The organism is Methylocella tundrae, from assembly GCF_038024855.1.
GTDB lineage: Bacteria > Pseudomonadota > Alphaproteobacteria > Rhizobiales > Beijerinckiaceae > Methylocapsa > Methylocapsa tundrae.
The window spans coordinates 1,076,627-1,134,297 of sequence record NZ_CP139089.1 but is presented as its reverse complement, the minus strand read 5'-3'; the positions used below and the strand labels follow the sequence as shown (position 1 = coordinate 1,134,297).

Annotated in this window: 39 protein-coding genes (2 of these 39 running past the window's edge); 20 read left to right on the top strand and 19 right to left on the bottom strand. The window is 63.0% G+C overall.

What is annotated here, in order from left to right; translation table 11 throughout:
* The 3 genes from SIN04_RS07760 to SIN04_RS07750 form a co-directional block, all read right to left on the bottom strand.
* Positions 1-1,326: the 5' portion of a glycogen/starch/alpha-glucan phosphorylase gene (locus SIN04_RS07760; RefSeq protein WP_134488057.1), read on the bottom strand. The gene continues 1,182 nt to the left of window position 1, outside the view; the window shows 1,326 of its 2,508 coding nt (coding positions 1-1,326); the start codon lies at positions 1,324-1,326; its stop codon lies beyond the left edge, outside the window.
* 367 nt (positions 1,327-1,693) lie between these two features.
* Positions 1,694-1,969 (bottom strand): hypothetical protein, encoded by a 276-nt coding sequence (locus tag SIN04_RS07755; RefSeq protein ID WP_197731952.1) that lies wholly within the window; start codon positions 1,967-1,969, stop codon positions 1,694-1,696.
* Between the two features lie 76 nt (positions 1,970-2,045).
* Positions 2,046-5,069 carry a PAS domain S-box protein gene (locus tag SIN04_RS07750; protein WP_134488055.1) on the bottom strand — a complete coding sequence of 1,008 codons (3,024 nt, stop codon included), beginning with the start codon at positions 5,067-5,069 and terminating at the stop codon, positions 2,046-2,048.
* Positions 5,070-5,578: 509 nt separating this feature from the next.
* Here SIN04_RS07750 and SIN04_RS07745 point away from each other — a divergent pair.
* Both SIN04_RS07745 and SIN04_RS07740 read left to right on the top strand, forming a co-directional pair.
* A complete protein-coding gene (locus SIN04_RS07745) occupies positions 5,579-6,349 on the top strand; it encodes a Crp/Fnr family transcriptional regulator (protein ID WP_134488053.1) in 771 nt (256 codons plus the stop codon).
* Positions 6,350-6,535: 186 nt separating this feature from the next.
* Entirely contained in the window at positions 6,536-7,183 is a 648-nt protein-coding gene (locus tag SIN04_RS07740; protein ID WP_134488051.1) for a phosphatase PAP2 family protein, read from the top strand.
* A 77-nt stretch (positions 7,184-7,260) separates the two neighbouring features.
* Here the strand turns inward: SIN04_RS07740 and SIN04_RS07735 are convergent, their stop codons facing one another.
* From SIN04_RS07735 to SIN04_RS07715, 5 genes are all read right to left on the bottom strand, one after another.
* Positions 7,261-7,782 (bottom strand): NUDIX hydrolase, encoded by a 522-nt coding sequence (locus SIN04_RS07735; protein WP_244605713.1) that lies wholly within the window; start codon positions 7,780-7,782, stop codon positions 7,261-7,263.
* Between the two features lie 158 nt (positions 7,783-7,940).
* Positions 7,941-8,390, bottom strand: coding sequence for a hypothetical protein (locus SIN04_RS07730; protein WP_341264347.1), 450 nt, complete (start codon positions 8,388-8,390; stop codon positions 7,941-7,943).
* Positions 8,391-8,520: 130 nt separating this feature from the next.
* On the bottom strand, positions 8,521-9,000 hold the full coding sequence (locus tag SIN04_RS07725; protein WP_341264457.1) for a YaiI/YqxD family protein: 480 nt from the start codon (positions 8,998-9,000) through the stop codon (positions 8,521-8,523).
* Between the two features lie 22 nt (positions 9,001-9,022).
* Entirely contained in the window at positions 9,023-10,732 is a 1,710-nt protein-coding gene (locus SIN04_RS07720) for a DEAD/DEAH box helicase (protein WP_134488047.1), read from the bottom strand.
* A gap of 208 nt (positions 10,733-10,940) precedes the next feature.
* Complete coding sequence (locus SIN04_RS07715; protein ID WP_134488045.1) at positions 10,941-11,498, bottom strand: DUF1269 domain-containing protein; 558 nt, start codon at positions 11,496-11,498, stop codon at positions 10,941-10,943.
* 307 nt (positions 11,499-11,805) lie between these two features.
* Between SIN04_RS07715 and SIN04_RS07710 the strand changes: the two genes are divergently transcribed.
* Positions 11,806-14,160, top strand: coding sequence for an Orn/Lys/Arg decarboxylase N-terminal domain-containing protein (locus SIN04_RS07710; RefSeq protein WP_341264346.1), 2,355 nt, complete (start codon positions 11,806-11,808; stop codon positions 14,158-14,160).
* Positions 14,161-14,183: 23 nt separating this feature from the next.
* Here SIN04_RS07710 and SIN04_RS07705 read toward each other — a convergent pair whose 3' ends face one another.
* Entirely contained in the window at positions 14,184-14,765 is a 582-nt protein-coding gene (locus tag SIN04_RS07705) for a GNAT family N-acetyltransferase (protein ID WP_134488041.1), read from the bottom strand.
* A gap of 58 nt (positions 14,766-14,823) precedes the next feature.
* On the opposite strand from SIN04_RS07705, the gene SIN04_RS07700 reads away from it, so the two are divergent.
* Complete coding sequence (locus tag SIN04_RS07700) at positions 14,824-16,458, top strand: alpha-amylase family glycosyl hydrolase (protein ID WP_134488039.1); 1,635 nt, start codon at positions 14,824-14,826, stop codon at positions 16,456-16,458.
* Between the two features lie 32 nt (positions 16,459-16,490).
* Here the strand turns inward: SIN04_RS07700 and SIN04_RS07695 are convergent, their stop codons facing one another.
* Positions 16,491-17,864 carry a DUF5666 domain-containing protein gene (locus SIN04_RS07695; RefSeq protein WP_341264345.1) on the bottom strand — a complete coding sequence of 458 codons (1,374 nt, stop codon included), beginning with the start codon at positions 17,862-17,864 and terminating at the stop codon, positions 16,491-16,493.
* Positions 17,861-18,733 (bottom strand): DUF6502 family protein, encoded by an 873-nt coding sequence (locus SIN04_RS07690; protein WP_134488033.1) that lies wholly within the window; start codon positions 18,731-18,733, stop codon positions 17,861-17,863. The genes SIN04_RS07695 and SIN04_RS07690 overlap by 4 nt, the downstream gene beginning before the upstream one ends.
* A gap of 114 nt (positions 18,734-18,847) precedes the next feature.
* Between SIN04_RS07690 and SIN04_RS07685 the strand changes: the two genes are divergently transcribed.
* The 7 genes from SIN04_RS07685 (at position 18,848) to SIN04_RS07655 (ending at position 26,009) form a co-directional block, all read left to right on the top strand.
* Entirely contained in the window at positions 18,848-19,132 is a 285-nt protein-coding gene (locus SIN04_RS07685) for a hypothetical protein (protein WP_134488031.1), read from the top strand.
* Positions 19,133-19,302: 170 nt separating this feature from the next.
* Positions 19,303-20,943 (top strand): glycosyltransferase, encoded by a 1,641-nt coding sequence (locus SIN04_RS07680; protein ID WP_134488029.1) that lies wholly within the window; start codon positions 19,303-19,305, stop codon positions 20,941-20,943.
* Positions 20,944-21,072: 129 nt separating this feature from the next.
* The gene (locus tag SIN04_RS07675) at positions 21,073-22,038 is read left to right on the top strand and encodes an HlyD family secretion protein (protein ID WP_341264344.1); all 966 of its coding nucleotides are present in this window, start codon (positions 21,073-21,075) and stop codon (positions 22,036-22,038) included.
* Positions 22,035-23,165 (top strand): FUSC family protein, encoded by a 1,131-nt coding sequence (locus SIN04_RS07670; protein ID WP_166795874.1) that lies wholly within the window; start codon positions 22,035-22,037, stop codon positions 23,163-23,165. Before SIN04_RS07675 ends, SIN04_RS07670 begins: the two co-directional genes overlap by 4 nt.
* Before the next feature lie 198 nt (positions 23,166-23,363).
* Positions 23,364-24,386: an XdhC family protein gene (locus tag SIN04_RS07665; protein WP_134488023.1), complete on the top strand. Its 1,023-nt coding sequence runs from the start codon at positions 23,364-23,366 to the stop codon at positions 24,384-24,386.
* 74 nt (positions 24,387-24,460) lie between these two features.
* Positions 24,461-25,396, top strand: a complete 936-nt coding sequence (locus SIN04_RS07660; RefSeq protein ID WP_341264343.1) for a molybdopterin-binding protein — start codon at positions 24,461-24,463, stop codon at positions 25,394-25,396.
* Complete coding sequence (locus SIN04_RS07655; RefSeq protein ID WP_341264342.1) at positions 25,389-26,009, top strand: nucleotidyltransferase family protein; 621 nt, start codon at positions 25,389-25,391, stop codon at positions 26,007-26,009. The genes SIN04_RS07660 and SIN04_RS07655 overlap by 8 nt, the downstream gene beginning before the upstream one ends.
* 64 nt (positions 26,010-26,073) lie before the next feature.
* Here SIN04_RS07655 and SIN04_RS07650 read toward each other — a convergent pair whose 3' ends face one another.
* The gene (locus SIN04_RS07650; protein ID WP_134488021.1) at positions 26,074-26,919 is read right to left on the bottom strand and encodes a PPK2 family polyphosphate kinase; all 846 of its coding nucleotides are present in this window, start codon (positions 26,917-26,919) and stop codon (positions 26,074-26,076) included.
* Positions 26,920-27,196: 277 nt separating this feature from the next.
* On the opposite strand from SIN04_RS07650, the gene SIN04_RS07645 reads away from it, so the two are divergent.
* The 6 genes from SIN04_RS07645 (at position 27,197) to SIN04_RS07620 (ending at position 43,945) form a co-directional block, all read left to right on the top strand.
* Positions 27,197-32,725, top strand: a complete 5,529-nt coding sequence (locus tag SIN04_RS07645) for a hypothetical protein (protein ID WP_341264341.1) — start codon at positions 27,197-27,199, stop codon at positions 32,723-32,725.
* Between the two features lie 8 nt (positions 32,726-32,733).
* Positions 32,734-38,535 carry an alpha-2-macroglobulin gene (locus SIN04_RS07640; protein WP_341264340.1) on the top strand — a complete coding sequence of 1,934 codons (5,802 nt, stop codon included), beginning with the start codon at positions 32,734-32,736 and terminating at the stop codon, positions 38,533-38,535.
* Positions 38,495-40,846: a transglycosylase domain-containing protein gene (locus SIN04_RS07635; RefSeq protein WP_341264339.1), complete on the top strand. Its 2,352-nt coding sequence runs from the start codon at positions 38,495-38,497 to the stop codon at positions 40,844-40,846. Before SIN04_RS07640 ends, SIN04_RS07635 begins: the two co-directional genes overlap by 41 nt.
* 30 nt (positions 40,847-40,876) lie before the next feature.
* A complete protein-coding gene (locus tag SIN04_RS07630; protein ID WP_134488013.1) occupies positions 40,877-42,316 on the top strand; it encodes a short-chain fatty acid transporter in 1,440 nt (479 codons plus the stop codon).
* 131 nt (positions 42,317-42,447) lie between these two features.
* The gene (locus SIN04_RS07625) at positions 42,448-43,362 is read left to right on the top strand and encodes a quinoprotein relay system zinc metallohydrolase 2 (RefSeq protein WP_134492344.1); all 915 of its coding nucleotides are present in this window, start codon (positions 42,448-42,450) and stop codon (positions 43,360-43,362) included.
* Between the two features lie 49 nt (positions 43,363-43,411).
* Positions 43,412-43,945, top strand: a complete 534-nt coding sequence (locus SIN04_RS07620; RefSeq protein ID WP_166795873.1) for a rhodanese-like domain-containing protein — start codon at positions 43,412-43,414, stop codon at positions 43,943-43,945.
* 88 nt (positions 43,946-44,033) lie between these two features.
* Here SIN04_RS07620 and minE read toward each other — a convergent pair whose 3' ends face one another.
* The 3 genes from minE to minC form a co-directional block, all read right to left on the bottom strand.
* Positions 44,034-44,369: a cell division topological specificity factor MinE gene (minE, locus tag SIN04_RS07615; protein WP_134488009.1), complete on the bottom strand. Its 336-nt coding sequence runs from the start codon at positions 44,367-44,369 to the stop codon at positions 44,034-44,036.
* Entirely contained in the window at positions 44,366-45,181 is an 816-nt protein-coding gene (gene minD, locus SIN04_RS07610) for a septum site-determining protein MinD (RefSeq protein ID WP_134488007.1), read from the bottom strand. Before minD ends, minE begins: the two co-directional genes overlap by 4 nt.
* Positions 45,182-45,288: 107 nt before the next feature.
* Positions 45,289-46,044 (bottom strand): septum site-determining protein MinC, encoded by a 756-nt coding sequence (gene minC, locus SIN04_RS07605; protein ID WP_134488005.1) that lies wholly within the window; start codon positions 46,042-46,044, stop codon positions 45,289-45,291.
* A gap of 240 nt (positions 46,045-46,284) precedes the next feature.
* Here minC and SIN04_RS07600 point away from each other — a divergent pair, with 240 nt between their 5' ends.
* Positions 46,285-46,650: a DUF6481 family protein gene (locus SIN04_RS07600; RefSeq protein WP_134488003.1), complete on the top strand. Its 366-nt coding sequence runs from the start codon at positions 46,285-46,287 to the stop codon at positions 46,648-46,650.
* 37 nt (positions 46,651-46,687) lie between these two features.
* On the opposite strand, the gene SIN04_RS07595 is transcribed toward SIN04_RS07600, so the two are convergent.
* Positions 46,688-47,641 (bottom strand): class I SAM-dependent methyltransferase, encoded by a 954-nt coding sequence (locus SIN04_RS07595; RefSeq protein WP_341264338.1) that lies wholly within the window; start codon positions 47,639-47,641, stop codon positions 46,688-46,690.
* Between the two features lie 124 nt (positions 47,642-47,765).
* On the opposite strand from SIN04_RS07595, the gene SIN04_RS07590 reads away from it, so the two are divergent.
* A complete protein-coding gene (locus SIN04_RS07590; protein WP_134488001.1) occupies positions 47,766-49,166 on the top strand; it encodes an aminotransferase class I/II-fold pyridoxal phosphate-dependent enzyme in 1,401 nt (466 codons plus the stop codon).
* A 21-nt stretch (positions 49,167-49,187) separates the two neighbouring features.
* Here the strand turns inward: SIN04_RS07590 and SIN04_RS07585 are convergent, their stop codons facing one another.
* Positions 49,188-50,375 (bottom strand): glycosyltransferase, encoded by a 1,188-nt coding sequence (locus SIN04_RS07585; RefSeq protein ID WP_134487999.1) that lies wholly within the window; start codon positions 50,373-50,375, stop codon positions 49,188-49,190.
* A 135-nt stretch (positions 50,376-50,510) separates the two neighbouring features.
* Between SIN04_RS07585 and SIN04_RS07580 the strand changes: the two genes are divergently transcribed.
* On the top strand, positions 50,511-51,323 hold the full coding sequence (locus SIN04_RS07580; protein WP_244605708.1) for a CDP-alcohol phosphatidyltransferase family protein: 813 nt from the start codon (positions 50,511-50,513) through the stop codon (positions 51,321-51,323).
* On the opposite strand, the gene SIN04_RS07575 is transcribed toward SIN04_RS07580, so the two are convergent.
* Positions 51,284-52,576: a glycosyltransferase family 4 protein gene (locus SIN04_RS07575; protein ID WP_134487997.1), complete on the bottom strand. Its 1,293-nt coding sequence runs from the start codon at positions 52,574-52,576 to the stop codon at positions 51,284-51,286. The genes SIN04_RS07580 and SIN04_RS07575 overlap by 40 nt on opposite strands.
* A gap of 84 nt (positions 52,577-52,660) precedes the next feature.
* Positions 52,661-57,671 carry the 3' portion of a type I polyketide synthase gene (locus tag SIN04_RS07570; protein ID WP_134487995.1) on the bottom strand. Its footprint extends 2,480 nt past the window's final position, so only the last 5,011 of its 7,491 coding nucleotides appear in the window; its start codon lies beyond the right edge, outside the window; it ends in the stop codon at positions 52,661-52,663.

Sequence of the window (57,671 nt, the reverse complement as noted above, 5' to 3'; positions counted from 1 at the left end):
GCCCATGCGGACCCGCCGCCCGTGCGATTCATCGATCAAGGATAGCGCCGCAAGGCGGTGGCCTGTTGCATCCGGCTCCCCGCTCACCTTGGCGAGATGCAGCGCGTTGATCAGATAAATGATCTGCATATGGCGCGGCAGCAACCGCTCCATCAGTGGCACAGGCCAGGTCTCGAGCGCCTCGGGGAGCAGCGTGTGATTGGTGTAGCTGAATGTCGCTTGTGTAATCGCCCAGGCCTCGTCCCACGGAATGTCGTGCAAATCGACAAGGATATGCATAAGTTCCGCGACTGCGATCGCGGGATGTGTGTCATTGAGTTGGATCGCCGCCTTGTCGGCGAGCGTGCGGACGTCCCCATACAGGCTGATGTGGCGCCGGACGAGATCCTGCAACGAGGCGGAAGCAAAGAAGAACTCCTGCCGCAGCCGCAGCTCCTGGCCGGCGGGGGTTGTGTCGCCTGGATAGAGCACCTTCGAGATCGATTCGGCGCGCACCCGATCCATCAGCGCGCCAATATGGTCGCCGCTGTTGAATTGGTCGAGACGCAAGGGATCGACCGCGCGCGCGGACCAGAGCCGAAGCGTGTTGATGTGGGCGCCGCGCCAGCCGGGGATTGGCGTGTCATAGGCCAGCGCCTCGACCGTCTCGCCCGGATGCCACACTTGTCTCAGTTCGCCGTCGGGTCGCGTTTCCGTGTCAATGTGACCGCCGAAACCGATGGGGCAGACGATCTCGGGGCGCTGAAACTCCCATGGATTGCCGAACGACAGCCAATCCTCGGGATATTCGAGTTGGCGGCCGTTCTTGATGCGCTGGCGGAACAGCCCATGATCGTACCGGATGCCATAGCCGTAGGCGGCGATCGAGAGGGTCGCCATGCTTTCCATGAAGCAGGCCGCAAGCCGGCCAAGGCCGCCATTGCCGAGCGCCGCGTCGTCTTCGACCTCGCGCAGGGTCTCAAGGTCGACGCCAAATTCGGCGAGCGCGGCGCGCGTTTCGTCGATCATTTCCATATTGGTCAAGGCATCGATGAGGAGCCGCCCGATCAGGAATTCCAGGCTGAGATAATAGACGCGCTTGCGGCCTGTCCGCTTGGAGCTTTCGATGGAGGATAGCCAGCTTTCGACGACCTTGTCGCGCACGCTCAGCGCCGTCGCGACGAACCAGTCGTGCGGACTTGCCGCGGTGACGCTCTTGCCGACCGAATATTTGAGCTTGGCGAGAATCAAATCGCGAATCGCTGCGACATCCTCGCCAATGGCTTGCGTCTCGACCGCGGGCGCTGCGGCGTCCGCGGCCGACGCGGCATGAGTTTCAAGATCCATCCGGGCGGGCTCCCTAATCTTCGGCCTCTTGGGCGCTGCTGGCGTCAGCTTCGAGCAAAGCGCGGGCCACACGCCCGAGGGCGCCAGCGCTTTGAGCCGCGATCCGTATCGAACCGCGCGACACTAGCCTATGGGAGAAAGCCGATAAAGGCGAGGATGAAGGAAATCGCGGACTCGCGCGTTCTCACAAGGCCGGCAGATCGATCGAAACCGGGCTGGCCGAGAAATCGAGGGAAATGCCTGCGCTTCAACCGCAAGCAGGTTGCCTATCTTTTGGCTCCAAAGCGCTCTCGGCGGCCTCGCCGGGACCTGCGCCGGCGCCGGGGCCGAGTCGAGGGCGCGCGCGGGACCCGGCGCGCGCCTGGCGTCAATACTGACTGGCCCCGTGTTGATCCGAACTCGATCGTCCTTCGCCAGTCTGCTGACGATCATATTTATGACGCTCATGAGCGCCATAGGCGCATCCGGCGGCGGCTCCCGCGATGCCGTGGCCGACAAGATGACCCGCGATGCCGCCAACGACGGCGCCCTTGACGCAGCCGCCCGGCCGGGCGTTCGCCGCGCCGGCGAAACCGGCGGCGCCGAGACCAATGAGGAGCGAAGCGAGAAGAGCGTCCTTTCTCAACAGTTGAGCAGCTTTCATCAAATGACCTCCTTTTTCCGGCGGGACAACCGTTGAGCCGCTGCTTGGTTCACCGTTGAGGAGCGATTTTATTTCTTCATCGAGCGGGCGCAGGCGCCGAGATGCGCGGCAAGACGGGCAATCCATCTTCGAAACTCGCCATGCCGACGATGTGGGTGATCCTGCGTCCGTCATCCGAAAGAGGCAAAAGCAGCCTTTCAAAAAAGAACGACCGGCCCTGACCCAGGTTGAAATAGGCATATTCGTAGGCTGGCTTTCCCGAGCGGATGCAGCGGCGATAGGGGCCGTCCTCAGCGCCGACAATCTCCGTTTCGGTCAGTTCCATCTCTGGCCCTTCAAGACGAAGTCCCATGCGTTCGGTCAAGGCTTTGCCGATCATGATAAAGCGCACGCCCGGAGGGGTCTTTTCATGGTCGACATGGGCGATGATGAGATTGTCCTGCGTTTCGCCGCAGCCAAAGGGCATATCGGCGAGCCGCGGAAGGTGTCCCTCCCGATGCAGGTCGATCCATGCGCTCTGCAGCTTTTCAAGCGCCTGAGACCGCATGCGCTCGCCGCGCGGGGCTTCCTGAAAGGCGGCGTCGACGACGGCGGAGCGCGGCGCGCGAAGCACCCACACGACGCCCTCGGGCAAATAATCAAGGCTTGCCGATCCATTCAAGGACTGGCCCGCGACTCGTTGGATCACCGTGGTGCCGAAACCCTTGCGCGCGGGAGGCGCGACCTGCGGACCGCCGCGCTCGACCCATTTCAACTGGAACACGGCTTCGCCCCCGCTCTCGACTTCGATGTTCCAGCTGATCGACACCTGGCCGGTCTGATTGGACAATGCGCCATATTTGGCGGCGTTGGTCGAGAGCTCATGCAAAGCCATGCCGATCATCTGCGCCGCGTCGGGTTTCAACCTCAGACCAAGCCCATTCATCGAGATGCGTCTTTGGCCGGGCTCCCAATGATGTCCGACCTGCGAAAAGATCAGATCGGTCATCGAGACGCACAGTGAATTATGCTTGGCGAGAAGATCGTGCGAATTGGCGAGAGCGTGCAGCCTTTCGCTGAATCGCGCGACGAACTCCTCTTTCGAACCGCTGCCTTTGGCGGACTGTCGCAGGATCGACTCGATGACCGTCAGGAGATTCTTGGAACGATGGGACAATTCGCGCAGAAGAATTGAGGTTTGTTCGTCCTTGCGCTTATGTTCGGTGATGTCATGCCAGACTGACACGGCCCCCGTGATCTCTCCGGCGACGACGAGCGGCAGTTCGGCCGCGTCGAAATAATGCCGCAGTCCGCTTGGCGAGGTGATCTGATATTCCTCGCCCGTGACGACGTCGCCGCCGAGCGCGCGCCGCGCCGATAGCACGCCGGGATCGACCGCCTCTCCCGCGGCGTTGCGCACGCTGAGCTGAGCGGCGATGTGGCGGAAATCGAGTGGGTGGGGCAGGTCCGGCGCAACGCCCCAGACGGCTCGAGCCGCCGCATTGGTTCGCACGATTGTGCCTTGACGGCTGTACACCGTGACCGGGACGTTCAGCGCCTCGAAAATAGCGTCGAGCTCCGCTGTCTGCTGCGCCATCTTGGCGTGTGCCTGCTCCAGTTCGGCAAGCACGCGCTTGTCGGCCGTGATGTCGCGGACCAGCACCGATACGGCGGTCACGTCTTCGTTCGAGCCGCGCATCGGCGCGATGCTGAGCAAGACGTCGATCGCCGCGCCGTCGTGGCGCAAACGCCTCGTCTGACGCCGCACGACCGCGCCCATTTTCGCCGCCTCCAGTAACGCTGTTCTTTCGGAACGAAGCTCTTGCGGCGCGAGGATCAAATCGCTGCGCCCGATGATGGCGTCCGCCGGCAGGCCGAAAACGCGTTCGGCGGCGGCGTTCCAGCTGAGAACCACGCCTTCAAGGGTGAGGCTGTAGATAGCGTCGTCGGTGGCTCCGATGATCGCCGCAAGATGGGCGTTGGCTTCTTCCGAGCGTTTGCGCTCAGTTACGTCAAGCGCCGCGGAGACGATGATTTCGGCGCCTTCGGGCGAGACGAAAGGCGTGCTGGAATAGACGAGCCAGAAGCGCTCTTCGCCGCTTCTGATCCACACGGAGATTTCTTCGGGCGCAAGCGGTTCGCGCGCGCCGGCGCGCCGGCGCATGATCTCCAGTCGTTCGTCGGCGGCCTCGCGCGACAGGCGGCGGCCAAGCGTAAACCAGTCGCGCGCGTCTGGAAAATCCTTCTGCGTGTAACCGCTCTGTTCGGTGAAGCATTGATTGACGCTGATGATGACGCCGCTCACCGTATGCAGCATGATCGGAATCGGCGCATCCCTCACGATCCAGCGCAGAAACTCCTCACGCCGCCGCAAATCCTGTTGCGCATTTTTCTGGTCGGTGACGTCGAGCATGACGCCGACGCGGCTCGTGGCCTGTCCATTCTCGAAGAATGTCCTCCCCTGCAGCGCAACCCAGCGCAACGCTGCGTCATTTTGGCGGCGAATGCGAAATTCGAGCGCATAAGCGCCGTCGCCGGCCGGATCGCTTGCGGCGGTGAAGGCGGCCTCCGCCGCTGGTCGATCCTCGTCGAGGACCTGCGCCGCGAGCGATGCGTAGCAGAGGGATTGAGAGGGGTCTTGGCCCCAGATAACGGCGGCGCGCGCATCGAGATGATATCGCCGCGTCAACAGGTCGATCTCATAAGTTCCGATGTCCGCCGCGCAGAGGGCAAGCCGCAGTCTTTCCTCATTCCGCCAGCTCGCGCGGTTCGCGCGGCGCTGTTGCGTAAGATCGCGGATGACGGCCCCGATTTCAGCAAGGTGGCGCATACCGTCCGCATTTGTGCCGGCGTCGATTTCGACGGCGACGAGCGCGCCATCCTTGCAGCGCAGAAGGGTTTCAAATTTGACCGCATCGCCGCCGCTCAAAGTCGCGATCGCAGCGCGGCTTGGCGCGAGCGCTGACTCAGCGATGATCTCATCAATTTTGTGGCCGATGATTTCTTCGCTCGCATAGCCCGTCAGCGACTGAGCCGCGGCGTCCCAGCTTAAGATCTCGCCGTTACGGGAGAGGGTGATTGCGGGATCGGTGCCTTGCGGGAGCGGCTTGGCGGCGAGCAAGTTCTTTCCTCTGCTGACCTGCGAAAGCGCCGGGCGGCGTCATCGCAGACGCGGCGCGGCTTGAGGCGTCATCCATATTTCTAACATTATAGCATGCAGTCGCCAGAGGCTTCTGCAATCATTGCGGTTGATCGACGGCTGCGATTTTTGCACAGCTTGAGGCTTTCCGCTATCCGGTCGCGGTCGATGAACCTTTGCCGCGGCAACACGTTGGGAGGGTGAACGTCGCCATTCCGAGGCGATAGCTGCGTCCAGGCCGGCTCCTATCCAGCCGTCATGGGTGGACCATGGTACGCTGTGGCGGAGGCTCTCTCTCGTGAAGCTCCGAGGATCAGCGCCCGGAGGCGAACTCAACCCCGTGTTGCTGATTTATACGGGCGGCCCGTATTTCTCAGAAAATGTTTGCCGGAGCGGAGGTCCGCGTTTTCGCCGCGACTTGCGCTTCTCTGCGTTTCGGGATTTCGAAACAATATTGAGCAGTTTGTCCAGCCGAGATTGTGGAATGTCAGATGAAAAATCATCATTTGCGGCGCATCGACGGAAACGAAGGGACATTCGAAGAGAACAATTCCCTTCTCGCGAGATTATCGGCAATTGATCTGGAGTTGATGGCTCCGCACCTCCAAAAAATCAGTCTCCTGAAAGGCCAAGTCCTGTTTGAACCGGGAGAAGATGTCGAGCATTGTTATTTTCCTGCGAAAGGTTGCATGCTTTCGCTGGTCATTCATCCTCCGGAAGGCAAATCGATCGAGGTTGCGAATATCGGCTTTGAAGGCGCTTTGGGCGGCGTCGTCAGCGCGGGCTACAAACCCGCGTTCGCCCGCGCGGTCGTGCAGATTGCCGGCGATGGGCGGCGCATCTCCCTCGATCGGCTGGATGCGCTGAAAGGACGGTCTCCTGCGATTCGAGACTTGTTCACGCGATACGCCGACGCTCTGCTGGCGCAGGTGCTTCAATCGGTTGCCTGCAACGCCCTCCATTCTCTTGAGGAACGTTGCTGTCGCTGGCTTTTGATGGCGCGCGAATCCATGGGCGGCAGCGATGTCGCGGTGACGCATGAGCTTCTGGCGGAGATGCTCGGCGTCCAGCGCACCTATGTCACCGCCATAGTGCGCGGTTTACAAAGCCGCGGAATCATCAAATTGCAGCGCGGACTGATCAGGATAGAAGAGCCCGCCGGCCTGAGGGGGTTGGCCTGTGGATGCTACGATGACGTGCAACGTCATTTCAGCTGCGTTCTGCCGCCCATCCGGGACTTAAGGGGCGGGCTATCCCCTTAGTAATTCCGCGAATTGGGGCCAATCGCTTGCCTTAGGCGGCCGGTCGGCGCTACGTTGAAAACGGCGTCGGCCTTCTGTCTCGGGGGTGAGCCGACGCGGCATCAAATTGTTATGTTTGGAGGGTAAGGTTCGTTTCCAGTTGGCCGGGTGGTTTGATCGCCCCAGTCACGAAAGGCATTGTCGCGCATGATTGAGGAAGCCTCGATCATCAATGGAACCAACGCAGAGCTTGAGCTTGGAGAGCTTATTCCGGGCAGCGGCGAGCCCTCGCAGCTGGACGCCGGACGATGCGCGACACTCTGGGCGTCGTCGAAGCAGCGGCTTTCGGCGGCGGACCTTGTGGCGGTCCATTTCTTTTCGCGCTCGGTCAAATGGAGAATCGGCCGCACCTCCGCAGTCGTCATCAGCAAGCTTGGCAATGGCTGGCTCTATCCGATTCTGGCGCTGATCATCTTCGGACACTTCGGCGAGAAGGCGATTCGCGTCATTTTGGCCGCAGGTCTCAACGCCGGGCTGCTGCACTGCCTCTATCCGGCCATCAAGCGCTACATCGGGCGGCCGCGCCCGTTCCGGACGGACGCCCGGCTATCGTCGCTGTTCGGCGTGCTCGACGAACATTCCTTCCCGAGCGGCCACGCTATGACCCTCTCCGGCGTCCTGGTGCCAATCGTCCTTGCGTGGCCCGACTGCCTCAGCGTCGCCGCGGCGCTGATGCTTCTGATGGGCTGGGCGCGGATTGCTTCAGGGCATCACTATCCGAGCGACATTTGCGCCGGCGCGGCGCTGGGCTTCATCCTGGCCTATCCTCTTTCGGCCTGGGCGCTCTCAATCTGATGGCCGCCGCCAGTTTGGACGCCATTCCCAAGGCAATTCCGCCCAAAGTCTCAAATCCCACTTTTCGGCATCATGCCCTAACCGCTGAGTTCCGAGCTTAACTCGGCCTTGACCATTGCCTTGCGACGCAAGCCGGCCTTCGACGACATTTTTTCGACGAAGCGGCCAATCAGCGTCTGTAAGCCTACGTCATTGACGGCGGCTTGCGCCTCCGCGGGCGCAAACCAGCGCACGGAGCGGTGCGAGGCCTCCGGCCAATCCTTCATCTGCTGCTTGACGTTTAACGGGTAGAGCTTGACGTCGCATAATTGGTTCGGCGCGCCTTCGAGGGTTTTCTGGAAACGAAACGAGCCGATCGATTTCTCGGCGATGGAGCCTCGGATCCCTGCTTCCTCAAAGGCCTCACGCGCCGCCGACTTCGGCGGCCTCAGGCCCTTGATCGGATCGCCCTTCGGGATGATCCAGCGCTTGCTTCGCTTTGTCGTAATCAGGAGAACTTCAAGGGTTCCCGCAGCGGTAAAGCGATAGGGCAATGCGCCATATTGAACGGCAGCCGGCGAAATCGCGGGTAGGCCTTCTTGCGCATTGAGTTTACCCAATTCGTTCACCTCCCAATTAAATAAATCTTGTTAATTAAAGGGCCAAGCCGGCTCCTGGATAAACGTCACTGCCTTTCCTTTTGCTAAGCTAGGACTGAGGCTATAGTGGCCGCCTCAAAGCTGGGCGGAAGAATTCATTTGCGACTTACAAGCTGATATTACAATGGAAACTTTTGTAGTTCATTCAACTCTTTGATCGATTTTCCCATTTTTCCCCTAGAAAATCCAGATGGCGACCCGGCGAAACGCTGAAAAAGGGCGCGGCAATGCAGACGCCGCCGCGAAATAGTCAGCAACCAAATCATGCGCTCATCGTTAGAGATGGACTTTAACAAGAAAAGGAGGAACGTGATGTCCTTACGTCTTTTAACGGGCATTTCCGCCGCCGCGCTGCTTTTTGGTGGTGTCGCGATCGCGCAGACAAGTGGAACGACGTCCGGAACGGCGGCGGGCAAGAATGTCGAGCCGAGCGCTGCGACCCAAAAACAAGAAGGCCGCTCCGCTGACGAGATGCAGACGCCATCCGGGGCAGGGGCGCCCGGCGTCGAGGCAAAGCCCGGCTCGCAATCCGGCGCGATGCCAAAAAGCAATATGGACTCGAACAGCAAGTAAGCTGCCCGCTATAGATCACGATGATTTTGGACTGCATAAGTCCAAAATCATGAGAGGCGATCGATGCCAAGGTTGGCGCATGATGGTCCGAAAAGCCCCCAACTTTTCGTAATCATGCTATGGCCCTCAGCTGAAGCCGCTTCGGCGCAAACGCACAATGGCGAGATCGAGCGCCGATAAAAACGCCGATCGGTCTCGCGAAGAAAATGGCTTTGGGCCGCCGGTGAGCTCGCCCTGCGAGCGCAATGCGTCGAGAAGATTACGGGTGGCGAGCGCCTCGCCGACCGAGGCCTGCGTGAAGGCCTTGCCGGTAGGCGCGATGACGTCCGCGTTTGCTTTGACGCATCGGCTTGCGAGCGGAATATCCGAGGTGATGACGATGGCGCCGCGCGCCGCACGGTCTGCGATCCAGTCGTCGGCGGCGTCCGGCGTCGCATCCACAAGGATGCGCTTGATCCAATCCTCGCGCGGCGTCGCGATATAGCTATTGGCGACGACGAAGACATTGAGCTTATGCCGTTCAGCGACCCGGTAAATCTCTGTTTTAACGGGACAGGCGTCAGCGTCGATATAGATCTCGATCGCATTTTGGGCGTCTTCCGCCACGTTTTGAGCGGCAGGCACCGGTCTATTCCTTCGGGCGCTTGCCGCGAGGCGCCCTGTCAGGCGCCGCGTTCCGGTCGAAGGCGCGCGCGCCGCGCGGTTTCTCGGGAGCCCTCTCCGCTCCTTCCGCAGCCAGTTCAATGCGAATCGGATCGCCGTCAGGACGACCGACATTTGCGAGAAACTGCTTGGCGACGCTCTCAGACACCTCGAATTTTGTCTCGCGCTCGAAGATTCTGATCGCGCCAATATCCTGTTTCGTAATTTTGCCGCGCCGGCACAGCATGGGCAAAAGCCATTTCGGGTCGGCGTTTTTTTTCGCTCCAATATCGAGCCTGAACCAGACGCCTTGTGAACGCGAGCGCGGGCCTGACGGGCGCTCGAATCCCTTGCCCTCGCGCGGCGCCCGTGGCTCACGGCCCTGGCCGGGGTCCTGGACCTCTTCGGGGGCCGGAAGGCGGGAGCGATAAACGCGAACGAGCGCCGCTGCTATATCTTCGGCGGATCGTTCGTCGAGCAACGCTCGCGCCATGACGCGATCTTCGTCACTGCTTGACTCTGTCAGCAGCGGATCGCGCAGCAGGCGTTCCTGGTCGAGCTTGCGAATTTCGTCGGCGGATGGCGGCCCGCTCCAGACCGGCTGAACGCCCGCGATCGCCATTAACTGTTCCGCGCGCCGCCGGCGTGAATTCGGAATGAGCAGAACGCTGACGCCCTTGCGCCCGGCGCGGCCCGTGCGTCCGCTGCGGTGCTGCAGGATTTCGGCGTCATGAGGAAGCTCGGCGTGAATGACGAGGGCAAGGCCCGGCAGGTCAATGCCGCGCGCAGCCACGTCGGTCGCGACGCAGACCCGCGCGCGTCCGTCGCGCAGAGCCTGAAGCGCGTGGTTGCGCTCGTTCTGACTCAGTTCTCCGGACAGCAGGACAGCCGAGAAGCCGCGTTCCAGCAGGATCGCCTGGAGGTGACGCACGGCTTCCCTCGTATTGCAGAACACAAGCGCGCTCGGCGCCTCGAGGAGGCGGAGCACATTGACGACGGCGTGTTCGATCTCGTTCGGCGCGACGCGGATGGCGCGATACTCGATATCGGCGTGTCCGCTCTCGCCGCTCGCGACTTCGATGCGCGTCGCAGCGTGCTGAAATCGATTGGCGAGGCTCGCGATTCCCTTCGGCAAGGTCGCGGAAAACAGGAGCGTGCGCCGCTCCTTCGGCGTCGTTTCAAGGATGAACTCAAGGTCCTCGCGAAAGCCGAGATCAAGCATTTCGTCGGCTTCGTCGAGGACGACGGTCTTCAGTTTCGAGACGTCGAGGGCCCCGCGTTCGATATGGTCGCGAAGGCGCCCCGGCGTTCCGACCACGATATGCGCCCCCGCGGCGAGATCGCGCCGCTCGCGCCTCGGCTCCATGCCGCCAACGCAGCAAATCACGCGCGCGCCGGCGTATTGGTAGAGCCAGGCAAGCTCGCGCTGAACCTGAAGCGCAAGCTCGCGCGTCGGCGCAATGATCAGAGCCAACGGCTCGGCCGCTTGACCGAGCCTTTCGGCCTCGGCGATGAGATTGGGGGCGATCGCCAGACCGTAGGCGACGGTCTTGCCTGATCCCGTCTGCGCAGAGACGAGAAGGTCGCGGTTCGCGGCGTTGGCCTCCAGCACCGCTGTCTGAACGGGCGTCGCAGACTCATAGTTTCGCTCCGCAAGCGCGCGCGCCAGCGACGGGATGGTTGATAGAAACGCCAAGTCGCCGATTACCCTTCAAAACAGAGAATGCGTCGCCACGGGCTCCTGAAGGCTGCTGCGCCCTGGCGATCCTGCGTCATACGTCGAATTTGCGCAAAGCGCCAATCTGTCCTCCGCGGGCGCGCAAATTCAATCTCGCCGCGGGGTGGCGCCGGCGTTGAGCCAGCGCTGATATGGTAAAGCTAACGATCGCTCGCAGGGGGCGGCGTCAGGCGGTCACCGGGGCGGTCGCCGAAGGAGGCTGATCGTCGCCGGGCGGCGTTTGAACCGGCGCCGGAGCCGGCCTCCCAGCCAGCGCCGCCCGGATGGCGTCTTCCTTTGACCTGTCGAAGGATGTGCGCAGAACCGTTCCGCCGACGCCCTGAAGGTCGGCCAGAACCTTGTCGGTCGTCATTTTCTTGACCAGAACGAACAAAGCGGCGCCGCCCGGGGGCACTGCTTCCGCGACTTCCCTCATGAAATCATCATTGATGCCGAAATCGGCCAGCGATCCGCCAAGCGCGCCCGAGGCGGCTCCGATCGCCGCGCCAACCAGCGGCAGGGCGAACAGCGTTCCGACCAGAAGCCCCCAAAATGTTCCCGAAAGGGCGCCGGCGGCGGTGGTGTTGATGATCTGGTTGAGCTTGATCTTGCCATCTTCATGCTTGACCGCGACGACGGCGTCGCCAAGCTCGATCAGATATTCTTTCTGCAACTCGAATAGTTTTTGACGCACTTCTTCCGCCTTCTGCTCCGAAGAGAAAGCGATCACGAGGAGATCATTCATTGGCGCGTGCTCCAGTGTTTATCAAAGAGTTTGGCTGTAAGTGCTGTTTCGCCAGAGGCGACGGCTGGCGAAATGAACCCCCGCTGCCCGCCAATTGGCCGATAGACTAACGCCAATCCCTTAATGTTCAACACGCTTATCGGCGCGAGGCTGGAATTTTGCCGCGATCGGCAGCATTGGGGTGATCAAGAATGACGTTTTCACGACGTTTTTCACCGCGTTTTTAACGGCGCGCGCCTGCGCGGCCTCTGCTATGAATGCGCGCCGCGTCCTATGATTCCGACGCGGCCGTTGCCGGAGCTTTGTCATGGATTTCTTCAGACGGTTCACCTTCCTTGTCTGCGCTCCCGCTTTCGACGAAAGAGACCTCGAAGGGCTGCGGCTGCAACAGATCATCACCGCGATTGAACAGCATGGCATCGAGGTCGTCCGCGCAAGGCGGATGGAGGACGCCGAAATAGCCGTGCAGACCGACGCCGCGATCGGCTGCATGGTGATCGACTGGGGCAAGAAAGGCGTCGAAGGCAAGACCGCCGCGCTGATCAATCTCATGCGCCGCCGGGGCCTTGAAATGCCGATCGTCATGCTTGTGCGCCGCAAACAGTTTGAAGACATACCAGTCGAGGTGCTGGATTATATCGACGGCTATGTGTTTCTTGCCGAGGAGACGCCTGAATTCATCGCCAAAAATCTTGTCAGCCGTCTCAAGCAATATGCGGACACGCTGAAGACGCCCTTCTTCGGCGCCCTCGTCGACTATTCCGAAGAAGGCAATCAACTGTGGACCTGTCCCGGCCACAATGGCGGGATTTTCTATAGCCGCAGCCCGATCGGGCGCATCTTTGTCGAACATCTTGGCGAGGCGATCTTTCGCGACGATCTCGACAATTCGGTCCTCGAACTTGGCGATCTCTTGACTCACGAAGGACCGGCTCTTCGCGCGCAGAAAGAAGCCGCCGCTATCTTCGGCGCGGAGAAAACCTATTTCGTTTTGAACGGCACGTCGTCGTCGAACAAGATTGCGCTATCGGCCCTCGTGACCGAGGGCGATCTCGTGCTTTTCGACCGCAACAATCATAAGGCCGCGCATCACGGCGCGCTGACCATTTCGGGCGGCGTTCCGATCTATCTTGAGACCGATCGCAACGCTTATGGCCTCATCGGGCCGATCTATCCAGAGGCCCTGGACGAGACCCGCATCCGAGAAAAAATCCGCAATAATCCGCTCGTCACGGATAGCGAGGCTTGGCGCAGGGACCGGCCGTTCCGCGTCGCCGTGATCGAGCAATGCACCTATGACGGCACGATCTACAACGCCAACACGATCTTCGAAAAAATAGGACATCTTTGCGACTATATCCTGTTCGACGAGGCATGGGCGGGATTCATGAAATTCCATCCTTTGTACGCCGGCCGCTTCGCGATGGATCTGCGCGGCCTCGGTCCCGACGCGCCGGGGCTCATCGCCACCCAGTCGACGCACAAACAGCTTGCGAGCTTCTCGCAGGCCTCGCAAATCCATGTGAAGGACAGCCATCTCAAGGGCCAGGACCGCTATGTCGGCCATCGCCGCTTCAATGAATCTTTTCTGCTCTACGCCTCGACCTCTCCGTTCTATCCTTTGTTCGCCTCGCTCGACGTCGGCGCGCAGATGATGAAGGGCCGCTCGGGCGAAGTCCTTTGGGACGACACCATCCGGCTTGGCGTCGAACTGCGCAAGAAGATCCGCGCGGTCCGGCGTGAGTTCGAGGAAAAAGAGAAGAATCCCGCGCGCAAATGGTTCTTCGACCCCTTTGTCCCCGATCGGGTCAGCCTGCCGGAAAGCGCAAGCGAGGGGCCGCGCGAGGTTGCGTGGGAAGACATACCCACGGACGAGCTGACCTCAAATGCGCGCTATTGGGAGTTCAGCCCCGGCGCGCGATGGCACGGGTTTACGCATGTCGCGGAAGGATTTGCGATCACCGACCCAAACAAGCTGACGCTTCTTACGCCGGGCTTCGATCGGGCGACGGGCGCTTACGAGGATCATGGCGTTCCGGCTCCCGTCGTCGCGCAATATCTGCGGGAAAATCGCATCGTCCCCGAAAAGAATGATCTCAACTCGCTGCTCTTTCTGCTGACGCCCGGCGTTGAATCCAGCAAGGCCTGGACACTCCTCAGCGCGCTTGTCGCTTTCAAGAAACTGCATGACGACAATGCGCGGCTCGTCGATGTCATCCCGGAATTCGTCAGGGCGCGGCCTTTACGCTACGCAGGCCTGCGGCTGCGCGACCTGTGCGGCGAGATGCATGCGTTCTATCGAAGCTGCGGCGTCAGCAAACTGCAGCGAGCCCAGTTCATGCCGGAGCACTTGCCGGAAATGGCGATGGCTCCGCACGATGCGGTGCGCCAGATGGTTCGCAACAAGGTGGATTATTTGCCGCTCGACCAGCTTGCGGGACGCATAGCGACGACGCTGTTTGTCGTCTATCCGCCCGGCATCGCGACGATCGTCCCCGGCGAGCGCATCGGAGATCGCGCGGCGCCCATGCTCGACTATCTCAAAATGTTCGAGCGAAGCGCCAATCTCTTTCCCGGATTTGAAGCCGAGATTCAAGGGCTCTATCGCGAGATCGAGCCGGACGGCTCGATCCGGTTTTATACCTATGTGGCGCGGGAATAGCTCTCGTTGGCGGCGCTCCGATTTCAATGCATCGTCTGCGCGCCGCCTTCGTCCGAGACGTTTTCGAGCTTGCCCGGAAGCGAGGTGTTTCCAGATCCGAGAGGTCGCTGCAGGAGGACCGTGTCGGTCCATCGTCCGAATTTGAAGCCGACCGATTTCAAAAGGCCGGCGCGCTCGAAGCCCGCCGCCTCGTGCAGACGCAGCGAGGGCGCGTTGGCGCTGTCGACGTAACAGATCATCTGGCGGTAGCCAGCGCCGGCGCAGGCCTCGATCAAAGCCGGCAGCAATTTGCGGCCGACGCCGGAATTAAGGTGATCTTTATGCACATAGATCGAGTGCTTGACGGCGTAGCGATAGGCCGGACGCTTCAGAAATGGAACGGCGTAAGCGTAGCCGATGACGACCCCGCCGAGTTCGGCGACGATGTGGGGAAGACGGCGTTTCAACATCGCCTTGCGCCGGCGCTTGATGTCGTCCGGATGCAAAGGCTCGGCATTGTAATCGCCGAGGCCGTTCTGGATATGATAGGCATAAATGTCGACCATGAAGGGAACGTCCTGCTCGGTCGATGGGCGCACGATGACAGGAAGCGGCTGGTCGAGCATGGGCAAAACGTCCGGCGTAAGATTGCCCGCCTATCGAACATTGAGAGATGAAGATTTTATGACGGCTGCTTCGACCTCGCCCCGGAATCCTTCGACGCCCGGAGCCTGGTGGCGCGACGGCGTGATCTATCAAATCTATCCACGTTCCTTTCAGGACTCGAATGGCGACGGCGTCGGCGATCTCGAAGGGATCAGACGGCGGCTCGATTATCTTGTCTGGCTTGGCGTCGACGCGATCTGGGTTTCGCCTTTCTATCCGTCTCCGATGTATGATTTCGGCTACGACGTCTCCGATTATTGCGGGGTCGACGCCATCTTCGGATCGCTCGAAAGCTTCGACGCTCTGGTCGCCGACGCCCATGCGCGCGGGCTGAAAGTCATCCTTGATTTCGTGCCGAACCATAGCTCGATCGAACATCCCTGGTTCAAGGAGAGCAGGTCAGGGCAGGGGCCCAAGACAGATTGGTACATCTGGCGCGACGGTGCGCCGGGGGGCGGTCCTCCCAACAACTGGATCAGCAATTTCGGCGGTTCCGCCTGGACCTTCGATGAAGCGCGCGGCCAGTATTATTACCACGCATTCCTGCCCGAACAGCCGGACCTTAATTGGCGCAATCCCGAAGTGCGCGCCGCCATGCAGGACGTGCTGCGGTTTTGGCTGCGGCGCGGAGTCGACGGCTTTCGCGTCGACGTGATCTGGCATCTCATCAAGGATGAGGCCTTGCGCGACAATCCGAAAAACCACGCATGGACGCCGAAGCAACCGGAAATCGAACGCTTTCTGCAAATTCATTCGGCGGATCAGCCCGAGGTCCATAGCGTGATCGCCGAGATGCGCGGAGTGCTGGAGGAGTTCGGCGATCGTCTCCTCATCGGCGAAATCTATCTGCCGATGCAGCGGGTGATCGCCTATTACGGCGAAGCGTCGGAGAACGGCCTTGGCGGTGCGCATCTGCCATTCAATTTTCAGCTCATCGAGGCGCCGTGGATCGCAACAACGCTTGGCGAGATGATCGAAGCCTATGAGGGCGCGTTGCCGCCCGGCGCCTGGCCGAACTGGGTGCTCAGCAATCACGATCGTCCGCGCATCGCGGCGCGCGTCGGGCCGCGGCAGGCGCGCGTGGCGGCGATGCTGCTTTTGACGTTGCGCGGCACGCCGACGCTCTATTATGGCGATGAACTCGGAATTGAAAATGTCGAGATTCCCGAGAGTCGAATCCGCGATCCCTGGGCCTTGCGCGAGCCGGGCCTCGGCGTCGGACGCGACCCTGAGCGCACGCCGATGCAATGGGACGCAGGCCCCTTCGCCGGTTTCTCGACGGATCAGCCCTGGCTGCCCCTGACGCCGGACTGGCCCCGGCGCAATGTCGCGGAATTTGGCGCCGACCCAACCTCTATCCTATCGCTCGTGCGCGCGCTTTTGCGTTATCGTCGCGCGAGGCGATCGTTGTCGCGCGGGAAGTGGCGCCGCCTTCCATGCGGCGGCGATCTGCTCGCCTATGAGCGGCGCGATGAAGGCGAGCGAACGATTGTCGTGCTGAATTTAGGCGCCGCCGCGCAGGTCTGGCCGATCCCGCCGGATTTGCCAGAATTGAGGATCGTGATTTCAACGAACTGCGATCGGGCTGGCGAAGCCTCGCGCGGTTCGTCGACCCTTCGCGCCGACGAAGGACTGATGTTTGACGCCTCTTAAATGACGCCCTTGGCTTGCGGGCGAACGATGCTCTAAGGCCGACCGCCCCCGGGACCGCCGCCGCCCCCGGGGCCAAAGCCCCCGCCGGGACCCGCGCCGCCGCTAGGGCCAAAGCCCCCGCCAGGACCGCCAAATCCTCCGGGGGCCGGGCCGCCCGTGGGGCCGCCGAAGCCGCCCGGAGCTCCGAAGCCCGCGGCGCCCGGCCCTCCGCCGGGGGGGCCAAATCCGCCTTGACCAGCAGGGTTCGCGATTCCCGCGCCTTCGCGCGTCCCAAAGCCGCCGAGGGCTCCGGGGCGTCCCGGCGCGGTTGACCCGCCGGGATTCTCAAAAGACCCGTGAGGGCCGAGCGGCGTTAGATGCCGCGATCCGGGCGAGCCGACGCCATTTGGCGCGCCAGCTTTGCCGCCGCTTGGGCCATTTGATCCGCCATTCGATCCGCCATTGCCTGGCGGCGGCCCTGAGTGGCCGGGCTCTCCGGCGCCGCCGCCAAAGCGCACAGAATTGACGCGCCATTCGCCGCCACGGCCGACCCCGGTTTCGAGTACGGCGAGTACGGTCCGGTTAAGAGGCAGCGCGGTGATGGCGCCGTCATCGACGGGCAATCCCGACCCGAGGCGCAATCCATTGCTTTGCCGTTCCACGTAGGCTTCGATCGAAAGCTTGGACACGCCGCTTCCGATCAGGGTGCGCTCGCTCTCGCCGTGGGCGACGTTGAAGGCGCCATCGGTCAAGCGCCCGCGCAACACCGCGCGTTGACCGATAAGGCCGGGATCGACGCGGGTGAGTTTGAGGCCTCCGACCATCGGCGAGCCGTCGGCGGCGATTGCAACGGGTCCGGCGACCTGTTCGAGGCTCGTCCCGCGTTTCTCGATGAGGCTCGCGACAATCGACCCGTCCGGCCGCCGCAGACCGCTGATCGCGACATGATCGCCGACGCTCCACCGCCGCTGCGCGGGGGGCAGGCTGGCGATCGACACGGTTTGGCTTAGTACCGTAAGGCTTTTGGCGCCGGTCTTTTCGACGCGGCCGACAACCTCGCTGGTGACGTTGATGCGACGCGTCGAGAAATGATCGTCGTCCGCGACCGCGACGACGCGCACCACCTGGCCGATCTTGAGGGCGGCCGCGGAGGCGTCTTCGCCGTCGATTTTGACGGTCACATCCTTCGGATAGGCGATGCGCAGATCATTGACGATAATGCTGCCAAAGCGCCGGATCGTCCCGATGACGCCGGTGCCGCCGATGCCGCGATCGCCGTCATCCTCGTTTCCGGAGGTCGCGCCGGTGCCGCCAATGCCCTGATCGCGCGGTCCTGCGATGCCGCGCGGCGCCCAGCCCGCGACGCCAGGCAGCGCCGCGAAAATGGCAAGAAAGCTTCTGCGGCTTAATGGAGGCGGGACGCTCAAGACGCCGTGTCTCCCCCCGCCTCGATCTGCGGCGCGTCCTCGGCGGAGGCGTCCTCGTCGCGATAAATATAAACCCCCATGATCCAGCGGTGACGGCCGCCGGGATCCTGCGCGCAAGCCGCATGGGCTTCGCGATTAGCCTCCTGCAAGGCCGCTACGGCGATTTCGCGGGAGCGTTTCTCGAGGCTCTCGGCCAAACCGTCCGACAATCCATCGTAATGCACCGCCCGCTCCAGGAAGCGTGGGCCTTCGCCGAGCACATTGGCGACCGCCGCCGCAACGTGATCATGCAGATTGCGTCCAAAATAATAGAGCTGCTGATCCGAGCCGCCCTGCGGCACGAAGGCCGACTCGGCGAGGACAATGCGGCCGTCGGCGTCGATCTCGACGAGCTTGCGGTCGAGCCATTCGTCGAGCACGGCGCGCGGGCGAACGTCGCGCGTGACGGATGCGACAAGAGCCTCGAACGAAGGCTCTGCGCAGCCTTGATCGGCGGCGCGCGCCAGGGCGAGCGGGCGGCCCTCGGCGTCGGTAAATTCGGGCGCGGCGAGCCAGCGCGCAATGATGCGGCTCGCGCGCGAAACGGCGGCGGGCGTGGCGCTGATCGGCGCGCCGGCGCCGCGCAGACGACGCACTTCCTTGCGGTGAATGCCCGTGAGCAGGCTGACGCGGCTGTCTGTCTGCTCCTTATCGGGCAGGACGAAATCATATTCCGCGACGTTCACGTAAAGCTCACGCAGAAGATCAACGAGGCCGGGAAAGGTCATTCCGCTCCGGATGAACAGCCGAACGAGCGGACGCAGCAGTCGCGCGATCGGTGCGTGCAGCCTGTCTGCGCTTGGCGGCGCGTTGTTTCGCGGATGATCCATTGATTGACCGTATGACGGAAATCGGTGTGGGACACAATCCCACAAATCGCATTGACGTGGGAAAATTACCCACGTAATGTTTGCGTGTGAAATATTCCCACGCAAGGAGCCGCCATGCTGCGCAGTTGTTCTTTTGTCCATGAGACGGTCGCGCGACGTTATCCACGCCCCCGCAGGGACGACACGCACGCCGCATTGCCGCAGTTCTCTCTCCACATCCGGGCGTTGTGGCGGGGCGTCTCTTTTGCCGTCGCGGCGATCGTGCTGATCGCGCCTATGGCGATTGCGGCGCGCCACGCCGAGGCCGAATTGACGCTGACGCGCGCCTGGCCGCTTGACCTCTCAGCCGCGCGGGTTGGCGGCGGCGCAACCTTCCCCATGTCGAGCGCGTCCGACTGAAACATACGTAAAAACAGATACATAACGGGACGAATAGGGCTTTTGGACGGCTGAAAGGATTTCGGACGCCCTAAGCGCCCTTCGATCAAACCGAGCAACGCCCTTGCGCGACCGCCCGCTATCACGCGGCGGCGAATGCGGGCGGTCGCCCATCTAAAAGGACATGTCAGATGCTTGTTCATCTCTCGCAGACCATCGACGCTCACAAAGCTGGACTCTCGGGCGCGGCGGACCTTCTAGGTTTTGCCTTGACGCGTGCTTTGCGTTTGCCGCTTGCGTTGCCCTATGCGGTTCGCACGTTCCTCCTTGCGTGGCTGACGAATGCCGCTCTCAAGTTTGCTCCGGCGATGGGCGGCCCGCGTTTGTCGGTTGGCGAGAACGAGCGGGACGCGCGCGAGGGCTTCGGAACTGGCCGGACCAACGCCCGCCGGCGCTGCGCCAGCAGCGTGCCGGCCGCTCTGGAAGCGTTGGCTCCGCGCATTTATGTCGATCTGACCGACGTTCTTTGCCACGCGATCTGGCACGATAGCTGCGCTGGCATTCCGCGCGTCCAGCTGGAGATCGCGACCCGCCTTTTTTCAATGAATCCGGCTGTTTGCGTCTTCGGTCTCCATCGCAAAAAATGGTGCGAACTCGGCGCCTTGCTGAAAGAGGCGGATGGCGACATCGACAAGGCCTTTGCGTTGCTCAAGGAAACCTTCTCGGATTTCAAATTCAGCCGCGAGGGCGTGCAACGCCTCATTACGAGGCGCCGGCGGCGGCTGCCCATCCCTCACCACGCCTCTATGCCGGACGTGAAGGCGCAGGACAGCCTGTTCATCGGCGGCGCGTTCTGGCTCAACAAGGGGATCGCCGATCTCTGCGAACGGACCGCCGCCAACAGCGCCAATCTGATTGTGTTGTTCCATGATTTGATCCCGCTTTCGATGCCGGCTTTCACCGGTCATGATTTCTCGCGGCAATATCGCGAGGCGCTGCGCCTGCCCGCGCATTTCGTCGTGACGACCGAATTGAACCGGAGCGAACTGAAACGGGCGAGGCGCGAGATCGATCAATCGCCCGCGCGCACCTGCTCTTCGGTCGTGCCGCTGGCCGACGAGTTTCCGGGTTCGGAACGCAACGAACGCGCGGGCTTGGCGTCGCCGCGGCTCGCAATTCTGGAAGGCCAGGATTTTGTCCTCTGCGTCGGGACGATCGAGATCCGCAAGAACCATCACGCTCTCCTTGGCGTCTGGAACGAACTCGCGGAGGAGCGTGGCGCCGCCCTGCCAAAACTCGTCGTCGCCGGACGGCGCGGCTGGAAAGCCGAGGCGACCTTGATGCAGCTTGAAGCACTGGCTCAAGGCGGCCCCGTCGTGTTCATCGAGGCGCCCACCGATGATGAACTGCGCTGGCTCTACGCTTCCTGCCTCTTTACCGTATTTCCGAGCTACTTCGAGGGATGGGGACTGCCGGTCGGCGAAAGTTTCTGGTTTGGCAAACCATGCGCGGCGTCGAATTCGAAGTCGATCGCGCCGGTGGCCCGCGATCTTTGCGTATCCTTTTCTCCGCATCATCGAGAGGACATGAAAGAGGCTCTTGAGCGGCTTCTGAACCCCTCGACGCGTCGATTGTTTCAGCGCCGCATCGAAGCGGCTCCCCTGCGCAGATGGTCGGAAGTCGCCACCGACATCGAGACCCTGATCGCCGAGCGCCGTCCGGTGAGCGATCCGCTCACCGCCCGCACGGAGGTTTCTCCTCTGGAAAGCTCCGCCGTAGCTCCTGTTTTGAAGCATGACGTTGATCCAGCGTCCTCCTCCAGGAGCGCTTAACCAACAGATCGTCAGGTGCGGCGAGATCGCCGACGCGCTCTTCGCTTAGCGATGAGAATGCCGTAAACTGCGCTGCAACGGCCACTCGACCCCGCGCGGGTTCGCAGCCGCAGGGAGTTTAGACGCAGCGTGACGCGAGCATACCGCATTGCCCTGATCGCCGCCGCGTTCATTGCGCTTTTCGCGCTCTATGAAGCCGTCACCAGCTTTGTCGCCTACACGGACGACGCTTACGTCCGTTCCGACCTCGTCGCCGTGGCCCCGCAAGTGACGGGCCGGATCATCGCCGTCCACGTGGCCGATAATCAATGGATCAAGGCGGGTGATCCGCTCATCGAAATCGACCCGGTTCCATTTCAACTCGCCGTCAATCAGTTCGCGGCCGAGATCGATGAAGCGAAGGCGCAGGTTCAGGTCGATCAAGACTCGATCGCAGCCGCGAACGATGCAGTCAAGGCGGCGGTATCGGCGCTCGGCCTCGCGCGAATCACCCAGCAGCGCGCGGCCAGCCTCAGCGCGGTCGATGACGTGTCTCAAGCGACCATCGACAGGGCCAATGACGCGCTGAGCCGGGCGCAGGCGGCGCTATCCTCGGCGCAATCCGCCGTCGCCGCAACGAGAGCGACCGCCGTCATGCATCAAGCCTCCCTGCGCAAGGCGGAGGCGGAAATGGCCACCGCCGAGTGGCGCCTGGCGCGCACGAAAGCGCCCGCGCCGATCGACGGCGCGATCAATAATCTGACCGTGCGGGTTGGAGACACGGGGACCGCGAATCAGCCGCTGATCGGCATTGTCGCCGCGACGGGCTGGCGCATCATCGCCAATTACAAGCAGGATTACATTCGTCATTTCAAGATCGGCGCAATCGCCTGGGTGTGGCTCGATTCAGAGCCTTGGCGGCTGCATCGCGCGCGCATCGCGGGCGTTGCGCGAGGCATCAGCCGCGATGAGGGCGCGGACAAGCTTTTGCCTTACGTCGCGCCGACGACGGACTGGATCCGCTTGCAGCGGAGGTTTCCGGTCACGCTGACCCTGATCGATCCTCCCGCCAATCTTTATATGGGCGCCGACGCCCGCGTGGCGATCTTTCCGTGAACGTCCTGACGAGGGCGGTGGCGCGCGAGGCGCGAGGCTTCTTCGACTTCCTCGATGCGCTGATCGCGGATCTGAAGGAGCTGAGCCTCACGGGACCGCGGGCGAGGTTTTCCGCCAGCGCCGCTCTATCCGTCGGTCTCGCGACGGTCATCGCGCTGGCGATGCATGTCGATAACGTCTGGTGGGCGGGAATCAGCGCTTTCATGTCCAGCCAGGCGACCCGCCCCGCCTCCGTCAAGAAAGGCGCCCTGCGCATCATCGGGACGGTGGCTGGAGCCTTGATCGGCGTGGCCATGGCGTCGTGGCTCGCCTATGATCAGGTCGCCTGTTGCGTTTTTCTCCTGCTCGCGACATCGCTCGGCATGCTTGGATTTCAGCTGAGCCCGCATGGCTATGCCTGGCTGCTTGGCTCGATCACGTTCAACTTGATCGTCCTGACATCGCTGACCGCGCCCGCGGGGACGTTCCATTTCGCTGCCTATCGGGTCATCGAGGTCGTTATCGGCGTCTGCGCGGCCGTTCTGCTCGCTTTCCTTCTCGAGCCGCGAGACGGTGGCCCGGAGCCGGCGAAGCCCCCTGGCTGGCGCGCGGTTTTCGGCGCGCATTGGCCGGCGGCGCTGCACGCCCTGAGAAGCGGCGTCACGGTGATGCTGATCCCGCCGGTCTGGGCCTGGTTCGAGTTGCCGAGTCTGTCGCAAATGGCGATCACGATCGCGGCCGTCATGGCGGTTCCGGCGCCGTCCGATACGGCGCGCGATCCAGGCCGCATCATGGTGGCCCGCGCCATCCACCGCTTGATCGGCTGCTCTTTTGGCGGGCTCATCGCGCTCGTTTGCCTCGCCCTGCCGCTGACGCAGTTTCTGCCTTGGCTTCTGACGCTGTGCGCGGGCGTCTGGGTCGGGTCGCATGTTCAGGCCAGTCCGCGCGCCATCGGCTATGTCGGCACGCAAGCGGCGATCGTGTTCATCATGACGCTCGTGCAGGGATTCGGGGCGCCGACGAGCATCTGGCCCGGTCTCGAGCGTCTCGGGGGCATCTTTTTCGGGCTTTTGCTGCTGCTTGCCGTTTCGCTCGTGATGGCGGTGCTTGAGCCAAATCCATCCGAGACGGCGGAAACTCTCGATTGAGCATCATTTCCGAAAACCGGGCGCCGATTTTCGGATAAATGGATGCCGGAGTAAAGCTTCCCAAGCGCAGTTTTCCGGCGCAGGCCTTGCTTGGCGCCGCTGTCGCGTTTTTGATATCAGCATGATAGCCAAAACCTGCACAATTCTCGGCCGACGCCCTATATTGTCCTTGAAATTTGTCCGAACAGAAGGTCCGCCATGCTGGCGTCGGATGACGATATTCTCCTCGAGGCGCAACGCTGGACGTCTGCCGGGCGCGCCCTCGCCATAGCCACCGTCGTGGAAACCTGGGGCTCCGCGCCTCGGCCGGTCGGCAGTCATCTCGTCGTCGACGCCGAAGGCAATTTCCTCGGCTCGGTCTCCGGCGGCTGCGTCGAAGGCGAGGTGGTGACGCAGGCGCTGGCGGCGATCGGGGCGAAGAGCCGGCATATGCTAGAGTTCGGCGTCGCGGACGAGACCGCCTGGAGGGCGGGCCTTTCCTGCGGCGGCCGCATAAAGGTTCATGTGCGCCAGCTTGATGCGGAAATCCTCGAACGGATCAATGCCGAACGCGCGGCGCGGCGCCCTTGCGCGATTGTGACCGATCTTGGCTCCGGCGCTGAGCGGCTGGTTCGGTCGGACAATCTGGCCACCGATGCTTTGGCGGAAAAAGTGGCGGTGCAGCTGCGCCGGCGCGAAAGCGGCCTCGCGCAAGAGGATGGGCGAGCCGTCTTCATCACCGTTTACGCGCCCCCCGCGCGCATCATAGCGGTTGGCGCCGTGCATATTTCGCAGGCTTTGGCGCCGATGGCGCGGCTTGCCGGCTTCGATCCCGTCATCATCGATCCGCGCACGGCTTTCGCGACGGCGGACCGTTTTCCGGGCGCCGAACTCGTCGCGGAATGGCCGCAGGACGCATTCGCCTCGGTCAGTCTCGATGCGGCGACGGCGATCGTGCTGCTCACGCATGAACCGCGCATCGATGACGAAGCCCTCATCCGGGCTTTACGCGCGGATTGTTTTTATATCGGCGCCCTCGGATCGCGAAAGACCCATGCGCGGCGGCTGGAGCGTATGCGCGCCGCCGGTTTCAGTGAGGCTTCGCTTGGCCGCATTCACGCGCCGATCGGGCTCGACATCGGCGCCCGTAGTCCGCCTGAGATTGCCGTCGCCATTCTCGGCGAAATCATCGAGGCCCTGCGCCGCGGTCCGCACATGGCGCAATCCGGACGCGCGGCATGAGATTTGGCCCGGTTCTGGTTGAAAAGGCCGAAGGCGCCTTGCTCGCTCATGCCATCAGACGTCCAGGATTGAACTTGAAGAAAGGCGAACGCATTGGCGCGGATCATATCGCCGCGCTGAATGCCGCGGGCGTCGCCGAGATTATCGTGGCTGAGATCGAAGCCGGCGACGTCGAGGAGAATGTGGCGGCCCGACGCATCGCGCGACGGCTTGCCGGAACTCATCTTCGCCTCGATAAAGCCTTCACCGGCCGCTGCAACCTTATCGCCGAACGCAGCGGGATTCTTGTCGTGGACGCGGCGGCTATCGATCGCGTCAATGTCGTTGACGAAAGCGTCACCGTCGCCACCTTGCCGGTGTTTCAAAAGATTATCGCGGGCGACATGGCGGCGACGGTGAAGATCATTCCTTTCGCCATTTCCGGCGCGATTCTCGACCGGGCGATCGCGAGCGCGGGCGAAGCGCCGCTCAGGATCGCCCCTTTCCAGCCACTGCGCGTCGGCGTCGTCTCGACCCTGCTGCCGGGATTGAAAGCGTCGATCGTCGAAAAGACGCTCGACGCGCTCAGGGCGCGGCTGCTTGGCGCGGGAGCGACCATCGCGCTCGAAGAGCGCGTCGGCCATGAGACCCGCGCCCTTGTCGGCGCTCTCGGCCGCATTGTGCCTTCAACTGATCTCATCATCGTCTTTGGAGCCAGCGCGATCACCGATCGCCGCGACGTTATCCCAAGCGCGATTGAGAAGTCGGGCGGCCGCATCGCGCATTTCGGCATGCCCGTCGATCCAGGTAATCTTCTTCTCATTGGACATTTGCCGGGCTTGCCGCCAAAGCCGATCATCGGCGCCCCGGGCTGCGCGCGCTCGCCGAAGGAAAATGGCTTCGACTTCGTTCTGAACCGGCTGCTGGCGGGCCTCGACGTCGGTAGGGAAGACATATGCCGCATGGGCGTCGGCGGCCTTCTGGGCGAGATCAAGTCGCGCCCGCAGCCGCGGCAGGCCGGCGATGGCTGAAATCGGCGCCATCATCCTCGCCGCGGGCCGCTCGACGCGCTTTTCAAAGGACGCCCAGGAAGCGACAAAGCTCGTCGCCGTCTTGCGCGGCAAGCCGCTCGTGCGCCATGTCGCCGAAGCGGCGTTGCGATCCGTGGCGCGTCCCATCGTCGTCGTCACCGGCCACCGCCGCGCCGAGGTCGAGGCGGCGCTGCAAGGGCTCGATCTGTCCTTCGCCATCAACCCCGATTACGCCGCCGGCCTTTCGAGTTCGCTGAAGCGCGGCGTCGCGGCCTTGCCGACGGCGAGCGCTGGCGCCTTGATCCTGCTCGGCGACATGCCTCTCGTGTCCAGCGCCTTGATCGACCGGCTCATCGCCGCCTTTGTGCATGCCGCCGACGTCGCGCCGCAAAATCCGCTGGCGGCGGCGCCGAGGCGGGGAGGGGTTCGCGGCAATCCGGTGCTGCTCAGCCGGGCGCTTTTCCCGGCCGTCGCAAAGCTCGATGGCGATCGCGGCGCGAGGGCCTTGATCGATTCCATTGGCAAGCGTCTCGTCGAATGCGACGTCGAGGATGAAGCGCCGCTGATCGATATCGACACGAAAGAAGCGTTGCGGGGATTGGAGCTGGATTGAGCTCGATCTTGCGCTCTTGATCCGGCGATCTTTCGCGGTGAGAGCACGGACGTCGTGGATGCGATCATTTCCCGGCTTTCTCTGCGAGCAGGGCGGCGTGATATTTTCGTCTGATGTCGTCGAGATCGACGGAGGGCTTTGGGAAGCGCATGCCGAGATCCTCCAGCGCATCAGCGACGATCGTCGAGATTGCGGCGTCACGAAACCATTTGTAGTTTGCGGGGATGACATACCACGGCGCCACGTGTGTGCTGGTCGCGTTCAGGGCCTCCTCGGTCGCTTTCACATAATCGTCCCAGAACGGCAGCTCGGCATAATCGGCTTCGCTGATCTTCCAATTGCGCTCGGGATCGACCAGCCGCTTCTCGAAGCGGGCGAGCTGTTCCTCCTTGCTGATATGCAGGAAAAATTTCAAAATCGTCGCGCCATTCTCAGCGAGCAAGGTTTCGAAGTCACGGATGCGCGCAATGCGCTCGATGACGGTCTTTTCGTCGATGAGCTTGTGCACGCGCGTAATCAGCACCTCCTCGTAATGCGAACGATTGAAGATCGCCACCCATCCCTTGGCTGGCGCATGCGGATGCACGCGCCAGAGAAAATCATGCGCCAGTTCGACGGACGTCGGCTCCTTGAAATTGGCGACGGCGACGCCTTGCGCATTGAAGGATGCGAATGCGCGGGCGATCACGCCATCCTTGCCGGCGGCGTCAGTGCCTTGCAGGACGATCAGAAGCGAATGCTTTTTCTCTGCATAGAGCAGGTTCTGCTGGTGCGCGAGCCTTTGCCGCGCGGCCTCGGTCGCGTCCGTCGCCTGCTCCTTTGTGTCTAATCCCGGCGTTGAAGCGGGATCGAGATCGTTCAGTTTGAGCTTTCGATCGGGTTCGACAAAGAATGTCTTGCGATAGTCCATCTATGCCTCCGGCGCGATTGATCTAGGTTCGCGCAGCCTGATTGTCGCCAGCGTATCCTTGTGAGATTGCGCCGAATCGGACGAGCTGGTCAGCTTATGCGCTCCATCGCCATTCCGCGATCGTCCGATTTGGCGTCAACACTCCATGGGAGCCGATTTGTTCCATAGCGTCCGCGAGAATTCACAAAAGATGCTCCAAACACGGCTAGCTTCGGACCATAGTCCGTGCGCACATTCGGCTTTGTCGCCGGAAAGAATTTACGCGAGGAGGGGGATGATGAGCCTGTTCGGTCAATTCCGCGCAGCTTGCGCTTTCCTCCGTCGTCGGCGAGGCGCCATTGCGCCAGTGCTGACGCTGGCGATCGGGTGGGCGCTTCCCCTGGCGGCTCTGGCTCAGGCGCCAGATTGTCAAAAGCCGGGCGCCGCTGACGCCGCGCTGTGCGCCAAGCTCGAAAGAGACAAGCTTCCGCCAGCTCCGGCCGATCCCGCCGCCCGGCTCGCGCGCGCCAGCGTCTCCGCAGCCACGGACGAGACGACGCTTCTCACCGTCGAAACGCCGGGGCGATTGTCCATCCGCGCTCAAAGCGGCGCCGGCGTCGCCTTGCAGCTTGTCGACATGATGACAGGCCCTGGCGAGATCGCGGGAGAACAGGGCGTCCGGGACGGGCGTCTCGACGTACTGCTTGATCGCGGCGTCTATCGGCTGCGCAGCCTTGGCGCCAAAGGCGCAATCGGCGAAGCAAAGCTCGCCGTCTTGCCGTTCCACAGCGCCGGCGTGGCGAAAGCCGACCTGTTGCGCGGCGGCGAGGACAGCGCTGAACTTGGCGATCTGGCGCAGCGTTCCTACTGGATCGTCGTCAGCCCGGGCGAGAAGGTCTCGGTCGAGGCGGTCGGACGGGCGCTGGGAGACCTGCGGCTGTGGCGCAATGGAACGGATCTGGTCGATCTGAAGCCAGCGATTGCGACGGTCGAGCCCGAGGCCGGACATCCGATGGCGCGCCTGCGCGTCGAGGGCGCCGCTGAGCCGGGACTTTATCTCGTCACGGCCTATGGCGGCGCGCCATCCGTCTGGGCCGATGGAAATCTCAAAAGCCCTTTGCACATTCGCGTCGGACAGCCGCAAAGCCTGGTTGGCGGCTGGTTCGAAGGCTCGATAGGCCCCATCGGCTCCCTGCGTTTCACGATTCCGCCACCCGCGACCTATGTCCGGCTTGAGCTTGACGAGCCGGCGCCAGCGCAGCTCAGCGTTGCGCGGGGCAATGCTTCGCCGGAAATCGCGGTCATCGCCAAGGCGAGCCGCCAGCCCGTCGCGGCGCTGACCGTCGCCGCCAAGGGCGACGAGCCCGCCACCGCCGAAGTCAGCGGGCTGCAAGGGCAGGCTTTTCGGTTGCGCGCCTTAAATCCCTCCGACACATTGCGGGTCGACGCGCCGGGACCTCATCTCGTCGCCGTTGACGTCACAGGCGAGGGCGGCGACGAACTGCCGGCGACCGTGCTGCTGGCGCGTTTCACCAAGGGCAAGGGCAGCGTCGTCGCGTCCAAGGCGCTGCGCATCGCGCGTGGGGAGGCGTGGCGCGCCAAATTCAATCTGCGAGGCCCCTCGAGCCTGATTTTCGAGATCGCCAATTCCGGTCCCGTCGCATTGAGCACGCAAGGAATCGGGGTTCGCGCCGTCCTCGAGCCCTTGCTCGGGACCAACGCGCCGCGCGCGGACGGAAAAATACCGCAGCAATGGGACGTCGAGGCCGGTTGGTACACGCTGAAGCTGGAGCCGGTTCGCGACGCGGTTGGCGTCATCGACTTGATCTTTGGCCAGCCGGGCCTGGCGCCAGCGCCCTCTCCTTTGCCGAGCCGCACGGTGATCGACTTCGGGCTGCGGAATTTTGACAAGGGCGCCTATTATCAGATCTTCGGCAACAGCGGCCCCAATCTCGCGCTTGGGCCGCGTGCGCGAAAACTACCGGCTGATCTTGGCGCGGGCCCTCTCATCATCGAACAGCAGGCGCAGATCGAAACGCCGCCGCCAGCGGTGAACGAGGAGGCTCCCGCGCCGCCGCCACTGCCGCCGAAAAGGCCGGCGGCCGGAACCGCGCCTGAAAGGCCGGCCTCAAAGGCGACCGGCCCGGGCGCTCAGAAGCCATCCAATCAATCGGCCGGCAAGCCAGCGGCGAAGGCGGCGCCCTTGAAGGCCGCGGCGGATGCTGTGCCGGGGGCTTTTCTTGTGCCGCTGCGAGCGCCGCCTGGAGGCGCCATCGCCGCCGCCGACGTCAATGGCCGGCCCATCGCCATTATCCTCACGAATGAGACCGCCGACAAAGACGGCCGTACGCTCACCGCGACGATTCCCGCGTCCCGACTTAATCGGCGGGTTATCCTCACATGGTCGAAAGTCGCGCCGCCGTCCGAACTCCCAGTTGTGGCGACGCCGGCCAGCCTTCCGCGCCTCGCGCCGGAGGAACCGCAGTTTTTTGATCTCGCCCGCGACGAAAGCCGCGCCTTTCGTCTCGATGTTGCAGAAGGCGGCCTTTATCGCATCGAAACGCTTGGCCGCCTCAAGACATCCGCCACCATCGGCACGACATTCATCCCGGCGATCGATCGGGCGAAAGACAATGGAGCCGGCCATAACGCGCTTCTGCAAAGCTATCTTCGGGCGGGATCATATCGCGTGACGGTCAAGGCCTCGGACTCCGAGGGCCATCTTGGACTTATCGCCCACCGTGCGAGCCTGAATGACGCCGGGGGCCTTGCTCCCGGGCAAAGCGCCCGCGCGGCGCTGATGCAAGGGAAGGGCGCGGTTTTCACGGTCGACGCGCCGAGGACGGCGACCTATCGCCTCGATCTCTACTCGCTTGGGAAGGATTTTCCCGCCCGGCTCGAAGACGCCGACGGTTGGCCGCTGACGCCGCCGGGCCCCTTGGCGACGTTGGAGCAAAAAATAGAGAAGGGCCGCTACCGGCTCGTCGTGCCTCCCGTCGAAATGGATGCGCGCGTTGTGGCGCGCTTCAGCGAAGTCGTCGACGAGGCCGCGCCGCAAGGTCATGGTCCGCACGCGCTCCGTTTTGATGTCGCGCAGAAATTTCAATGGCGCGAGCCGGTGGTCGCGGATGCGCCGCGCGAACCCGACCGCTGGACCTTTTCGCTCAAGGGACCTTCGCATGTCACGCTCGACGTCAGCGACGGCATGAGCGCGGAGCTTCTGGGATTTGGCGAACGATCCGGTTCAATCGCGAAAATCATATTCAAGCATGGCTTCGAAGGAGAGTTGCAACCGGGCGATTATGAGATTGACGCCCGCGGCATCGGCCGCAACGACCGGCTGGATTACGAACTCGCGCTGAAGTCGCTGGAGCTGCAGCCAGGCGCCGCACGCCTCATTGAGCTTCCCGCCAGCGTTCCGTTTGCCATTGGGGCCGATCGGATCGTCAGCGTGACGAGCTTCGGCGCCATTGAATTAGCAGGAGCCCTGAGAGATGGCGCCGGACAAATCATCGAACGATTGAACGGCCGCGTCGACGATTGGAATATCTCGCTTTCGCGCCAATTGCCGGCCGGTTCCTACCGCCTCGACCTTGCAGCAATGAAAACTGAGGCGGCGTCGAGCGAGGCCCGCGATGAGCCAAGCGACGATGACACGGCGGATGAGGCGCCATCGGATGGAGCGTCACCGGACGATCAGGTGGTTGGCGCAGAGGACTCTGACGCAACCGGGCCAGACGACTCCGTGCAAGATGACGCCGATCATCCTGAAGCGGATCAACGGCGGACGAAAGTCGAATTGCATCTCGATCTGCCGGAAACGCTGCAGGGCTCCGACCTCGACCTTACGGGTGCGGCGACGGTGGCAGGGTCGGGGGCGCATCAACTGGCTTTACCCGCGGTCGAGGAAGGCGCTTTGCTGGTCGTCGCGGCGCAATCCTTGACCGACGCCGTCCTTTCCCTGGAGCGGCGGGATGCAGACGGGCAATGGCGCTCCGTCGGCTTCGAGCGTGGACGAACGCCCGTGGTCGCGGCTCCCTCCGACGGCGATGGGAGCCGTCCGTGGCGCGTCACCGTCTGGCCAGCCAATGGCGACGCATCCATCCTTTTAGCCGCACGGGCGGTGAGCGGGACCATACAAGGTCCGGGTCAAGTCGGGCTTGAAAAGATCCCGATCGAAGGATTGGAGCCGCCGGTGGAGGTCGCGGCGGTCAGTGCGGAGGCCAAGAGTCTTCTCCTCCTGACGCAGGCGCCGGACGGCCTGCGCGCAGGATCGGCCTTCGGCCATATGCTCGCGCCGGTCAAAAGCGGCGTCATCGCCCCGCAGTCAGAGCGCTTGTGGCTCGTCAAAAGAGGCGGCGAAAGCAGCCCGGTCGAACTCGGCGCCATTCCCTCGACGACAAAAAATATCGCGCTCGACCTTGCGAGTGGCGACGTCGCGACCTTGTCGCAGCCGATAGCCGGGGCGGGAAGTCTGCGGGTCTGGCGCGCGCAATCAAGTTACGGCCAGCCGGGTCTTTCCGCAGGCAAAGGGATGGGGGTTGCGCCTGCCGGGCCGATCGCTGGCGCGCTGGCGTTGAACGGAGGCGAGCCTCTGCGCATCTGGAACGCTGGCCCGGGCGGCCCGTTGCGCCTCGATCTTGAGGCCTTCGACCTCACCGCCGAGCCGATGGCGCAAACGGATGCGCAATATGCCGCGACGCTTGCGCCGCGAACCGCCCAGCTTGTGCGTATTGCCGGCGCCCCCAAGGAGATCGAAGTCAATCTCGCGCCCGGCGCCGCTGCTTTCCTCAGCGGCGGCGATCGCGCGACGACGGTCTGGGGCGGCGCCCGCGCGGTCTCACGCCGGCTCTCGGGCGGCTGGGCGAATATCCTCTTTGTCAACATCGGCGCTGAGGCTTCGTCTGTTGCATTCGCAGTCACTCCGGCAACGGATGACAAACCGCTCGCTACGGGCGAGGCAAGAAAGCTCTTTTCAGGCGCCGCGGGCTCGATGTCGCTGAGGGTCGAGGCCGCGGCAGGCGATCGTCTCATCGCCGCGGGCGCGCGCGCCGCCTTCATCAGCGATGATGGCGCCGTTTTGAAGGGCGGCTCGCTGATCCTGCCGGGGCCTGGCGAACTCATTCTCGATCATGACGCCGGGCTCGTCGCCGCCTGGATCGAGAATGACGAAAAATCGCCATGGCCCGCGACGGAGCCGCAAAAGATCGAGCCGCCGCGAACAGTCTCGCTGGAGGGACAGGCGATGACGCTGGCGCTCGCGCCCGCGACGCCGATGCTGCTCAACGCGCGCTCCACCGCGCCGGTGATTCTGGCGCTGAGCCAGAAGGATGCGAAAGGCGATCCCGAATTGTTTCCGGCCGGCGCCGAGTTTCACGCCTATGTCGAAGCCGGAGAGGCGCGGCTGCGCGTCTATTCGCCCCACGACGGGGCGCTCTCGGGCTCCCTGGAGGTCACCTTGAGCCCGCTTATTCCCATAAACGAAGGCGTCGGCGAGGCGCGCGCGCTGGCGCCGGGCGGCGCCGCTCTCTTTGTCTTTGACGCGCCGCGCGCGCAAACGATCGGCGTCGGCGTGCGCTCTGATCCAGATAGCGCGAAAGTGCGCCTGCTCGACGCCAATGGCAGAAGTCTGGGGGAAGGCCCGGCGCAATTGCGCCAAGTTGAGCCGGGGCGCTATCTGATCGAAGCGCGCGCGCCGGCGGACGGCCCGGCGCTGGTCGTTCGTCCCGCCCTCGTCGGGCTGACGCCGCCCTCAAACGGACCTCCGCCCGACGTCGCGGAGCATTATCTCGAACTCGTCGGATTAAGGCCAACCCGCGCGCCATGAGGACCATCATGAAACGTTTGGCTCTCCTTTGCGGCCTCTTCCTAGCGGCGCTGGCGTCGGTTGCTTCAGCCGAGCCCGCGCCGCAGCTTGACGTGCTGCAACGCGCCGATGGCGCGCGCGTCGTGCCCGAGCATTTTTTGCGCAGCTGGGACCCCGTGACGTTCTTTTTCGAAGCCGATATCGGGCCGAAAGAAGGCGGCCCCGAGGATGCGCCGGAGCGTTTTGTTAAAATGACGCCCAACCTGCCCGGGGCGTGGCAATGGCTCGGGCCGCGCGCCCTGCAGTTTCGCCCGGCGGACGCGTGGCGTCCGCTCCAGCCTGTGGAAATCGAGGCGGCGCCCGACGCGGGGACGTTTCATGTGCGTCTGATCCCTTTGCTGCCGGAGCCGGTCTCGACGAGCCCCGATGAGCGCGCCGACCCGATCGCCGATCTCGATCATATCATCCTGACCTTCGCCGGTCCCCTTGATGTCGAGGCGCTGGCGAGATTGCTTGCGATCGAGATCCGCCCTTCGCCCGGCCTGTCTGGAGCTGGTGGTCAATTTCTGACGGCGCAGGATTTCACGATTTTGCCCCTGCAGCACAGCAAAGGTGAGGCTGGTCAATCCTATCTCGTCCAGCTGAAAAACAGCATTCCGGATGGCCGCGTCGCGATCTTGCGCCTCAAACTCTCCAACGAGCCGGGGCTCGACGAGCCGACCTTCGAGCTTCGCTTGGCGAGCGCCGTTCCATTCGTCGCGACAGGGGCGGATTGCGGGCGCGGCCTTGAACGCTCCAATCTCGAAGGCCTGCTGCGCTGTTCGCCTTCCGAGTCGAACGGCGACGAGACGCAGTCGAAAGCGGCGCAACGCAGCCTTGTGGTCGCATTCTCGCAGAAGCCGGAGGCGCTCGATATCACAAAGGCTCGCGACGCGCTGCGGATTTCGCCGCCCGTCGATCGTTTCAGCGTCGAAGCGGATGGACCGCATCTGCGCCTCTCCGGCCGGTTTCTGGCCGACACGATTTACGAGCTGCGTATAGCGCCCGGAAGGCTCAACGATGATCGCAAGCGTCCTCTCGAGGGACCGCCTTTCCTGCAGCGTTTCGCCTTTGCGGCGGAGCAGCCGAATCTCGGCTTCGACGCGCGGCAGGGAATCGTCGAGCGCTTCGGACCGCAGCTCATTCCGATGCGCGGCTCCGGCTTCGACAAGGTCGATCTGCGCATCTACGCGATCGATCCGCTTTCTCGCGATTTCTGGCCCTTTCCCGCCGATGGCGTCACCAGCGATGACGCGGCGGAGCCGCCGCTTCCGGGCAATGCGCCCGGCACATGGAGCGATGACAAGGACGCAGACGCCGCGGCCATTGCGGCGCGGATCGGCGCCCTTGGATCACCGGCCGTTTCGGAGCTCCGGGCTCTGCCGATCCAAAGAGGGGGCGGCAGAGCGAAGTTCGGCCTCGATCTCCAGCCGCTCTTCGCCAAAATCAAGGGCGTGGGCGAACCCGGCGCCTACCTTGTCGGCATGCGTCCGCTGACAGGCGGCAAGCGCAGCTGGATGCGCGTCGAGGTCACGGATTTGAGCCTTAGCGCCGTCGAGGAGCCAGATCGCGTGCGTTTCTTCGTCACTTCGCTCTCGACGGCGAAGCCCGTGGAAGGCGCCGAAATCCGTCTCGAAGGGCTGCGCGACGATAAATATGTCTCCCTTGTCGCGGGACGCACCGATAAGGACGGCGCCTTCACATGGGACCTCGCCAAAAGGGTCGAGGCGCGCATCAGGCGCATCTTCGTCGCCAAAGGGCTGGACGTGCTGGCGCTCGATCCTGAAAACGGTCCTGCGCAATATGCGCGGGAGAATTGGACGAGGCCCGAGGAGCCGTGGCTCGCCTGGACCGTCGATCCCGCCGTCGTCCGCGATGAGCCGCCGCGTATCCTTTGCCATCTGTTCACCGAGCGCCCGATCTACCGGCCCGAGGAGCCGGTCCATATCAAGGGCTATGTGCGCGGCTACAAGGGTGGAGCGCTCAGCCTTGCAAATGGCGGCGGGACGCTGGTCGTAACGGGACCTGGCGGCCAGGAATGGCGCCTGCCGGTCAAGATCGACGAGACCGGCAATGTCTATCAGAAATTCGATGCGCCAACGCCAGCGACTGGCGACTATTCCGTCAGATTTGAGCCGGACGCGGCCGAGCCGAAAGCCAAAGGCGCCGAGGCGGAGGATGATGGCGACGCCGCGGCTTCGAACGATGCTCAAACCTCCTGCGGCGATTTTCCGTTCAAGAAGGAAGCCTATCGGCTGCCGACCTTCGAGGTTCTGCTCAATGCGCCGCAAACGGTCGCGCTTGACGGCGAATTTTCGGTCGATGTCATAGCGCGCTATTTCGCTGGCGGCCTCGTCGCCGATCGGCCGATCAAATGGCGCGCGAGCCAGTTTCCTTATGCCTGGACTCCCCCCGGCCGCGAGGGCTGGTTCTTCTCGACCGATGCGCGCTTTTCGAGCGAGGGCAAGTTCAAATCGACGCCCGTGCTCGAACGCGACGGGACGCTCGATTCCGGGGGAGCGGCGAAAATCAGTTTCGATCCGTCCGCCGAGCCGACCGCGCAGCCGCGCCGCTATCAGATCGAGGCGACCGTTACCGGCGAAGACGACGTCGAGGTGCGCAATCTCGTGTCCGTCGTCGCGCTGCCGGCCTTCGTGCTCGGCGTCAAGACGCCCCGCTATCAGCCAAAACCCGGCCCGATCGATGCGCAGATTCTCGCGGTGGACGCCAAGGGAGCGCCGGTCGAAGGGCTGGAGATGACCGCTCGTCTTGTCAAACGCAACTGGACATCGACCCTGCAAGCGAGCGATTTCAGCCAGGGCGCCGCGAAATATGTGACGCAAATCATCGACGAGACGCTTGCCGAGCAAAAGGTCAGGAGCGCGAAGGACGCCCAAAAGCTCGCCTTTGAGGCAAAAGACGCCGGCGTCTATCTCGTCGAACTGGAAGCTGCCGACAAGACGGGAAGACGGCAGCAGGTCAGCGTCGATTTCTTCGTCGGGGGCGATACCCCCGTCACCTTCGCGCGCGCGCCGGCGCAAACAGCGGAAGTCACGACCGACAAAGAGGCCTATGCGCCCGGCGAGGCGGCGACGTTGATCGTGCAGAGCCCCTTCCAGAACGCCCGCGCGCTCGCCATCATCGAAGACCCGAGCGGACATTTCGGCGCCGACTGGGTCGAGATCAGCAATGGATTCGGGCGTTATCAAGTGCCGCTGGCGGTCCGGGACATGCCAAAGCTCGCCGTCCATTTCCTCATCATGCGCGGGCGCCTGCCAAACGCAGATAGCGATCCAAGCGCGCCCTTCGATCAGGGCAAGCCAATCACCATCGCGGCGACGAAATGGATCACGGTGACGCCGGTCAAAAACATCGTCACCGTTTCTCTCGATTATCCGCAAAAGGCGCGTCCGGCGCAGGAAGTCGAGGTGACATTGAAGCTGACCGATGATCTTGGCAAGCCGATCGCGGGGGAAGCGACGTTCTGGATGGTCGATCAGGCGGTGCTCTCGCTCGCCAAGGAGCGCCCGCTCGATCCGTTGCAGAACTTCATCGTCGACCGGGAAACTACAATGGCTGCGCGTGACACGCGCAACATGGCTTTCGGGATCATACCGCTGGAGGAAACGCCCGGCGGCGATGCGGGGCTCGACGAATGGGGGGCGGACAACAACGTCTCCGTGCGCAAGAATTTCACGCCTGTGCCGATCTATCTGCCGAAGGTGATCGTCGGCGCGGATGGGATTGCGAAGATCAAGGTCAAGCTGCCGGATTCCCTGACCATCTTCAAACTGCGCGCGAAAGCGGTCAGCGGAGCCGAGCGCTTCGGCTTTGCGACAGGTGAAATGCTGATCCGTCAGGATCTCGTCGCGCAGCCGGCGCTGCCGCGCTTCGTGCGCAATGGCGATTCCTTCGATGCTGAATTATTTGGCCGGATCGTTGAGGGTCCATCGGGAACAGGCCGCGCGAGCCTCAAAGCCGAAGGATTAAAGCTTGCAGGGCCGGCTGAACAAAGTTTCGCATGGGAGCCAAATCGCCCGGCGCGCATAGACTTTCCAGTGTCGGTGGCGGACGCCGCCCCCGGCAAAGACAGCGTGAAATTACGCTTCACGCTCCAACGCGACGCTGACCAGGCGCGCGACGCCGTCGAGATCGACCTGCCGCTGATGCCTGACCGCCAACGCGTGACCCGGCATGAGATTTTCGACGTCGCGGCAGGCGCCGTCGTCAGCCTGCCCAGCGTCACAGCGAGCCTTCGCGCCGGATCCTTGCAACGCGCCGTCACCATCGCCGCGGACCCGACCCTGGTGCGCCTCATCGCGGGACTGAACTATCTCGTCGAATATCCTTACGGCTGTACCGAGCAGCGCATTTCACTGGCCTCCGCAGCGCTCGCTTTGAAGCCTTTCGGCGCGGTGCTCGCGGCGTCGGATCTCGATAGGCGACTTTCCGATGACGTCCATAATACAATTATCGCGATTTCTCAAAGCGTCGACCCTGACGGCCTCGTCGCCTTCTGGCCTCGCGCGCGGGGAAACGTCTCGCTTACCGCTTGGGCCTATGGCTTTCTCATCGCCGCGCAAAAAGCCGGCGAGCCTGTCGACAAGGCGCTGAGCGAGCGTCTCGCCACCGTATTGAAGCTGTCGCTCAGATCGGATTATGCGCGCCTCATCAATGGCGAGGAACTGCGCGAGAGGGTCGAGGCGCTGACGGCGCTCGCCGAAGGCGGCCAGCTTGATGCGGCCTATGCCGCGGAGCTCAGCCGGCGCGCCGCCTCCATGCCGAATGTGACATTGGCGCAGATGACCGCCGTGGCGGCGAGGCTTCCTGGAGATGACCGGCGCATTATGGGCGCCTTGCTGCAGGATATGTGGAGCCGAGTGCAGATTCTCGCGCGCAACGGCAAGCAGGTTTACGCCGGTCAGGCCGCCGACGATGGCGATCCTGAGATCTTGCCCTCGGAAGCGCGCAGCCTTGCCGAAATGACGCGAGCGGCGGCGCTTGCGGCGCCGGAGGATTCGCGCTCACGCGTGTTGCGGGATGGCTTGATCCATCTCGGCGAGGGCGACGGCTGGGGCAGCACCAACGCCAATTCGGCCGCTGTGCGCGCGCTCGCCGCCGCGTGGAAACGTCCCGGCGCGGAGATTCCGATCAGCGTCGTCGAGGGCGCGGCGACGGAGCGGCTCGTGCTCGGGGCCGACGCGCCGGTTGGCCGCGTCACGATCAGTGGCGCTGGCGAAGTTCGCATCGAGAATGGGGGCGGCGCCCCGGCGGTTGTGCTCGCCGACGCCGCCTATCTGCCGGCGGAGCCTGGATATCTTGCGCAGGCGTCCTCGCAAGGCTTTGTCGTAACACGCAAATCTTATCGCGTGCCGGCGGACGGGGCGCCGCTCGAAGCGATCGCGCCGGACCAGGACGGAGCACTGCGCCTGAAGCGCGGCGACATCGTCGAAGAGATCGTCGAACTGGTCAACCCGCAAGACCGCGTGCATGTTGCCATTTCATTGCCGCTCGCGGCTGGGCTTGACCCGCTCAATCCCAACCTTGCGACAGCGCCCCGCGAGGCGGCGCCATCTTTGGACCCGACGCTCGCGCCGGCATGGACCGCCTTCAACGACGACAAGGTGTTCTATGCCTATGACACGCTGCCGAAGGGCAATTATCGCTTCGCATTCCGCGCCAAGGCGATCGTCGCCGGCTCCTTCACACAGCCGCCGGGCGAGGCCGAAACCATGTATCAGGCAGGGATCTATGGCGCCAGCGCCGGCCGACGCATCATCATCGCCAGATAGACCGCAAGGGCGACGCTGGCGCCGATCCGTCGCGATCGCGGCGGGCGTTGCGCTGATCGTGCAGGCGGGTCTTTTTGGGCAACACATCGAGCGGCGGGCCAATCTGATCGCGCCGCCCCCGACGCGAATTCTTTACGATCGGCATGGCGCTTTCATCGCCCAGATCGGCGAGGCATCCGTCAGCGGCAACGCAGCCGGGCGCCGCATTGATTACGGCTTCTGGCCCTTGGAGAACCCGCCTGATCGCATCGTTCGGGCAACGCTCGCCCTCGAGGACCGGCGCTTTGCACAGCATCCCGGCGTCGATCCGATCGCCGTGCTGCGAGCCCTGTGGCGACGCTTTGAAAAGGGCGACCGCTCCGGCGCGTCGACGATCGCCATGCAGGTCGCGCGCATGCAGGAGCCGGCGCCGCGCACACTCTACTCCAAAGTCGGCGAGGCGGCGACCGCGCTCGCTTTGACGTTGCGTTATGGACGCGAGGCGATACTCGCCCAATATCTGCGGCTTGCGCCTTATGGCAATGGCAGCCATGGCATCGCCCATGCGGCGCGGTTCTATTTCGACAAACCGGCGCAAGATCTCAGCTGGGCCGAGATCACGCTCTTGTCCAGCGTGCCTCAATCGCCGACGCGTCTCAATCCGCTTCGGCCTTTGGGCCTTGCGCGTGCGATCCGGCGCGGCCACCGCGCGCTTGATGAACTCGGACGGCAAGGCGTCATCAGCAGCGCTGAACTTTCGCTTGCGCATCGCCAGCTCGCCGCACTTCAGCCGCAGCCCGCGCCGCGGCGCCCGGATGCTCTCCATGTTGTTTTACGCTATGAAAATCTATTGAAGCGGGAAGCTTCAGCCGGTTCGGCGGAGCTGCGCCCTCGCGCGACAATCGATCTCGATCTACAGCGGCGGGTGACGGCGCTCGCGCGGCGCTATCTCGCAATCTGGCGCAGTCAAGGGGCGGGGCAGGTCGCCGTCATGGTCGTCGAACGCGAGACAGGCGCCGTGGTCGCCGCGCTCGGCTCCAATGATTATGGCGGCGGCGACGCCGGCGCGCTGGATTTCACCAAGGCTCAGCGCTCGCCTGGCAGCGCGCTCAAACCCTTCATCTATGCCTTAGCGCTGGATCGCGGCGTCATCAGGCCAAGCGACATCCTTGCGGATCTGCCTGAAGGCGCGTCCGGCATTAACAACGCCGACGGTCATTTTCTCGGGCCCATGCTGCCGCGTCAGGCGCTGGCGAACTCACGCAATGTTCCAGCGATCAATCTCATCCGCAGTATTGGACTTGAGACCAGCTTCCGTTTCCTGCGCGCTCTCGGCCTTCACGACGTCGATGCGCCGGCTGACAGTTTCGGCGCATCCATGGCGATTGGCTCGCTGCCCACGACGCTGGAGCGGCTGGTGCGCGCCTATGGCGCTTTGGCGAATGATGGCGTGCTACGCGATCTCGTCTGGTTCGAGGGAAGCCAAACGCCCCCATCGACCCGCGCAATGTCGATGGACGCGGCCCGCCTCGTCACCTCATTTCTCTCGGACCCAAACGCCCGTCTGCCTAGCTTTCCACGCTATGGCCCGCTCGAATATCCTTTTCCCGTGGCGATCAAGACCGGCACATCGCAAGGCTATCGCGACGCCGTCACCATCGCCTGGTCGCCGCAATATCTCATCGGCGTGTGGCTCGGCCGCGCCGACGCCGGGACGATGACGCGGCTCAGCGGCGCAAGCTCCGCCGCGCGGCTCGCTCATGCCGTTCTCCTCCAACTGCACAAGACACGTGCAGGTGATCTTGACGATTCGGGCTTTGCGCCGCCGCCCGGCCGCGCGCCGGTCGAGCTGTGTCTGTTCGGCGGCAGGCGCAGTCTTGGCGCGGCGCGCGGCGGTTGCGGACAGACGCTGACGGAATGGCTGCGGCCTGAGGAGATCCCGCCCGAGGAAGAAATCGTCGTATCCCCAGACGGCCCGTCCCGGCTCAGGATTCCGGCCTCACAGCGGGCATGGGCGCGCGCCGCGGGCTATCGCGTCGCCGACGAAGGCCCGATGGGCGAGGAGTCCCGTCTGTCGATCGTTTCGCCGGAAAACAACAGCCGGATCTGGCGCAACCCGGATGCGCCGGCGGCGCTTTCGCGCATCGCGCTCAAGGCCGTGGTTGAGCCGAGGTCAGCCGAGGTTGTGTGGTATGTCGATGGCGAACCTTTCGCCACCGCTGACCCCGACAAACCGGTGTTCTGGCCGCTGCAAAAGGGCGCGCATCAGTTTCAGCTGCGGCTGCCCCTGCAACCTGGCAGGTCAAAAACCGTGCGCATCACCGTCGAATAAATCATCGCGCCAATCAATGGATCGACAACCATGGACCAAGAATCTTCTCTATTGGCGCGCAACGACAAGGAGACTTTTCTCGCCGCCACCGCGCTGCGTTTCGCTGCATGGTCGGAGCGATGGTTCCCTGACGCTTTCGTATTCGCCGCCATCGCAGTCATCGTGGTTGCGATCGCGGCGATGGTCAACGGCGCGCCCTTTCATCTCGTCGCAAGATCCTTCGGCGATGGATTCTGGAGCCTCATTCCTTTCACAATGCAGCAGGTGATGGTGGCGATCAGCGGCTACATTATCGCAAGCTCGCCGCCGGCGGCGCGCCTCATTGACAAAATCGCGAGCCTGCCGCGGAGCGGTCGCAGCGCCATCGCCTTCATCGCCATCGTGACGATGCTGCTTTCCTTGATCAACTGGGCGCTGAGCCTGATCTTCGGAGGCTTGCTGGCGCGCGCAATGGCGCAGCGCTCCGACCTCGAAATGGACTATCGCGCAGCTGGCGCGGCGGCCTATCTCGGCCTTGGTTGCACATGGGCTCTGGGGCTCAGCTCATCAGCCGCGCAATTGCAGGCCAACGCCGAGGCGATGCCGAAATCCTTACTGCAGATTACGGGCGTCATTCCATTCAAGCAGACGATTTTTCTGTGGCAGTCAGGCGCGATGCTCGGGGTGCTGATGATCGTTTCGGCCTTGATCGCTTTTTGGTCTGCGCCGTCCGGAAAGCGCGCGGTGACGGCGGCGATGATGGGCGTCGACGTGACGACCAGAGTGGCGCCGCTTCCCCCGCGCGAGAGGCCCGGCGAATGGCTGGAATATAGTCCGCTGCTGACGGTTCTTTTGTTTTCGCTAGGGGCCGGTTGGCTGGCGCAGGAGTTTGCCGCGAAAGACCCGGTCCTGGCGATCTCCAATCTCAACACCTATAATTTTGCATTGCTCATGTTGGGGCTATTACTGCATTGGCGCCCGAAGAGCTTTCTCAACGCGGCGGCGAAGGCTGTTCCGGCGACGGTCGGCATATTGATGCAATTTCCCCTCTACGGCGGCGTCACGGCGATCATGACGGCCGCCGCGGGAAGCCAGGGACATTCGCTCGCGCTGCGGCTTGCTGAATTCTTCGCCAGCATCAACACGAAAGAGACATTCCCTGTGGTCATGGGACTGTACTCGGCCGCGCTCGGTTTCTTCATTCCATCAGGCGGCGGCAAATGGGTGCTGGAGGCGCCCTATGTCATGCAGGCCGCGAATGAACTCAAGGTTCATCTAGGCTGGGCCGTGCAGATCTATAATTCAGCGGAGGCGTTGCCAAATCTGATCAACCCTTTTTTCATGTTGCCGCTGCTTGGCGTGCTGGGCGTCAAGGCCCGTGACGTCGTCGGCTTCACAGCGTTGCAGTTGACGTTTCATTTGCCGATCGTGCTCTTTTTGCTCTGGGCGCTCGCGGGCACGCTGGCCTATGCGCCGCCGGTCATTCCGTAGCGCATCCGGCCTCTGAGGCGCCTCTTTACCGCGCGTTGCGGGTCGCGTTAACTGCCGGAAAAGGCGGCGCCCTAAGGCGCGATATTGGGAGGTTTATTGTGAGACTTGAAGCTGTGACGCGCCGCCGGCTTATGCTTGGCGGCTTCTGCCTCTGCTGTTTGCCCGGACGCTCGGGGGCAGCGTTCGCCGCCGATGGCCCTTTCGCCACGCAGGAGGTGGGCGAGGGCGTTCACATCCGGCGCGGAGTCGATGAAGACGCCACATCCTCCAATGAGGACGCGATCGCCAATATCGGCTTCATCATCGGCCGCGATGGCGTGCTCGTCACCGACCCGGGAGGAAGCCTCATCGACGGCCAGAACCTGCGCGCCACAATCCGGCAAAAGACGCAGGCGCCGATCAAATATGTCGTGATGAGCCACATTCATCCAGATCACATTTTTGGCGCCGGGGCGTTTTTGCAGGATCAACCGATCTTTGTCGGCCATCACGCGCTGGCTGAAGCGATGCGCCAGCGCGGCGCATATTATCAGGGGGTGTTGGCTGATATCGTCGGTGCGGACCGGGCGGGGCAGATCGTGCAGCCGACGCTCGAGGTCAAGGAGACCGCGCTGTTGGATCTCGGCGACCGTATCGTCAGCGCGCATGCCCATGCTCCTGCTCACACGACCTGCGACTTGAGCATGATAGACCAGAAGACGGGAATTTTGCTGCCGGCCGATCTCGTCTTCGTCAACCGTGCGCCCTCGCTCGATGGTTCGCTGCAGGGATGGCTGAAAGAACTCGCGAGCCTCAAAGCAATTGCCGCGCCGCGCGCCGTTCCCGGTCATGGTCCTGTCGCCATCGACTGGCCCGCCGGCGCGGCTGACATCGAGCGCTATCTGACGACGCTGCGGAACGATGTGAAGCAGGCAATCGCCGACGGCGTCGACATTGACCAGGCGGAAAAAAAGGCGGCGCAGTCCGAAAGTGGAAACTGGAAGCTGTTTGAGGATTATAATGAGCGCAACGTGATTGCGGCTTATAAGGAGTTGGAATGGCAATGACTGGCGCCGCCATCAAATCCGTCTGCTGATGCGATCAAGGAAGCCAAAGATGCATCGTTCCCGCGTTCTCCTTCTGGCCTCAATGCTCGGCCTTTCGGGCGTTGGCTCAGCCGCCACGCAAGATCTGACGGGAGCAGCGCAGCAATCCGCTCCTTCCGGCATCGCTGGCGGGCGCGTCATTCACACGGACGAATTGGCGCAGCTTCTGTCCAGCGTTATTCTGATCGATGTCTCCGCGGCCCCGGGCCGGGGCGCCAGCGCTGCTTCCGTCAAGGCGCCGGCGTCGCACCTGAACATTCCGGGCAGCATCTGGATGCCCGGCGCCGGCGCAACAAATGTCAAGGATACGCAAAGTCACGCCTTCCTGCGTCGTCTCGAAACGCTATCGAATGACGATCCCGGACAGCCGCTGGTGTTCTATGGCGAGGCGAAGGATCCGGCGAGCCGGAACGCCGCCGAACGAGCTGTAAGCCTCGGCTATCGCAGCGTGTTCTGGTATCCGGACGGGATCGAGGGCTGGCGGGGCGCAGGTCATGCGCTGGCCGCGCCGAAAGCCGAAATGGACGCTGGAAGCGCATCATAAATTGAAGCCGCGGGGCTTTACGCACGCGGCTTTGTCATCCTTTATTAGCGCGCCTGAGCGGCCGCCAGCTTTCTGCGCCTTGAACGCTTCACCCCTCGACCGTCACCTCGACGGGCTTTAATTTTTGGAGCTCTGCTTTTTTTTTTGCTTCCTCGGCGTTCGTCTTGACGTTGACGCAGAGGGGAGTTGGAATCTCCACCTCGACTTCGAGCGTTGAAATCGCGTCGCCGCTCTCCATACGCACGGTGATGGCGTCGGATTCGACCGGGAAATGCTTGGCGATGACGGCGATGATCTCTTCACGCAGCAAAGCGATCACGTCCGAAGCGCCGACCGCCGCGCGTTCATGCGCGAGCAGGAGTTTCAGCCGGTCCTTCGCAACCGGGGCGGTGGTGGGCCGCTTGAAGAAACTGATAATGTTCATGCCGCCCTCCGTCCGAAGATCTTGCCGAAGAAACTCTTTTTGTCGTTAGGCACCGTCATTTCGAGGCTCTCGCCATTAAGGCGCCGCGCGGCGTCGAAATACGCGCGGGCGGGCGCGCTCGGCGTTGCGCTAAGGGTCACCGGCGCGCCGATGTTTGAAGCCCGCAGCACTTCTTCGCTCTCCGGTATGATGCCAAGAAGCGGGATCGAGAGAATCTCAAGCACGTCGTCGACCTTCAGCATCTCGCCGCGTTCGGCGCGCGCGGCGTCGTAGCGGGTCAGCAGAAGGTGCTTTTCCATGTGATCGCCTCTTTCGGCCTTCTCGGTTTTCGAGTCGAGTAGGCCGATGATGCGATCTGAGTCGCGCACCGAGGAGACCTCCGGATTGGTCACGACGATCGCAACATCGGCGTGCCGCATCGCCAGCGTCGCTCCGCGTTCGATGCCGGCTGGGCTGTCGCAGATGATCCAGTCGAATTTTTCCTTGAGCTCGGCGATGACGCGGGCGACGCCTTCATCGGTCAGGGCGTCCTTGTCGCGCGTTTGCGAGGCGGGCAGCAGGGAGAGCGTAGGGATGCGCTTGTCGCGGATCAGCGCCTGAGACAGCTTGGCGTCGCCCTGCACGACATTGATGAGATCGTAGACGACGCGGCGCTCGGCGCCCATCACCAGGTCAAGATTGCGCAGTCCGACGTCGAAATCGACGAGAACGACGTTTTTTCCTCCTTTGGCAAGGGCGACCCCCAATGCGGCTGTCGACGTTGTCTTGCCGACGCCGCCTTTGCCGGACGTAACGACCAGAACTTTGGCCATGTGTGCCATCTCCCCTCTTAAGCGCGCCAGCCCGAAAAGCCGCAAACTCTTCGGATCAGATCATGCGTTGAAACACTCATCGATCGCCCCAACATGAGGCGAACGGCCTAGTCCTGAGCCGTGATCATCAACGAATCGCCGTCGAGCCAGACCTGAACGGATCGTCCGCGCAGAGTCGCCTCCATATCGTCGGCGGTCATGTAGAGACCATCGATCGCAAGCAATTCCGCTTCGAGCTTGCGGCAGAAGATGCGCGCGCGCGGATGGCCGGCGCCTGCGATCGCCCGTCCGCGCAGCGCGCCATAGACGTGAATGGATCCGCCCGCGACGATCTCGGCTCCAGAGGCGACGGAGCCGACGACGATAACGTCGCCGTCGAGATGCTCGATATATTGGCCCGAGCGCAAAGGGGTTTCGAGCAATAGCGCATTCGAGCGCTGCGGCGCCGGCGCGGCAGTGACCTCCTGCGCCTTGGCGTCGTCCGGCGATTCGCCCCCGTCGATGATCTTGGCGATTGTATCCACCGTCGATCTTGGGGTTTCATTGACGTAGCGTCCGCCGCTCACAAATGGCGGCGGCATTCCGTATTCGCGCCAGGTCGGATCGCCGCCTTCAATTCCCATGATCTGAATGTTGCGTTCAAACAGGCTTTTGGTGAGATCGACAACCTCGGCCTTGCCGAGCTCAAGATTGGAAAGGTCGAGCACGATCGGCCGACCGACGAAAAAACCGGGCGAGCGCTCGACCCAGGCGTCGAGTTCGGCGAGCCAGTCCGTCAAGGGCGCTTGAGGCGCGAGCGCCATGGCGTGGAACGAGCGGCTGTGGAAGCGGATTGAATGTCGTGGACGGGCTGCGGCAGTCACGTGGGCGCCTCGAGATTTTGCTATGTTGATTTACGCAACGTATGGTTAATGACCCGTTAAATCTTGGGCTTTCGGCGTCCCGCATCGGCGATTATCAGAGCTTTAATGGCCAAAAGGGCGAACCGAACGCCCTGAGGGCGAGCGAAAACCCATTTGAATTCGTGACAAAGGCTCCTTGCGCGGTTAGGCAGCGGGTACGGTTGATTTCCTCGAATCGGAAAGTTGTAAAAGGCATATTCGATGTGCGCGTTTAAGATAGACAAATTTGGCGACCGCCTCAGCAATGCAGCGAGCGCAAAGAAGGCGTTATTGGAGAAATTCCGCGCCAAGACTGAAGTCGATGAGGAAACCGTTGCAAAGCGTGAGGCGGCCCGGCGGGAAATTATCGCCGCGCGCGACGCCCGGGCGTTGGAGCGCAAGGCCGCCGAGGAAGAAAGGCGAGCCCGCGAGGCTGTGGAAAAGGCCGAGCGCGACGCGGCCCTGAAGGCGGAAGAGGAGGCTCGCGCATTGGAGGCGGCGGCAGAGGCCGAACGCGCCGCGGCGCTCGAGATCGAACGCAAGAAGGCGCGCGACGCCCGCTATGCGGCCCGTAAGGCGCGCAAATAGGCGCCTTATTTTTGATTGGCGGGGTCGCTGCGGAAGTTTAGCCGCCCGGCTTTCGCGCGACGAGAAGGAGGCCGCTGCCCTCGTCCCGCGTTCGCCGTGGAGGTCCAAACAGCCTGTCCATGACGGAACCGAGTGCGAAGCCCATTAAGGCGGAGGCGTGCCAGGACCAGGCCGGTTTGAAATAGATGTCCTTGCAGCGCACCGGCGAGCAGCGTTCGATCCAATAGACGAGGCTGTCCATTTTCGACCATGCGACATGCCGGATCGTTTCCACAATGAGTCCCTGGCTTTGCGCCAGGGCGCGTAAGGCGCCCTCGCTCCACCAGGTCAGATGGTGCGGCGGCGCGTTGAGAAGAAAATTAGGAATGCGCGCCATCGCCGACGGCACATGTGGAACGCCGACGATGACCCTGCCGCCGGGCTTTGCCGCCGCCGCCATTTCGGCGAAGATCTGCGCGGGCTTTTCGACATGCTCGATGACCTGAAACGCGCAGACCGCATCATAGGACGCGGTGTTGCCGGCGAGATGCTCGGCGAGAGTCTGCGCGCAAGCCCAATCAGCGTCGGCGGCGCCGACGAAATGCGGGTCAAGGCCAAAATAATTCGCATGGGTGACAAACGGGCGAAATCCGCCATAGCCGCAGCCGACGTCGAGAACGCGCGCGCCTGCCTCGATATAAGCTGCGGCAAGAAGAAATTCGCTGCGCGGGCGATCTTCGCGTGGAAATAATTTGGGGCCGAGGGTTCTGTAGAACCCGTGGTAGAATTCCGCATCGCCGACCAACGCCGGCGAAAAGAACAGCAAGCCAGTGGGCGAGCGCCACAAGGAAAGATGCGTCGCTCCGCCAAAGCTCGGGCGCGCATTGACCTTGAATTCGATCTCCCAAAGGCGCGCCAGGAAGCCGCAACTGACGATCTGGACAAGCTCCGTCGCGGGATCGCCGGTGATGGGACAGGGCGGATGGTCGCTTGGCGCTTCAGAAATGGTCAACAGATTGCCGGATGGGTGCGATGCGGGCGTGCCGGACCCTATCAGGCGCGCCGCGCTCTGGAAATGGACGTTTGACGGGTGATCGGCTATTGAGGCTAAGCTCTGGAACGCGCAGGATGTGACGATGAAGCCACGTAAACGGCCGGGCCTTGATGAAGAAGATCGGCAAAGACTCGATAAGCTCGTTCTCAATCGCCTGAGAGCTCAGCCGGCTGGGCCGAAGGAGCCTTCAACGATATCCGCGGAGCCGGAACGCACCGCTCGCGATGGCTTAATGGACTTCCAAAATCTGCCCGGCTATCAGGAATTGAGGCTCCAGCGCTCTATGGCGGCTGTTGTCGGCCTCGACAATCCTTTCTTCAGGCTGCACGAAACCGCGGCGGGCGCGACGACCGTGATGGACGGCCGCCGCTTCGTGAATTTTTCGTCCTATGATTATCTCGGGCTGAACCAGCATCCTGAAGTCCGCGCTGCGGCTCACGCCGCCATCGACGACTTTGGAACGTCGGCCTCGGCGAGCCGCGTCGTCGCCGGCGAACGCCCCGGGCATCGTACGCTCGAACAGGCTCTAGCCGAACATTATCAGCAGGAAAGCTGCGTCGTTTTCGTCAGCGGCCACGGCGCCAATGTCTCGACGATCGGCGCGCTTTTGGGCCCCAAAGACCTCATCGTGCATGACAGTCTCGCGCATAACAGCATCGTCCTTGGCGCGGCGCTGTCGCGCGCCGAAAGACGGAGCTTCCCGCACAATGACTGCGAGGCGCTCGATTCGCTTCTCGCCGCGATGCGCGACCAGTTCGAACGCGTGCTGATCGTGGTCGAGGGTCTCTATAGTATGGACGGCGACAGTCCGGACTTGCCGCGTCTCATCGAGATCAAACGCCGCCATGAGGCATGGCTGATGGTTGATGAGGCGCATGGACTCGGCGTCCTCGGCGACAGGGGCTACGGCCTCTTCGAGCAGGCGGGCGCCGATCCGCGCGACGTCGATATATGGATGGGCACGCTGTCGAAGACTCTCGCCAGCTGTGGCGGATTCATTGCGGGGTCGACCGCGCTCGTCGAATATCTGAAATGCATGTCAGGCGGGTTTGTCTATTCCGTCGGTCTGTCTCCGCCGCTCGCGGCCGCCTCTGCGACGGCCCTTTCGATTTTGCGCCGCGAACCACAGCGGGTCGAGCGCCTCACCGCGGCGAGCCGGCTCTTTCTCGCGGCCGCGAGGGCTCGCGGATTGGACGCGGGCGCCTCATCGGGACGGGCGATCATACCGATCCTTGTGGGAAATTCCGTCGCCGCCGTGGCGGTCAGCCAAAAGCTCTTCGAACGCGGCGTCAATGTGCAGCCGATCATCTATCCGGCGGTGCCGGAGCGCGCCGCCCGGCTGCGCTTCTTTCTGACGTCCGAACATACGCCGGAGCAGATACATCTTGCCGTCGACGCGCTCGCCGATTCGATCAGGGAAATCGACGAAAGCGACTTCTTCCGCAACATCATGGGCTTGGCCAAGGGCGACAGAGGGCTCTAAAGAGCGGATCTTTGACGAAGCCTATGCGGGCGGGCGCCGGCGGCGCAGAACGACGACGTCCTGCGGACTACGGACGAGATAGTCGATGCCGGCCCAGCGCAGGCGCCTGGATCCAAGTGCGCCGAGAATGCAGACGAAATGAAAACTCCACCATAGAGGCCGCAAGAAACGTTCGACCCGCCAATAGAGCGCAAGGTCGCAATCCTGCGTTTCCGGCCAGAGCGAGCGGACGATGCGCCGTCGGTTCTGATAGCGCAACTCGCCAAATCCGGCCGATAGAGCCAGCGTGAAAAATCCAGCGATCTGCCCTTGAAGCGCGAGGAAGACGGCGAGACAGGCGCCGATGATCGGCAGACCGGTGGTCAGCGCGGCGAAAAGCCAAAGCATCGGCACATGCGTCAGCATCAGGCGATATTGCCGCTGACCGAAAGCGAAAGCCTCCTTCCAATCCATTGCAATCGGCGACAGAAGGAGGCTCTGGCGCGGTGAAAAAATGGCGCGGCCGGCCGCGTTGAGCGCGCGCGTCATCTGCAGATCGTCGCTGATCGCGCCTCGCCAATAGGCCGCTATGTCGATCTGCTCCAGCGTCTCGCGACGGACCGCCGTGGCGCCGCCCCAACACAAATTGATGACGTCCGGAATGCGCGGCAGGGTGACGATCGAGGCGTTCGCCGCCGCGACGACTGCCGAACTGATCCGCCCATCCGTTGGAATCATCCAGCGGTAGCCGGTCACCGAGTCATAGCCGGCGTCGATCAGCGCCGAGACGAGCCGCGCCAGCCATTCGGGAGCGGGCAGCGTATCGGCGTCGGTAAACACGATGATCTCGTCCTCGCTTCGGATCGCCTTCAGAGCCGCGAGGAGATTCCACACCTTTTGGCCGCCGTGCTCAACGGGACCTGCGATGACGGTGGCCAGATTCGCGCCGGGCTTGCGGGCCGCCTCGGTCAGCAAGGCGAAGGCCGGATCGTCGCCTGATTCAACCGCCGCGACAATGCGGTAGTCGGGATAATCCTGAGCGCGCAGACGCTGGAGAAAATCCTCGGTCAAGGCCGACCGGTTTTTGATGGCGACGATGACCGCCACGGGAGGGGTCCTGCCCGGGACCTCCGCCCGCGGCAATCCCCAGGTGTAGCGCCACGCAGAGAGCGTGCTTATCACCTCGATGATGATCCAGATAATCAAAATAGTGGGGACAGCTAAGGACATGGCGCTTTTTTGACACAGTGCCTGACTATTTTACTCAGACTCGAAATGGAGGCTTGGTAGCCGGGGGTGGTGCTGCGATCATTGCTTATGAATGAACGGATTACTTCGAGTAGAGCGTAAGTCGGGGGCGAGACTTTGACGCATACCATCAGTTTTGGTCAGGAGACCATATCAAACGGTCTTGGTCAGGAGACCGCATCAAGGGTCAAGACGCAACCCACGATTCGTATTCAGACCAATATTTTGGCGCGGCGCGAGCGTGCGCTTCTGAATTGGCTTTGCGCGCGCATGCCGCGCTTCATGACGCCGGATCGTTTGACCGCGCTCGGCGTCGGCGGGGCCGGAATCGTCTTTGCGGGATATGTCGGCAGCCGGTTCAATCCGGCTTTTTTTTGGCTGGCCACCCTGGGATTTTTCATCCACTGGTTCGGCGATTCGCTCGATGGAAGCCTTGCCCGCTTCAGGCGAATCGAGAGACCGCGCTACGGCTATTTTCTCGATCATACCGTCGACGCCCTGTGCAATCTGGTGATTCTGGGCGGCTTGGGTTTTTCGGCCTATATGCGCCTCGATGTCGCGCTGTTCGTCCTCATTGGTTATTTTCTGCTGTGCATGTACGTCTTTTTGTACAATCACGTTTCGGGCAGCTTCCAATTGTCTTTCCTGGCGCTTGGACCGACCGAACTCCGCGTTGGCCTCATCCTCATCAATTTCTGGATGTATCTATCGGGCCCTTCGAAGATCGCGGTCTTGGGTCAGACATTCTCGGCCTATGATCTCGTTTTTTGCCTCGTCGGCGTCGTGTTCGTGTCTCTGTTCGTCGTCAATACGCTGAAAATCGCAAAGCGGCTGCGTGGTGAGGACGCGTGTGCGCTCGAAAGCAAAACATTCATCCACACTCACGATCCTTACAGATCCGAAAGGAACGCTTCGGCCTTGGCAAAATAGCCGCTCCAGCTCGGCGCCTCGAATCGATCGGTCTGCGCCTTCGCGGCTGCGCGCTCGGGAGAATTAGGGGAGGCGAAGGCGCGGATCGTCTCCAGCCATTTTTCGCCGTCGATCGGGCTCAGCGCCGTGATGCGGCCTGCGCCGCTTTCCTCGAAGGCTGCAATGTCCGAGGCGATGACCGGCGTTCCCACGGCGAGCGCCTCGGCGATGGGCAACCCATATCCTTCCGCAAATGACGGCATGAGCAGCGCTCGCGCCCCACCCATCAGCGCCTTCAGGCCTGGCGTCGAAAGCCCAGAAACCTCGATGACGTGATTGCCGATCGCGTGACAGCGCTCCAGCAGGTCGACGACATTCTCGTTTTCCCATCCGCGGGCGCCGATCAGAACCAGCTTGGGGGCTGAAGCGCCGCCGCGCCGCACGAGTTCGCGCCAGACATGCAGTAAGAGAAGATGGTTCTTGCGCGGCTCGATCGTGCCGCAGGCGACGAAATAGGGACTGTCCGTCAGTTCCGAAGACGCGGCCCGGCGATCGGAAAAGATCGGCGCCGCCGGGATCGGAGCAACGAGGATGGGCATATCCTTGCGGCCGAGTGGCGCAAGATGAGCCTCGAGAGCCTCCTTCACCACCTGCGTCGTGACGATGGCCGCGGCTCCGAACTCAGCCAGATTAACGAGTCGGCGCAAATGACGATCATACTCGGCTTTACGGAAATATTCTGGGTGCTCGATCGGCAGCAGATCATGAATGAAGAAGACGCCCTTGACGTCGGGACGTTGTTTCAGCCAGCGGAAATAGCTCGGAATCCAGAGCGGAAACTGGCTGACGTTGAGGTAACGCGCGCCTTTGGGCAGGGCGGCGACAGGCGACTGCCCGATCGGGAATCCGTGTTGTCTGATCCAGCGCGCGACGCCCGAGGCTTGCCCGCTCCGCCCGCGCGCGACGCGCTGAGCGGCTTTGAATGAGCTTGTCTCGCCGGAGAGCCAGTTAACGATGCGGCGATAGCTTTCATCTTCCCCGGGAGCCTCGTCTTCGCCCCAATGGAGGAAAATTCCGTTCACGACATCGGCGGCTGCGGCGCCAGAGATGATGCGCGGTCCCTGTAGCGTCATCATCATCGCCAGATGACCGGCAGTCGCCGAACCAAGCAAACGACGCGCAAAGGCGGAATCGATGCGGTCTATGCCGTTCGGCGTGCGGTTCAGAACACGCGTCGCCAGTCTTGTGATGTCATAGGCAACCGGGCAGTCCATTGGCGAGCCTCGAAGGGCGGCGGCGAGAAAGGCGCGATCATGCAAAAGCTACGAGCGAATCGAAGCCTTCCCCGCGCCTTTGAGCTACCGCAGGATTTGCGTCAGATCGCGGCTCTTCTCTTCAACAAGGGCGGTGAGCGGCGCCATTTTGTCGGCGACGCCTTTGCCGAGATGTTTATCCGCGAGATTTTGCGCAATCGAAGCCTCTTCGCTCGTCGCGTTGACGCAAAGACCGAGAATATGGTCTGCGAGTTCCCCGACATTGAAGCCGCTTGCCGACGTCGACAGCGGCGCCTCGAGCGACAGGCGCTCTTCGAGGCTGACGCCAAGTTCGACGGCCATCAGCGAGTCAAGGCCGATTTCCGACAGCGGCTTGCTGCGGTTCAAATTCTCGACCGGCAATCGAAGGATATGCGCGATCTCTTCAACGATCACGTCGACGATGGTTTTACGGACATCTTCCGGCGCGCGCGTTGCGATGAGAGCCGCCACGTCGATCCTCTCGCGCTTGTCGGCTTCAGCCGCGGCGTCTTCGCGAATAAGTTCGGCATAGGTCGGCGAAGACAAAAGCGGCAGATGAGTTCGCGCAGTCGTCCAGTTCATTTCGGCGATGACCAGAACGGCTTCGTCGGCGCTCCGGTTCGGACGCGACAAAGCCTCGCCCATGAGATTGAGCGCATCGCGCGCGTTCATGCCTTTGACTCCGGCGCGGCTCGCCAGCGTCTCTTTCAACGAACGATTGCGCGCGAGAAGACCAACGTCTTCGATGCCTCCCCAGGCGACCGCGAGGGCTGGTCTGCCGGCGGCTCGCCGTTGCCGCGCCAACCCCTCGAGAAAGCCGTTCGCGGCGACATAGGCTCCTTGACCGGGATTGCCGATCAGGGTTGTCGCCGATGAGAACAGCACGAAATAATCAAGCGGCAGATCGCGGGTCAGGCGATCAAGATGCTCGGCGCCGGCGACCTTCGGAGTCAGTACAATTTTCAGCCGCTCAGAGTCGAGATTGGCGATCACCGCGTCATCCAGCACCATCGCAGCGTGAATGACGCCGCCAAGAGGCGGCATCTCTTTCGCAATGGTCTGGAACAGGGTCTTCGCAGCGCGGGCGTCGGCGATATTCAGCGCCGCGACATGCACTTTGACGCCGGCCGTCTTGAAATCGGCGAGCGCCTCGCGCGCCTCGGGGCTGTTCGCGCCGCTGCGCCCAACGAGGGCGAGATGGCGCGCGCCGCGCTCGACGAGCCAACGCGCGGTCGCAAGGCCGAAGCCGCCGAAGCCGCCCGTGATGAGATGCGTTTTGTCGCGCGCCACCTCGAAACGGTTCAATGGCGCCACATGAATTTCGCCCGGCTTTGGCGGCGTGATGACGATCTTGCCGATATGTCCTGATTGCTGCATGAGCCGCATGGCGTCGATAAATTCGCGCGCGGGAAAGCTGCGATAGGGCAGGGCTGAGAATTCGCCCTCCGCGAAGCGGCGCATCACCTCCTCGAAAAGCTGATGCCCCTTTTCGGCCTGAGCGAGGATCAAATGGTCGAGATCAACGCCGAAATAAGCGAGATTCTTGCGGAAAGGGCGCAGGCCAATGTGGGTATTAGCGAGATAGTCGCGCTTGCCGAGCTCAACGAAGCGGCCGAATGGTTCGAGGAGGCCGATGCTGCGCTCCATCGCTTCGCCCGAAAGACTGTTCAAAACAACCGCGACGCCGCCGCCGCCGGTGACGCGGCGCACGTCATCGACGAAGTTTCCCGAGCGCCCGTCAAAGACATGTTCGGCGCCGAGCGTCCTGACAAGATCGCGCTTTTCCAAGGATCCCGCAGTCGCGATCGCGCGCGCGCCGCGCCAACGGGCGATCTGCAAGGCGGCGAGACCGACCCCGCCGGCGCCGCCGTGGATCAGCACCCATTCGCCGGGCGCAAGGCGCGCGCAGGTGACGAGAGCGTAATAAGCGGTCAGAAAAGCGACTGGAATGGTGGTCGCCGCTTCGAGCGGCAGGCCTTCGGGAATCAGCGCCGCCATATTGGCATTGACGGTGACGTGGCTGGCAAAGGCCCCCCCTGCGAAGGCGACGACCTCGTCGCCGGTCTTGAATCTGTCGACTCCCTGTCCAACAGCGACGACATGCCCGGCGCATTCAAGGCCGAGCGTCGGGCCGGCGAAGCCTTCCTCCAGCATCTCGTCGGGCAGGATGGAAAGCCCCCACATCACGTCGCGGAAGTTGAGGCCGCTCGCAGCGACGGCGATTTCGATTTCTCCCGGCGCCGGAGGCTGGCGTTCGATCGGCGTCCAGCGGATTCGGTCAAGCCCGCTGCCCTCGCCCTTTTCAAGCCGGCTTGCCGTCGCGGGCGATCCAAAGTCAGGCGCCTCGCCGCCGTCTTGCGCGCGCAGCCGCGCCACGCGGGTCGAACGCGCATCGACGACGATGTCGGTTTCGGCGGTCCCCGAAACGATGATCTCCGCGAGACGCTCAGCCTCGATCGCCGGAGGAAGTCCCGGCGCAACATCGACACGACGCACGACGAGCCCCTGAAACTCGTTCGCTAAGGTCCGCGCGAAGGCCCAAACGCCAGCCTCGGATGCGGGCGCATCTTCATCGACCCGGAGTGCGCCGTGCGTGATGATCCAGAATTGCGTTCTTTGTTTGCCGAGATGTTCGGCCGCCGCTTTCAATGACAGACAGCGCGCAGCAAGATGCTCGACCGAGCTTTGCCCCGCTGACGCCGGGCCGGAGAGACAGACCACCGCCTCAAAAGGTCCGTCGCGATGGAGCGCGTCCGTGTCTTCCACGCGGCAATCGGCGCCCCCGGCGTGGAGCCGGTCGGCGAGAGCAGCTACGACTTCGATCGTTCGGGAATCGCCATCGCGGATGATGAGCGCTTTGGCGAGCCGGTTGCCCTTTGCGGCGGCCTTCGGCTTTTGCCCGGCGACGAGAAGAGCCGGACCTGCCTTTGTCATGATGGGCTCGGCGAGGAGAGCGTGAAGACCCGCCGATCTCAGCGCGCCGGACCAGTCGGACGCGGAGAGAACGCAGCCGCTTTGGCCAGATTCGGCAGGCCATTCGCGATCAAGTCCAAACACGAGGTCGCGGAAGAGCGACGCCTCAGGCTCGATCGCGGCGATCAGGCCTTCTGACGCAATGGTTTCGACGATGCGCGCCAACGGGATTTTTTGCGGAGCGATGCGATGCAGCGCGTCCGCCGCGATGACGAGATCAAATCCGCCGCTTTGGATGGCTTCGAGATTGTCGAGGAAGGCGATGCGCGCATCGCGGGAAAAGGCCAGTCTCGCGCGCTCGAGCCGGGCTTGATCCGGTTCGAAAATGGTGAGGCGCGCGTCATGGCGCAACGCCAGCCCGACCGAATGGGAAGACAAAGGCCCATGCCCGATCTGGAGAATGCGCAGGGCCCGATCGCGCGGCCAATGCTCGGAGGATCGGTGCAACAGATCAGCGAGAAGATCGGCGGCGGCGACGACTGCGAGCGAACCGATTTCAAAGGATTCGATCGCTGATTCGCTCAGCGAACCAATCGCAGCGTCACTGTGGGACAGAGCCTCCATCGCGGCTCCCGTGCGCGCGGCGAGCAGAAGCTCAGCCGATCGCCTCGGGTGATCTGCGGCGAAACTTTGCAGGATCTCCTCGGGATCAGGCAGATCGAGGTCTCCGGCGAGAAGATAGGCCTCGCCGTCCGGCTCAGCGAGGCCGCTGTCCGCGAGGGCCTTCAGCAGAGTGATCAGCCATCCGCCATGCGCTGGAGGAAAACGGCCGGCGGAGATCAACTGCTTTGGCGCGATTCTGTTGCCGGTCGCCAGCCTGGAAGCGAGGCGGTAGGCGGCCGCCGTCGCCCAGCCTTCGATCAGCACGAGGTCGGCGGGCAGTGAACTGGCGGCGGCGTTCGCCGTTTCGCGCGCCCCCGCCCGAGCCAAAACATCGGGCGTCAGGCATGCGTCGCGCCGGCTCGCGGTCGGTTCTTCCGCGAGCGTCAGGGATTGCGCCACCGCATGGTTGGCGAGATCGCCACGGAGCGCCGCGCGCACGGCCTGATAGCGCGCATCCCGCAGCTTTGCGATGAGTTCTCCGTCCGCGTCGAGCAGGGTAAAATCTGCAACGATCGCTCGTTCGTCGCAGCGCTTTATATCAATATGCGCCTGCGCAATGGCTTCGCCCGGGCGCTCAAGTCTGATTTCGCCGAACCGCACCGGCAAATAGGCAGGCGCGCGCGCCGTCCCCGTCACATCCGCGAAGAGGAGTATGAGACCGTGAAAGCATGAGTCGAGGCGTGCGGGATCCAGACCGTAGCGAGGATCTGCCTGCGTAGACCGCAGATTGACAATAATTCCCGCCTTGCCCTCACGGGCGGCGGAGGCGACCTGGCGAAAGGCAGGGCCGAATTCGAGCCCGGACTGCTGCGCCTTGGCGTAAAGCTCTAGCCCTGAAACAGTTTTTTCCCGCCGTTTCGGAATCGTCGGCAAATCGTGGACCGGGAAGCGCAGTGTCGGCCCCGGCCTGTGTACGACTTTGGCCCTCGCGTGGAGCACAAAGGGCGTATTGCTGAGCCGCGGACGGCTCATGATTTCGATTGTCCCAGCGATCGGCGCCGCGCGGCAGACGATTTGGCGCGAGACATTGGCCGAGAAGATCATCGGCTGGAGGATTTCAACATCCTCGATCGTGACGGTTTTCGAGCCAAGCCAATCCGAAGCCACGGCGAGCGCCATTTCAGCGAAGGCTGCGCCCGGCAGCAAGATTTGGCCGTCGATTCGATGATCGGCCAGGGCCGGGATCAACAGCGGATCGACCTGCGCGTGCCACTCCAGCGCATCAGCGGCCAAACGGGCTCCGATCAAGGGATGCCAGGCGCGCACGCTGAGCAGTCCCGAGGTTTCGGTGGTCTCGCCCAGCCGGCAGATTCTTCGCTGCCACGGATAGGCTGGCAGATTGTCCACGGGTCCTGGATCATCGCCAAATGCGACGGCCTTGTCGATCGCCGCGCCGCGGGTCAGCGCCTCGGCGACCGCGCGCCGGAAGGGATCATCCCCAAGCGGCTTTTGCTGATGCACCGGAAAAGCGGCGATCGTCGCTCCGATATTGTCCGCG

What these genes read in the sequence shown, in the direction of transcription:
- SIN04_RS07755 (WP_197731952.1), bottom strand. Translation starts at nt 1,969, where the DNA reads ATGAAAGCTGCTCAACTGTTGAGAAAGGACGCTCTTCTCGCTTCGCTC.
- SIN04_RS07745 (WP_134488053.1), top strand. Translation starts at nt 5,579, where the DNA reads ATGAAAAATCATCATTTGCGGCGCATCGACGGAAACGAAGGGACATTC.
- SIN04_RS07740 (WP_134488051.1), top strand. Translation starts at nt 6,536, where the DNA reads ATGATTGAGGAAGCCTCGATCATCAATGGAACCAACGCAGAGCTTGAG.
- SIN04_RS07715 (WP_134488045.1), bottom strand. Translation starts at nt 11,498, where the DNA reads ATGAATGATCTCCTCGTGATCGCTTTCTCTTCGGAGCAGAAGGCGGAA.
- SIN04_RS07710 (WP_341264346.1), top strand. Translation starts at nt 11,806, where the DNA reads ATGGATTTCTTCAGACGGTTCACCTTCCTTGTCTGCGCTCCCGCTTTC.
- SIN04_RS07705 (WP_134488041.1), bottom strand. Translation starts at nt 14,765, where the DNA reads ATGCTCGACCAGCCGCTTCCTGTCATCGTGCGCCCATCGACCGAGCAG.
- SIN04_RS07700 (WP_134488039.1), top strand. Translation starts at nt 14,824, where the DNA reads ATGACGGCTGCTTCGACCTCGCCCCGGAATCCTTCGACGCCCGGAGCC.
- SIN04_RS07690 (WP_134488033.1), bottom strand. Translation starts at nt 18,733, where the DNA reads ATGGATCATCCGCGAAACAACGCGCCGCCAAGCGCAGACAGGCTGCAC.
- SIN04_RS07685 (WP_134488031.1), top strand. Translation starts at nt 18,848, where the DNA reads ATGCTGCGCAGTTGTTCTTTTGTCCATGAGACGGTCGCGCGACGTTAT.
- SIN04_RS07680 (WP_134488029.1), top strand. Translation starts at nt 19,303, where the DNA reads ATGCTTGTTCATCTCTCGCAGACCATCGACGCTCACAAAGCTGGACTC.
- SIN04_RS07665 (WP_134488023.1), top strand. Translation starts at nt 23,364, where the DNA reads ATGCTGGCGTCGGATGACGATATTCTCCTCGAGGCGCAACGCTGGACG.
- SIN04_RS07655 (WP_341264342.1), top strand. Translation starts at nt 25,389, where the DNA reads ATGGCTGAAATCGGCGCCATCATCCTCGCCGCGGGCCGCTCGACGCGC.
- SIN04_RS07650 (WP_134488021.1), bottom strand. Translation starts at nt 26,919, where the DNA reads ATGGACTATCGCAAGACATTCTTTGTCGAACCCGATCGAAAGCTCAAA.
- SIN04_RS07645 (WP_341264341.1), top strand. Translation starts at nt 27,197, where the DNA reads ATGAGCCTGTTCGGTCAATTCCGCGCAGCTTGCGCTTTCCTCCGTCGT.
- SIN04_RS07640 (WP_341264340.1), top strand. Translation starts at nt 32,734, where the DNA reads ATGAAACGTTTGGCTCTCCTTTGCGGCCTCTTCCTAGCGGCGCTGGCG.
- SIN04_RS07635 (WP_341264339.1), top strand. Translation starts at nt 38,495, where the DNA reads ATGGCGCCAGCGCCGGCCGACGCATCATCATCGCCAGATAGACCGCAA.
- SIN04_RS07630 (WP_134488013.1), top strand. Translation starts at nt 40,877, where the DNA reads ATGGACCAAGAATCTTCTCTATTGGCGCGCAACGACAAGGAGACTTTT.
- SIN04_RS07625 (WP_134492344.1), top strand. Translation starts at nt 42,448, where the DNA reads ATGCTTGGCGGCTTCTGCCTCTGCTGTTTGCCCGGACGCTCGGGGGCA.
- SIN04_RS07620 (WP_166795873.1), top strand. Translation starts at nt 43,412, where the DNA reads ATGCATCGTTCCCGCGTTCTCCTTCTGGCCTCAATGCTCGGCCTTTCG.
- minE (WP_134488009.1), bottom strand. Translation starts at nt 44,369, where the DNA reads ATGAACATTATCAGTTTCTTCAAGCGGCCCACCACCGCCCCGGTTGCG.
- minD (WP_134488007.1), bottom strand. Translation starts at nt 45,181, where the DNA reads ATGGCCAAAGTTCTGGTCGTTACGTCCGGCAAAGGCGGCGTCGGCAAG.
- SIN04_RS07600 (WP_134488003.1), top strand. Translation starts at nt 46,285, where the DNA reads ATGTGCGCGTTTAAGATAGACAAATTTGGCGACCGCCTCAGCAATGCA.
- SIN04_RS07590 (WP_134488001.1), top strand. Translation starts at nt 47,766, where the DNA reads ATGAAGCCACGTAAACGGCCGGGCCTTGATGAAGAAGATCGGCAAAGA.
- SIN04_RS07585 (WP_134487999.1), bottom strand. Translation starts at nt 50,375, where the DNA reads ATGTCCTTAGCTGTCCCCACTATTTTGATTATCTGGATCATCATCGAG.
- SIN04_RS07575 (WP_134487997.1), bottom strand. Translation starts at nt 52,576, where the DNA reads ATGGACTGCCCGGTTGCCTATGACATCACAAGACTGGCGACGCGTGTT.